Source organism: Streptomyces sp. NPDC021749 (assembly GCF_040640655.1).
GTDB lineage: Bacteria > Actinomycetota > Actinomycetes > Streptomycetales > Streptomycetaceae > Streptomyces.
The window spans coordinates 169742-226577 of record NZ_JBFACE010000003.1 but is presented as its reverse complement, the minus strand read 5'-3'; the positions used below and the strand labels follow the sequence as shown (position 1 = coordinate 226577).

General features: G+C 73.6%; 45 protein-coding genes, 3 tRNA genes and 2 pseudogenes (2 of these 50 cut by a window edge). 21 read left to right on the top strand and 29 right to left on the bottom strand.

The window, feature by feature from the left end; all coding sequences use genetic code 11:
- The 4 genes from AB0G35_RS04680 to AB0G35_RS04665 form a co-directional block, all read right to left on the bottom strand.
- Positions 1-1026, bottom strand: the 5' portion of a protein-coding gene (locus AB0G35_RS04680; RefSeq protein ID WP_360943834.1) for a sugar ABC transporter ATP-binding protein. The gene continues 936 nt to the left of window position 1, outside the view; 1026 of the gene's 1962 nt are visible here — the first part of the coding sequence; the start codon lies at positions 1024-1026; its stop codon lies beyond the left edge, outside the window.
- Between the two features lie 347 nt (positions 1027-1373).
- Complete coding sequence (locus AB0G35_RS04675) at positions 1374-2375, bottom strand: LacI family DNA-binding transcriptional regulator (RefSeq protein ID WP_360943831.1); 1002 nt, start codon at positions 2373-2375, stop codon at positions 1374-1376.
- A 507-nt stretch (positions 2376-2882) separates the two neighbouring features.
- Positions 2883-3311, bottom strand: a complete 429-nt coding sequence (locus tag AB0G35_RS04670; RefSeq protein WP_360943611.1) for an organic hydroperoxide resistance protein — start codon at positions 3309-3311, stop codon at positions 2883-2885.
- A gap of 161 nt (positions 3312-3472) precedes the next feature.
- A complete protein-coding gene (locus tag AB0G35_RS04665; protein ID WP_360943608.1) occupies positions 3473-4495 on the bottom strand; it encodes an NADP-dependent oxidoreductase in 1023 nt (340 codons plus the stop codon).
- Positions 4496-4582: 87 nt separating this feature from the next.
- Between AB0G35_RS04665 and AB0G35_RS04660 the strand changes: the two genes are divergently transcribed.
- Together AB0G35_RS04660 and AB0G35_RS04655 are read left to right on the top strand one after the other, a co-directional pair.
- On the top strand, positions 4583-5014 hold the full coding sequence (locus AB0G35_RS04660) for a MarR family transcriptional regulator (protein WP_360943605.1): 432 nt from the start codon (positions 4583-4585) through the stop codon (positions 5012-5014).
- Positions 5015-5128: 114 nt separating this feature from the next.
- Positions 5129-5752: a disulfide bond formation protein DsbA gene (locus tag AB0G35_RS04655; RefSeq protein ID WP_360943602.1), complete on the top strand. Its 624-nt coding sequence runs from the start codon at positions 5129-5131 to the stop codon at positions 5750-5752.
- Here the strand turns inward: AB0G35_RS04655 and AB0G35_RS04650 are convergent.
- Positions 5745-7349: an MFS transporter gene (locus AB0G35_RS04650; protein WP_360943599.1), complete on the bottom strand. Its 1605-nt coding sequence runs from the start codon at positions 7347-7349 to the stop codon at positions 5745-5747. The genes AB0G35_RS04655 and AB0G35_RS04650 overlap by 8 nt on opposite strands.
- A gap of 239 nt (positions 7350-7588) precedes the next feature.
- Here AB0G35_RS04650 and AB0G35_RS04645 point away from each other — a divergent pair, with 239 nt between their 5' ends.
- Positions 7589-8548, top strand: a complete 960-nt coding sequence (locus AB0G35_RS04645; RefSeq protein WP_360943596.1) for a GntR family transcriptional regulator — start codon at positions 7589-7591, stop codon at positions 8546-8548.
- Between the two features lie 56 nt (positions 8549-8604).
- On the opposite strand, the gene AB0G35_RS04640 is transcribed toward AB0G35_RS04645, so the two are convergent.
- Positions 8605-9873, bottom strand: a complete 1269-nt coding sequence (locus AB0G35_RS04640) for a helix-turn-helix domain-containing protein (RefSeq protein WP_360943593.1) — start codon at positions 9871-9873, stop codon at positions 8605-8607.
- 53 nt (positions 9874-9926) lie between these two features.
- On the bottom strand, positions 9927-10073 hold the full coding sequence (locus tag AB0G35_RS04635) for a hypothetical protein (RefSeq protein WP_360943590.1): 147 nt from the start codon (positions 10071-10073) through the stop codon (positions 9927-9929).
- 301 nt (positions 10074-10374) lie between these two features.
- On the opposite strand from AB0G35_RS04635, the gene AB0G35_RS04630 reads away from it, so the two are divergent.
- The 11 genes from AB0G35_RS04630 (at position 10375) to AB0G35_RS04580 (ending at position 24455) form a co-directional block, all read left to right on the top strand.
- A complete protein-coding gene (locus tag AB0G35_RS04630; RefSeq protein ID WP_360943587.1) occupies positions 10375-11385 on the top strand; it encodes a DUF3068 domain-containing protein in 1011 nt (336 codons plus the stop codon).
- Between the two features lie 243 nt (positions 11386-11628).
- Positions 11629-12798 (top strand): glycosyltransferase family 4 protein, encoded by a 1170-nt coding sequence (locus tag AB0G35_RS04625; protein ID WP_360943584.1) that lies wholly within the window; start codon positions 11629-11631, stop codon positions 12796-12798.
- A gap of 8 nt (positions 12799-12806) precedes the next feature.
- Positions 12807-13532, top strand: coding sequence for a class I SAM-dependent methyltransferase (locus AB0G35_RS04620; protein WP_360943581.1), 726 nt, complete (start codon positions 12807-12809; stop codon positions 13530-13532).
- Positions 13529-17929 carry an alpha-(1->3)-arabinofuranosyltransferase family protein gene (locus AB0G35_RS04615; RefSeq protein WP_360943578.1) on the top strand — a complete coding sequence of 1467 codons (4401 nt, stop codon included), beginning with the start codon at positions 13529-13531 and terminating at the stop codon, positions 17927-17929. Before AB0G35_RS04620 ends, AB0G35_RS04615 begins: the two co-directional genes overlap by 4 nt.
- Positions 17926-19677 carry a condensation protein gene (locus AB0G35_RS04610; protein WP_360943575.1) on the top strand — a complete coding sequence of 584 codons (1752 nt, stop codon included), beginning with the start codon at positions 17926-17928 and terminating at the stop codon, positions 19675-19677. Before AB0G35_RS04615 ends, AB0G35_RS04610 begins: the two co-directional genes overlap by 4 nt.
- Positions 19678-19826: 149 nt before the next feature.
- The gene (locus AB0G35_RS04605; protein WP_360943572.1) at positions 19827-20579 is read left to right on the top strand and encodes a class I SAM-dependent methyltransferase; all 753 of its coding nucleotides are present in this window, start codon (positions 19827-19829) and stop codon (positions 20577-20579) included.
- Positions 20580-20583: 4 nt separating this feature from the next.
- On the top strand, positions 20584-21609 hold the full coding sequence (locus AB0G35_RS04600) for a DMT family transporter (protein ID WP_360943569.1): 1026 nt from the start codon (positions 20584-20586) through the stop codon (positions 21607-21609).
- Entirely contained in the window at positions 21596-21820 is a 225-nt protein-coding gene (locus AB0G35_RS04595) for a Trm112 family protein (protein ID WP_360943566.1), read from the top strand. The genes AB0G35_RS04600 and AB0G35_RS04595 overlap by 14 nt, the downstream gene beginning before the upstream one ends.
- The gene (locus tag AB0G35_RS04590; RefSeq protein ID WP_360943563.1) at positions 21817-22626 is read left to right on the top strand and encodes an FkbM family methyltransferase; all 810 of its coding nucleotides are present in this window, start codon (positions 21817-21819) and stop codon (positions 22624-22626) included. The genes AB0G35_RS04595 and AB0G35_RS04590 overlap by 4 nt, the downstream gene beginning before the upstream one ends.
- The gene (locus AB0G35_RS04585) at positions 22610-23218 is read left to right on the top strand and encodes a hypothetical protein (RefSeq protein WP_360943560.1); all 609 of its coding nucleotides are present in this window, start codon (positions 22610-22612) and stop codon (positions 23216-23218) included. Before AB0G35_RS04590 ends, AB0G35_RS04585 begins: the two co-directional genes overlap by 17 nt.
- A 205-nt stretch (positions 23219-23423) precedes the next feature.
- Positions 23424-24455, top strand: coding sequence for a rod shape-determining protein (locus AB0G35_RS04580; RefSeq protein ID WP_360943557.1), 1032 nt, complete (start codon positions 23424-23426; stop codon positions 24453-24455).
- Between the two features lie 178 nt (positions 24456-24633).
- Here AB0G35_RS04580 and AB0G35_RS04575 read toward each other — a convergent pair whose 3' ends face one another.
- The 3 genes from AB0G35_RS04575 to AB0G35_RS04565 all read right to left on the bottom strand — a co-directional run bounded on the left by AB0G35_RS04575 (position 24634) and on the right by AB0G35_RS04565 (position 26640).
- A complete protein-coding gene (locus tag AB0G35_RS04575; protein ID WP_360943554.1) occupies positions 24634-25230 on the bottom strand; it encodes a histidine phosphatase family protein in 597 nt (198 codons plus the stop codon).
- An 11-nt stretch (positions 25231-25241) separates the two neighbouring features.
- A complete protein-coding gene (gene trxA, locus AB0G35_RS04570) occupies positions 25242-25634 on the bottom strand; it encodes a thioredoxin (RefSeq protein ID WP_360943551.1) in 393 nt (130 codons plus the stop codon).
- Positions 25635-26277: 643 nt separating this feature from the next.
- Complete coding sequence (locus AB0G35_RS04565; protein WP_360943548.1) at positions 26278-26640, bottom strand: cupin domain-containing protein; 363 nt, start codon at positions 26638-26640, stop codon at positions 26278-26280.
- Between the two features lie 292 nt (positions 26641-26932).
- Here AB0G35_RS04565 and AB0G35_RS04560 point away from each other — a divergent pair, with 292 nt between their 5' ends.
- Positions 26933-27808, top strand: coding sequence for a glycosyltransferase family 2 protein (locus AB0G35_RS04560; RefSeq protein WP_360943545.1), 876 nt, complete (start codon positions 26933-26935; stop codon positions 27806-27808).
- 675 nt (positions 27809-28483) lie between these two features.
- Here AB0G35_RS04560 and AB0G35_RS04555 read toward each other — a convergent pair.
- The 6 genes from AB0G35_RS04555 to AB0G35_RS04530 all read right to left on the bottom strand — a co-directional run bounded on the left by AB0G35_RS04555 (position 28484) and on the right by AB0G35_RS04530 (position 37463).
- Positions 28484-29734, bottom strand: coding sequence for a TIGR02679 family protein (locus AB0G35_RS04555; protein ID WP_360943542.1), 1251 nt, complete (start codon positions 29732-29734; stop codon positions 28484-28486).
- 20 nt (positions 29735-29754) lie between these two features.
- Complete coding sequence (locus AB0G35_RS04550; protein WP_360943539.1) at positions 29755-33888, bottom strand: TIGR02680 family protein; 4134 nt, start codon at positions 33886-33888, stop codon at positions 29755-29757.
- Positions 33885-35132 carry a TIGR02678 family protein gene (locus tag AB0G35_RS04545; RefSeq protein ID WP_360943536.1) on the bottom strand — a complete coding sequence of 416 codons (1248 nt, stop codon included), beginning with the start codon at positions 35130-35132 and terminating at the stop codon, positions 33885-33887. Before AB0G35_RS04545 ends, AB0G35_RS04550 begins: the two co-directional genes overlap by 4 nt.
- A complete protein-coding gene (locus tag AB0G35_RS04540) occupies positions 35129-36748 on the bottom strand; it encodes a TIGR02677 family protein (protein ID WP_360943533.1) in 1620 nt (539 codons plus the stop codon). The genes AB0G35_RS04545 and AB0G35_RS04540 overlap by 4 nt, the downstream gene beginning before the upstream one ends.
- Before the next feature lie 77 nt (positions 36749-36825).
- Entirely contained in the window at positions 36826-37233 is a 408-nt protein-coding gene (locus tag AB0G35_RS04535; RefSeq protein WP_360943530.1) for a PIN domain nuclease, read from the bottom strand.
- Complete coding sequence (locus AB0G35_RS04530; protein ID WP_360943527.1) at positions 37230-37463, bottom strand: type II toxin-antitoxin system VapB family antitoxin; 234 nt, start codon at positions 37461-37463, stop codon at positions 37230-37232. The genes AB0G35_RS04535 and AB0G35_RS04530 overlap by 4 nt, the downstream gene beginning before the upstream one ends.
- 206 nt (positions 37464-37669) lie before the next feature.
- Here AB0G35_RS04530 and AB0G35_RS04525 point away from each other — a divergent pair, with 206 nt between their 5' ends.
- Positions 37670-39307, top strand: coding sequence for a hypothetical protein (locus AB0G35_RS04525; protein ID WP_360943524.1), 1638 nt, complete (start codon positions 37670-37672; stop codon positions 39305-39307).
- A gap of 390 nt (positions 39308-39697) precedes the next feature.
- Here the strand turns inward: AB0G35_RS04525 and AB0G35_RS04520 are convergent.
- From AB0G35_RS04520 to AB0G35_RS04510, 3 genes are all read right to left on the bottom strand, one after another.
- A tRNA-Ile gene (locus AB0G35_RS04520) sits at positions 39698-39771 on the bottom strand.
- Positions 39772-39949: 178 nt separating this feature from the next.
- Positions 39950-40022, bottom strand: a tRNA-Asn gene (locus tag AB0G35_RS04515).
- Positions 40023-40027: 5 nt separating this feature from the next.
- Positions 40028-40100: transfer RNA gene (locus AB0G35_RS04510), tRNA-Asn, on the bottom strand.
- A gap of 220 nt (positions 40101-40320) precedes the next feature.
- Here AB0G35_RS04510 and AB0G35_RS04505 point away from each other — a divergent pair.
- The gene (locus AB0G35_RS04505) at positions 40321-40620 is read left to right on the top strand and encodes a YtxH domain-containing protein (RefSeq protein ID WP_360943521.1); all 300 of its coding nucleotides are present in this window, start codon (positions 40321-40323) and stop codon (positions 40618-40620) included.
- 113 nt (positions 40621-40733) lie between these two features.
- Positions 40734-42215 carry an FGGY family carbohydrate kinase gene (locus AB0G35_RS04500; protein ID WP_360943518.1) on the top strand — a complete coding sequence of 494 codons (1482 nt, stop codon included), beginning with the start codon at positions 40734-40736 and terminating at the stop codon, positions 42213-42215.
- Positions 42216-42396: 181 nt separating this feature from the next.
- Here AB0G35_RS04500 and AB0G35_RS04495 read toward each other — a convergent pair whose 3' ends face one another.
- From AB0G35_RS04495 to AB0G35_RS04460, 8 genes and pseudogenes are all read right to left on the bottom strand, one after another.
- Positions 42397-43779 (bottom strand): RNA polymerase sigma factor, encoded by a 1383-nt coding sequence (locus AB0G35_RS04495; RefSeq protein WP_360943515.1) that lies wholly within the window; start codon positions 43777-43779, stop codon positions 42397-42399.
- Between the two features lie 435 nt (positions 43780-44214).
- Positions 44215-46137, bottom strand: coding sequence for a DNA primase (gene dnaG / locus AB0G35_RS04490; RefSeq protein ID WP_360943512.1), 1923 nt, complete (start codon positions 46135-46137; stop codon positions 44215-44217).
- Between the two features lie 134 nt (positions 46138-46271).
- Positions 46272-47297, bottom strand: coding sequence for a pyridoxal-phosphate dependent enzyme (locus AB0G35_RS04485; RefSeq protein WP_360943509.1), 1026 nt, complete (start codon positions 47295-47297; stop codon positions 46272-46274).
- A gap of 9 nt (positions 47298-47306) precedes the next feature.
- Positions 47307-48572, bottom strand: coding sequence for an FAD-dependent oxidoreductase (locus AB0G35_RS04480; protein ID WP_360943506.1), 1266 nt, complete (start codon positions 48570-48572; stop codon positions 47307-47309).
- Between the two features lie 272 nt (positions 48573-48844).
- Positions 48845-50158, bottom strand: a complete 1314-nt coding sequence (locus tag AB0G35_RS04475) for a deoxyguanosinetriphosphate triphosphohydrolase (RefSeq protein WP_360943503.1) — start codon at positions 50156-50158, stop codon at positions 48845-48847.
- Positions 50155-51036, bottom strand: coding sequence for a CbiX/SirB N-terminal domain-containing protein (locus AB0G35_RS04470; protein ID WP_360943500.1), 882 nt, complete (start codon positions 51034-51036; stop codon positions 50155-50157). The genes AB0G35_RS04475 and AB0G35_RS04470 overlap by 4 nt, the downstream gene beginning before the upstream one ends.
- Positions 51037-51195: 159 nt before the next feature.
- Positions 51196-52212, bottom strand: a pseudogene (locus tag AB0G35_RS04465) (adenosine deaminase); the annotation flags it as partial.
- A gap of 149 nt (positions 52213-52361) precedes the next feature.
- Positions 52362-52778 (bottom strand): annotated as a pseudogene (locus AB0G35_RS04460) (gamma-glutamylcyclotransferase family protein); the annotation flags it as partial.
- Positions 52779-53112: 334 nt separating this feature from the next.
- Here AB0G35_RS04460 and AB0G35_RS04455 point away from each other — a divergent pair.
- On the top strand, positions 53113-53796 hold the full coding sequence (locus AB0G35_RS04455; protein ID WP_360943497.1) for an ElyC/SanA/YdcF family protein: 684 nt from the start codon (positions 53113-53115) through the stop codon (positions 53794-53796).
- Between the two features lie 91 nt (positions 53797-53887).
- On the opposite strand, the gene AB0G35_RS04450 is transcribed toward AB0G35_RS04455, so the two are convergent.
- Positions 53888-54937, bottom strand: coding sequence for a hypothetical protein (locus tag AB0G35_RS04450; RefSeq protein ID WP_360943494.1), 1050 nt, complete (start codon positions 54935-54937; stop codon positions 53888-53890).
- Position 54938: 1 nt separating this feature from the next.
- A complete protein-coding gene (gene cutA / locus AB0G35_RS04445) occupies positions 54939-55235 on the bottom strand; it encodes a divalent-cation tolerance protein CutA (RefSeq protein WP_360943828.1) in 297 nt (98 codons plus the stop codon).
- A 321-nt stretch (positions 55236-55556) separates the two neighbouring features.
- Here cutA and AB0G35_RS04440 point away from each other — a divergent pair, with 321 nt between their 5' ends.
- Entirely contained in the window at positions 55557-55925 is a 369-nt protein-coding gene (locus AB0G35_RS04440) for a cupin (protein ID WP_360943491.1), read from the top strand.
- Positions 55926-55981: 56 nt separating this feature from the next.
- Positions 55982-56836, top strand: the 5' portion of a protein-coding gene (locus tag AB0G35_RS04435) for a class I SAM-dependent methyltransferase (RefSeq protein ID WP_360943488.1). The gene runs 15 nt beyond the window's last position; only the first 855 of its 870 coding nucleotides appear in the window; it begins with the start codon at positions 55982-55984; the stop codon falls past the right edge of the window.

The window sequence follows — 56836 nt, the reverse complement described above, 5'->3', positions numbered from 1 at the left end:
GCGGGTCAGGCCGCGGACCCGCAGTAGCGGCGCGCCGGGCCGGCCGGGGCGCTGCCGCGGGTACTGCTCGGCGATGTCCCGGCCCACCATGAGGCGGATCAGCTCGTCCTCCTCGGTGGAGGCCGGCACCTGGGCGACGGAGCGGCCGTCGCGCAGCACGGTGACGCGGTCGCCGAGCGCGCCGATCTCCTCCAGGTGGTGGGTGATGAAGAGGATGCCGACGCCGGCGTCGCGCAGTTCGCGGACGATTCCGAAGAGGGTCTGGACCTCCTCGGAGGTGAGCACCGCGGTCGGCTCGTCCATGATCAGCACCCGGGCGTCGAGGCTGAGCGCCTTGGCGATCTCGACCATCTGGAGTCGGGCGATGCCCAGTTCGGCGACCGGGGTGTCCGGGGAGACGTCCAGCCGTACGCGCCGCAGCAGTTCGGCGGCGCGGGCCCGCATCGTCTTCTTGTCGATGAGGCCGAGGACGGTGCGCGGCTGGCGGCCGAGGAAGAGGTTCTCGGCGACGGTCAGGCCGGGGACGAGGGTGAACTCCTGGTAGATGGTGGCGATACCGAGCCGCTCGGCGTCCTGTGCGGAACGGATGGTCACCTCGCGCAGAGCGCCACGGCCGGGCCTGGCGGTGAGCGCGGTGTGGGTCCTTTCCCGCCCGGCATCGGTCCCGTCCCGCACGGTGTGGGTCCTTTCCTGCCCGGCATCGGTCCCGTCCGGCTCAGCATCGGTCCCGTCCGGCCCGGCGGCAGAACCGCCCCGCCCGGTGGCAGAACCAGCCCGCCCGGCGACGGGCCCGTCCCGCCCGGCATCGGTCCCGTCCCGCACGGTGTCGGCGAGGATGCGGCCCTGGTCGGGGCGGTGGGCGCCGGAGAGCATCTTGATGAGTGTGCTCTTGCCCGCGCCGTTCTCGCCGAGGAGGACATGCACCTCGCCGCGACGCAGGCTCAGATCCACGCCGTCCAACGCACGGACCCCGGGGAAGGACTTGGTCACCCCCTCCACGCGCAGCAGTTCGCGGCCGTCCGGCATGTCGTCGTCCGGTGCCCGGTCCGGCAGGTCGACCGGTACGGCATCCGGTACGCCGTCCGGAACGTCGTCGTTGACGCCGGTCATGCGCTGCCCCTCTCATCCTCGTGTGGCTGCTCGCTCGTGTGGCTACTCGCTGCTGTGGCTGCTCGCTCGTGTGGCCACGGGCGGCTCGCTAATACGGCTGGCGGTGCGGTGGTGCCGTGGCTCGGGTGGGTGATGGGTGATGACTGGTGGGTGATGACTGGTGGGTGGTGGTGGTCCTCGGAGGTGAAGTGCGGGGCGGAGAACGATGTCCCGGGGGTGGGGGACGAAGTGGGAGCGGTGGAGCGTACGTGTGCGCGCCCGGTTCAGCCGGCCGTCGGTTCGCCGCAGGAGCGGCGGGGCACGAGCCGGGCCGGGAGTAGCACCGATTCGGCGGGGCGGTCCTCGATCCGGGCCAGCAGGGTGCGGACGGCGGCCCGGCCCAGTTCGCGGGTGGGCTGGGCGATGGCGGTCAGCGGCGGATCGGTGTGGGCGAACCAGGGCACGTCGTCGTAGACCACCAGGGCCATGTCGTCGGGGACCCGCAGTCCGCGGGCGCGGAGTTCGTCCAGCGCGCCGAGCGCCATCAGGTTGTCGGTGGCCAGTACCGCGTCCGGCGGCTCGGGGAGGTCGAGGAAACCGCGCATCACCTGGCGACCGCCGGTGGGCTGGAGGTCGGGGGTGGCGCCGACCCGTTCGTCGGGCAGCGGGATGCCGTGGTCGGCCAGCGCGGTACGGAAGAGGGCAAGGCGCTCGTCGCCGGTGGGGGTGCCGGCCGGGGCGACGATGATCGCGGGGCGGCGGCGGCCGAGGGCGGCGAGGTGGCCGGTGAGTTCGGTGAGCGCGGCGCGGCCGTCGGCGCGTACGCAGGGGGCGTCGATGCCGGGGACGCTGCGGTCCAGCAGGACCAGCGGGGTGCCGGAGGCGACGACCTCGCGGAGCATCGCCGAGCCGGTACCGGCCGAGCTGACCAGCAGGCCGTCGATCCGGCGGTCGAGCAGGGTGCGGATGTAGTCGTCCTGCTGCTCGGGGCGTTCGCCGGCGTTGCCGATGACCAGGCTGTAGCCGAGGCTGCGGGCCGCGTCCTCGACGGCGTCGGCCAGCTCGGTGAAGAACGGGTTGGTCAGATCGCTGATGATCAGGCCGAGCGCGCCGGTCCGGGCGGTGCGCAGGGCACGGGCCACGTTGTTGGGGCGGTAGCCCAGTTCGCGTACGGCGGCGAGCACCCGGTCGCGGGTCTCGGCGACCGGACTGTGTCCGTTGAGGACCCGGGAGACCGTGGCGACGGAGACACCTGCCCGCTCTGCCACGTCCTTGATGTTCGCCATGGCTCCGTTGCCGCCCCGTTCGCGTGTAATCGTTTTCATGAGGATGTCGTGAGGGCTACGAAATCGATTACACGGCGAATGCGTCAAGGTGCGGGGTGGGTGGCCTGCGTCACATGAGGGGGGGGGCGACGTGTGAGCTCGCCGTACGGGACGGCATACCGGGCCGGCGCCGCCGGGGCCACACCGGGCCCGCATACAGACGACAAGGGCCACACCACACCGCACCCGCACCCGCACCCGCACCACAGACACACCGCACAGACGGCAAGGGCCGCACCCCGGGTCATTCCGGGATGCGGCCCCTGGCACGTACGCGGAGACGCCGTGACGAGAGATGCCGTGACCAGAGGTGTCGTGACGAGAGATGCCGTGACGACAGGCACCGTGACGAGAGACGTCGCGACAACAGGCGCCGTGACGACAGGCATCGTGACAACAGGCGTCGTGCCGGGCGACGCGGCCGCCGCGGGAGACGTCGTTGCGGCGGTCGGTCAGACGGGGCGTCCGTCAGGCGACGGTCAGCTTGACGTCGATGTTGCCGCGGGTGGCGTGGGAGTACGGGCACACCTGGTGCGCCTTCTCCACGAGGTCCTTGGCGGTGGCGGCGTCGACCGTGGGGATCGAGGCGACGATCTCGACGGTGAGGCCGAAGGCGCCGTCCGAGGTCTTGCCGATGCCGACCTTGGCGGTCACCCGGGAGCCGGAGACATCGGCGTTCTCCCGGCGGGCGACGACGCTGAGCGCGCCCTGGAAGCAGGCGCTGTAACCGGCCGCGAACAGCTGCTCCGGGTTGGTGCCGGCGCCGCTGCCGCCCTGCTCCTTGGGCGGGTTGACGACCACGTCGAGCTTGCCGTCGTCGCTGGCGACGCGGCCGTCACGGCCGTTCTCAGCGGTGGCGACGGCGGTGTAGACGACGTCGACGGTCTGGATGGACATACGAGATCCTCCTGTGGTTCGCCGCGACTCGCGCCCACGGATCGCGACGGCTTGCCGCCGAGCCTAACGGGCCCGCGTAAGACCACGGCGAGGAGGGCTCGCCCGCCACCAAGACCACGGCGAGGAGGGCTCGCCCGCCACCGGTCGCCCTCGGCGATCGCTCAGTCCTCCGTCAGGCTCACGATCATCTTTCCGGTGTTCTCGCCGCGCAGCATCCCCAGGAAGGCGTCCACGCCGTGCTCGATGCCGGCGACCTTGGTCTCGCTGTACTTCAGCTCACCGGAGCGGATCCAGGCGGAGACCTCCTCGACGAACTGCGGCTGCAGCGCGGAGTGGTCGCTGACCAGCAGGCCCTGGAGGCGCAGCCGCTTGCCGATGACCATGGCGAGGTTGCGCGGTGCGGGGCTCGGCTCGGTGGCGTTGTACATCGAGATCATGCCGCAGATGGCCACCCGGCCGTGGACGTTGAGGGCGCTGATGGCCGCTTCGAGGTGGTCGCCGCCGACGTTGTCGAAGTAGACGTCGATGCCCTCCGGCGCGGCCTCCTTCAGCTGCTGGGTGACGTCGCCGTTCTTGTAGTTGAAGGCGGCGTCGAAGCCGTACTCCTCGACCAGGAGCTTGACCTTCTCGTCGGAGCCGGCCGAGCCGATGACCCGGGAGGCGCCCTTGAGCTTGGCGATCTGGCCGACCTCGCTGCCCACCGCACCGGCCGCACCGGACACGAAGACGGCGTCGCCCTCCTTGAAGGAGGCGACCTTCAACAGGCCCGCGTACGCGGTCAGACCGGGCATGCCCAGGACGCCGAGATAGGCGGTGAGCGGGGCCAGCGACGGGTCGACCTTGGCGGTCCGCTTGGCGTCCACGACGGCGTACTCGCGCCAGCCGAGGCCGTGCAGGACGTGGTCGCCGACGGCGAGGGAGCCGTCACGGGAGGCGATGACCTCGCCGACCGCGCCGCCGTCCATCGGCTCGTCGAGCTGGAAGGGCGGGACGTAGGACTTCACGTCGTTCATCCGGCCGCGCATGTACGGGTCGACGGAGAAGTGCTGGTTGCGGACGAGGACCTGGCCCTCGCCGAGCTCGGGCACCGCGGCCTCGCGCAGCGCGAAGTCCTCCGGGGTGGGCCAGCCGTGCGGGCGGGCGACGAGGTGCCATTCGCGGCCGGTCGTGGGCAGTGCGGACATGAGAGCCATCCTCCTAATGCTTCAGGTACTGAAACAATAGTGAGCTCGATATTTCATGCTGTCAAGTAATCGGCTATCCTGGTCGGTATGACACCGCGCCCAGACTCCTTGACCGTCGAGGTCGTCGATCTCATCGGCACCGTCGTCGCCCGTTACCACGAGGAGTACGAGCAGGCCGCGTCCGAGCACTCCCTCACCGGCACGCAGGCGCGGGTCCTGAGCCTGCTCGCGGTCGGCCCGCAGCCCATGCGTAAGATCGCCAACTGCCTGAAGTGCGAGCCGTCGAACGTCACCGGCATCGTGGACCGCCTGGAGTCCCGCGGCCTGGTCGAGCGCCGCCCCGACCCGGACGACCGCCGCGTCAAGCTCGCCGCCGCGACGGCCGAAGGGGCGCGGACGGCCGAGGCGCTGCGGACGTCGCTGCACTTCGCCCGCGAGCCGCTCGGCAAGCTGACGATCGCCGAGCGCACACTGCTGAAGGAACTGCTGCAGCGGATGCTGGGCGGCACACCCGAGTAGGCGGGGCGGCCCGGCACCGCATCCGGTGGCGCCCCTTCCGCCCCGCAAGTGGCCCACGATCATGTCGGTCAGGTGGACCGGGCGGCCGGGCCGGTGGCGGCTTAGGGTCGTCGTATGACACAGCCGAGCGACACCCGCCACTCCGTCGACTTCTACTTCGACCCCATCTGCCCGTTCGCCTGGATCTCCTCCCGCTGGATCCTGGAGGTCGAGCAGCACCGCGAGTTGGACCTGCGGTTCCGTGTGATGAGCCTGTCCGTGCTCAACGAGGGCCGCACGGACCTCCCGGAGAAGTACCGCGAGCTGCTGGACTCCGGGTGGGGCCCGGTGCGGGTGTGCATCGCGGCGGCCCAGGAGCACGGCGAGGGCGTGCTGCGCGACCTCTACACCGCGCTGGGCACCCGTATCCACAACAACGGCCGCGAGGACACCGCGGCCGTCATCGAGGAGGCGCTCGCCGAGGTCGGACTCCCGGCCGGACTGGCCCGTGCCGCCGAGAGCGAGGCGTACGACGACGCGCTGCGCAAGAGCCACCACGAGGGCATGGACCCGGTCGGCGAGGACGTCGGGACGCCCACGATCCACATCGACGGGGTGGCGTTCTTCGGGCCGGTCCTGATGGCGATCCCGCGCGGCGAGGACGCGGTGCGGGTCTTCGACGGCGCCCGCCTCCTCGCCGGTTACGACAAGTTCTTCGAGCTCAAGCGGACCCGCACCGGCGAGTTCGACTTCAGCTGACGGTTCCCGAGGGGGCCGGGGCCGCGGCCGGGTCCGTATCCGCCGGAGCCGGAGCCGGCGCGGGGCGTACCCCGCGCAGCAGGGCCACGGCCAGTACGGCGGCGCAGAGCATCACACCCGCGGCGCTCAGCACCGCGGTCTGCAGGCCGTCGGTGAAGGCCGCGCGGGCCGCGGTCAGCACCGCCCGGCCGGCCTGCGCCGGGAGGTGTGCGGCCACCGCGGCGGCGCCGGCCAGCGTCTCCCGTGCGGCGTCGGCCGCACCCTGGGGGAGGCCGGCCGGCAGGGCGTCGTCCATGTGGCCGCGGTAGACGGCGCTGCCGATGCTGCCCAGGATCGCCATGCCCAGTGCGCCGCCCAGTTCCGTGCCGGACTCCAGCACGGCCGAGGCGGAGCCCGCGCGCTCGGGGGGCGCCGCGCCGAGCGCGAGTTCGTTGCCGAGCGATGCCACCATCACCAGGCCCGAGGCGTAGACCGACGAGGCGACCAGGACGTACCAGAGCGCCGAGCCCGGCTCCACCCAGGAGAGCCAGACGAAGCCGCCGGCCGCGAGGACGAATCCGAGGGCGATGACGTGCGCCCGGTCCATCCGCTGGGCGAGGGCGGTGGCCACCGCGGTCATACCGCCCACGGCGAGGGTCGGCAGCATGTTCCACAGGGCGGCCTCCAGCGGGCTCATGCCCCGTACGGTCTGCAGGTACTGGGTGAAGAAGACCGCGCAGCCGACGATCGCGAACATCGCCAGCAGGTTCATCAGCACCGAGACGCTGAACCCGCGGTGCCGGAAGAGTTCCAGGTCGAGCATGGGGTGGCGGGCGGTGCGCTGGCGGACGACGAAGCCCGCGGCGGCCAGCAGGCCGACGGCGAGGGCGAGGACGGGCAGGGTGGAGACGCCGTTGCGGGCCATCTCCTTGATGCCGTAGACGATCGGCAGCATGGCGAGCAGGGAGAGCAGCGAGCCGAGCAGGTCGAAGCGGCCGGTCGCCGGGTTCCTGAACTCCGGGAGCAGCAACGGCCCGCAGACCAGCAGCAGCACCATCGCCGGGGTGTTGACCAGGAACACCGAGCCCCACCAGAAGTGCTCCAGCAGCAGCCCGCTGAGCACCGGCCCGACCGCGATCCCGCCCATGGTCGCGGCCGACCAGACGGCGATGGCCTTGCCGCGCTGCTTGGCGTCGTGGAAGAGGTTGCGGATCAGCGCCAGGGTGGAGGGCATCAGGGTCGCGCCGCCGATGCCGAGCAACGCCCGTGCCGCGATGAGCATTTCGGCGCTGCTCGCATAGGCGGCGAGCCCGGAGGCGAGGGCGAAGAGCAGGGCGCCGAACAGCAGCAGCCGGCGGCGGCCGATGCGGTCGCCCAGCGCGCCCATGGTGATGAGCAGGCCGGCCAGGACGAATCCGTAGACGTCCAGGATCCACAGCTGCTGGACGCTGCTGGGTTCCAGCTGCGCGGTCAGGAACGGCACCGCGAAGTAGAGGACCGAGACGTCCATGGAGACCAGGAGGCAGGGCAGCAGGAGGACGGCGAGGGCGAGCCATTCCCGGCGGCCGGCCCGCGGTGCGGGAGCCGGGGCACTGGGTGTGTACGAGGCAAACGTCATACGTGACACGGTAAGCAGGTCCAGCTTACGGTGCAAACGTTAAGCACAGCAGGGGAATTGGGGCTGCATTACACTAGTGCACCTCCCTAGTGCGCAAGGGCGAAGCGCCGCAGCTGGGAGCGGGTGGTACGCCGCGCTGCTACTGTCGGCGCCAGCACAAAGCCCCCTGGTGCACTAGTACGGAACTGATACGGCCCTGACACGGCACCGATCGGCACTACTACGGAGGAGGCCGTCCCGTGGCGCAGCGCAGCGCACCGCCCTACCGCCGGATCGTCGAGGAGATCCGGCGCCGCATCGACGCCGGTGAACTCGCGCCCGGCGACCGGGTGCCGTCGACCCGGCGGATCACCCAGGAGTGGGGGGTGGCGATGGCCACCGCCACGAAGGTGCTGACGACGCTGCGCCAGGAGGGGGTGGTACGGGCGGTGCCGGGCGTGGGCACGGTCGTGGCCGAGCCGCAGTCCCCGCCGCAGCCGCAGCGGGCGGCGCGCGGTCCGGCCCCGCGGGACCGGCGGACGCGCGAGTCGGACGGCGGACTGACCCAGGAGCGGATCGTCCGTGCCGGGATCAAGGTCGCCGACGCCGAGGGGCTGCGCGCGCTGTCGATGCGCCGGGTCGCCGCCGAGTTCGGGGTGTCCTCGATGGCGCTCTACCGCCATGTGGCCGCCAAGGACGAGCTGGAACTGCTGATGGCGGACGCCGCGTTCGCGGAGGTGGAACTGCCCGATCCGGCACCGGACGGCTGGCGCGAGCGGATGGAGGCCGGGGCGCGGCTGCAGTGGGCGCTCTACCGCCGGCACCCGTGGCTGGCGAAATACCTGTCGGTGACCCGTCCGCGGCCGATGCCGCGGGCGATGGCGTTGATCGAGTGGACGGTGGGGCGGGTCGAGGGGATGCCCCCGGTGGCGCTGCTCCACATGGCCGTGACGCTGCTGGGTTTCGTGATGTTCACCGCCGCCGGTTTCGAGGACGAACTGGAGGCCCAGCAGGAGACCGGGATGGACCAGGACCAGTGGATGACCGCGATGGAGCCGGAGTTCGAGGGCATCCTCACGTCCGGTGCGTACCCGATGTACGCGGCGATGTCCGGCTCCCCGGAGGATTCCTTCACCATGGAGACGCTGTTCGAGTTCGGTCTGGCCCGCCTCCTGGACGGGATGGCGGTGATGGTCGAGGGCCGGGAGAGCACCGCCTAGATGTATCGGCCTAGACCGGCCGGGTCCGCCGCGAGCCGGGCGGCCGGCGGGCGAGGTCAGTGGAGTTCGCCGCGCAGCCGTCTGGCCCGTAAGACCAGTTCCAGTTCGAAGCGGCGGTCCGGGTCGTCCATCTCCGGGCCCCATAACTCCCGTATCTGGCGCAGCCGGTAGCGGACGGTCTGGGGGTGGACGCCGAGCCGGGCGGCGATCTCCGGGGCGCCGCCGCGGGTTTCCAGCCAGGCGAGCAGGGTCTCCGCGAGCCGCCGCCCGTGGGTCGGGCCGCAGTCGTCCAGGGGGGCGAGGCGGCGGCGGGTGAGGTCGTCGATCAGTTCCTCGGGCGGCAGCAGGACCAGTGCCTCGGTGTGTTCGGTGCACTGCAGCAGTTCGCCGGCCGGCAGCAGCCCGCGCTCGATCAGGTCGGCCGCGGCCCCGGCCCAGCGCAGTGATTTCGCGGCGGCCGTCAGGGGGACGACTGGGCCGAGCGCACCCGACCAGCCGGCCGCGGCCCGGCCCAGCAGCTCGCGCCGGCCCGGGGCGTCCGGTTCCGGCACCACCATCCGCGGCCGTTCGCACTCCATGTCCAGCAGGACGTCCGGGGCGACGGCGGGGGCCACCGCCGCCCGGTCCGGGCGCAGCAGCACGGCGACCGCGACGCGGTCGGGCAGCGGCCAGCCGATCCGGGCGGCGCGTTCGGCGAGCGCCGCCGGCACCCCGCCGGCCGCTCCGGCCGCCCCGGGACCGGCCGTTCCGGTTCCGCTGCCGCCACGTCGCGTACGGGTGGCCGCGAGGGCGAAGAGCTGCTCCATCAGGCGGCGTTGCTGCCGCAGCCGCTCCCCGGCCTGGCGGGCGGCGGCCTCGGCGTAGCCGCGGACGGATTCGGCGACCAGCCCGTCGAGGTACTCGAAGCCGGACTCGGCGAGCTCGTACATCGCCGGGGCGGGGATGGCGACCTGCTGGCCGATCTCGGCGAGCCGCCGCCAGGCCAGCCGTACGCCGAGCCGGTAGATGGCCTGCAATGCGTCCAGACTGCGGCCCTGGAGGCCCTCGCCGCGGCCGAACTCCTGGAAGACCCGCGGGTGGACGTGCGGCCGGTCCAGCCCGGTGGTCAGGTGCGTGACGAAGTGCTCCAGCGACTGGCGGATGCCGACCAGCGCCCGCGGCTCGCCGAACTCGTCCGGAACCAGCGGGAGTTGGGGAAACTCGCGACGGATCTCGCGGAGGATGTCGTGGGCCAGGGTGGGCACCTCCGCCAGTGCCAGGGTGGCGAACTGCCGCACCTGGTAGGGCGGGACGTCCCGCCAGGCCGAGCGGACGGCGGTCACCATGCCGAGGACCTCCTCCGTACGCCGCGGCCGTCCGCGCTGCGCATACCGCCCGCCTACCCGCCGGCCCCGTCGAAGGTCACCAGCGGCACATTGGGCTGTTCGGGAGGGGCGTCGAGCGCCGCGACGATGCCGAGGGCGGCGCCGACGGCCAGGGCGGCGGCGGTCAGCGCGGTCAGTGCGGCGGCGAGCATCCGGTGCATGGCGCGGCGAGCCCTTCGTCGGGACCGGAGACCTCACCGGTCTCCGTCGGGTCGGTACGGCACTACGGCGCGGCCCCGGGGCGTACGGATGCGGGGGCCGGTTCGTGTCGCGTCCCACAGCGCGGCACCACTCGGTCGTGGTGACTGCCGAGTGTGGAAGGGCATTGACGGTCTGTCAAGAGTTCCCCTACGTTCCCGGCCCATGGGCGCCCGGCCCGTCCGGCGCCGTTCCCCGGACGGCCGCCCGCCCCTCCGCACGTGCACCAGAGCGTGATCCCCCACCGCTTCCAGGAGTGCCCGTATGCCTTCCCCCACCTCGGTTTCCGGTCCGCCGCCCGCCCCCGCCACCACAGTCATCGGCGCCCGGACCGCCGCCCCGACGTCCCTGGCGCTGCTCGGCCTCGGCGTCTTCCTGCTCGTCCTCGCGCCCCTGCTGACCTGGTACGTCGCGCCGCGCGCCAAGGTCACCCCGGTCGACGTCGAGGTCACCACCGTCTTCACCGGCACCGGCAGCTACTTCGACACCGACGCCCTGCGCACCAGGGACCGGCAGCGGATCACCCTCACCCGGCACGTACTGGGCGATGTCACGGCGAGCGAGAAGAGCGGGCGGGCCGTGTGGGACGTCTCCACCACGGTCGACACCCCGAAGACGCTGGCGTGGAAGGACCCGCGCCGGGCGTTCCAGTGGACCACCGAGCGCTGGGTCACCGACCGGCGCAGCAATGCCCCGGTGCACTGCTGCGGCGAGGCCCCGACCCGCTTCGACGGCGATGCCTACCTGAAGTTCCCCTTCGACCTGCGGCGGACCGGATACCGCTGGTGGGACAACACCCTGGGAGCCGCCGTCCCGCTCCGCTTCGCCGGCGCGCAGCGGGCCGGGGGACTCGTGCTCTACCGCTTCACCGGGACCGTCCCGGCCACCAGGACCGGCAGCCGGCAGGTCCCCGGGCGGCTGGTCGGCCGGCCGCGGCAGGGCCAGATCCAGGCCGAGGAGTGGTACGCCAACTCCGGTATCGAGCTGGTCGCCGAGCAGCGCACCGGCCGGATCGTGGATGCGGTGGTCTCGCCGGTCAAGACGCTGCGGGCGCCCGGCGGCCGGCACGACGCGGTGACGCTGCTGCGCGGCGAACGGCTGCGGTTCACCCCGGCGACGCGGCGGGCGCAGTTGCGGCTGGCGGAGGCGGACAGCGGCAAGCTGGCGCTGGTCGGCGAGACCCTGCCGGTGGGCGCCGCGGTGGCGGGCGGGCTGCTGACGGCGGCCGGGGTGATCTGGGTGGCGCGGGGGCGGCGGCGCACGGAGGGGACGTGACGAGCCGGGGCGGCGCACCGGCACCCGAGGCCGGACGGCGCCGCCCGGAGCGACAGCCCTTGAGTGAAGTGATGAACCGTCAGTTCAAAGACGCCGGGATTTTGTCACCCCGGTGAGTAGCCCCGCCCGGGGGCCCGGACCAAAACTATCCACCCCATGGCGCGCAGCACGGCCCGCACGACTCAGCACGCAGTACGTCCCCCCACCACCGGTACCGCACCCTGAGACGAGTTGGATCCGCCCATGCCCCCATACGTACGGCCCGCTCCCCACGCCCGCCTCGCCCCGCCGCCCGCCCCGTCCGCGGCCGCCGGTCCCCCCGCCGGCGGCCCGCCCCCGCTCCCCCGCCGGATCGTCTTCCTCGCCCGCCGCGACCTGGGCAATCCGGCGGCCGGCGGCTCCGAGCTGCTGGTGGACCGGATCGCCGAGGGCCTGAGCGCGCACGGCCACCAGGTCACCCTGGTGTGCGGCGGGCCCCCCGGCGAGCGGGATTACCGGGTGGTGTCCGCGGGCGGCGACGCCGGCCACTTCCTGCGCGCACCGCGCCACCTTCAGCGCCGGGTCGGTGGCTGCGACCTGCTGGTCGAGGTCTGCAACGGCATGCCGTACCTCGCCCCGCTGTGGCACCGCGGACCGACGCTGTGCCTGGTCAACCACGTCCACACGGATCTGTGGCGGCTGCGCTACCCGGGGCCGGCCGCCCGGCTGGGCCGCCGAATGGAGCACTGGGCGCTGGCCGGAGCGCACCGCCGCAACCTGATGGTCGCGGTGTCCGGCTCGACCGCGGCCGCGCTGCACGACCTCGGCGTGGCCCCGGAGCGCATCCGGCTGGTGCACAACGGCGTGGAGGAACCGGGGCCCCTGGTCCCGAAGGCGCCCGAACCGCTGTTCCTGGCCATGGGCCGGCTCGTCGAATACAAGCGGATCGATCTGCTGCTGCGGCTGTGGGAGCGGGTCCGGCCGGTGACCGGAGGCCGGCTGGTGATCGTCGGCGACGGGCCGGAACGCGCCCGGCTGACCGCACTGGCCGGGCCCGGCGTCACCTTCACCGGCCGGATCTCCGAACGGCGCAAACACGAACTGCTCTGCTCCGCCTGGCTGTTGCTGCACCCCTCGCTGGTCGAGGGGTGGGGCCTGGTGGTCATGGAGGCGGCCGCCCGGCGCACCCCGGCGCTCGGCTTCGACATCCCCGGACTGCGGGATTCCGTCCAGGACGGTGTCACGGGTGTGCTCGCCCGCGGGGAGAGCGCCTTCGCCGCGCACTGGTGCGCCCTCGGACTGGGCGAGCGGCGCCGTACCGCGCTGGGGCTGGCCGCGGAGGCGCGCGCGGCCCGCTTCCGGTGGGGCCACACCGTCCGCAGCTTCCGTGCGGTCGCCGCGGAGGCCTTCCGCCTCGCCTCCCCCGGGCGGTGAGGCCCGAAGTGCGCGACCCTTCACTGCGCCGGTCCTGGGCCCTGTTCCGGGCCTTCCTGCGGGAGCAGGACGATCCGGAGCACTGCTACCGGCTGCTCGCCCGCGACGCCGCCGACCAGGTCGCACGCCATCTGCCGCTGAAGGGCGCGGTGGTCGCCGACGTCGGCGGCGGCTGCGGCCACTTCACCGAGGAGTTCCGGCGGCGCGGCGCCCACGGCTACCTCTTCGAGCCCGATCCGGCCGAACTGACCGCCCGCGGACGGCGGCCCGAGGGCGCGGTGATCGCCGACGGCTACCTGCTGCCGCTCGCCGACGGCGCCGTCGACGTCTGCTTCTCCTCGAACGTCCTGGAGCACGTCGCCGACCCGCAGACCTTCCTCAGCGAACTGATCCGGGTCACCCGCCCCGGTGGGCTCGTCTACGTCGCGTTCACCAACTGGCTCTCCCCCTGGGGCGGTCACGAGACCGCACCCTGGCACTACCTCGGCGCCGAGCGGGCCCGCAGCCGCTACCGGCGGCGCACCGGCGGACCGGCCAAACACACCCTGGGCGTCAACCTGTTCGCGGTGCACGTCGGCCGCACCCTGCGCCAGGTCCGGGCCCGGGACGACATCGCGGTCGTCACCGCACGCTCCCGCTACGCGCCGTTCCTCGCCGAGGCCATTCCCCGCCTCCCGGGCATCCGGGAGGTCGCCACCTGGAACCTCCTCCTCATCCTGCGGCGGTTGCCATGACCCAGACCCTCAGGTCCTCCCCGTCCCCGGGGTCGCCCGACGCCGGCGGCCGGACCGCGCCCGTCCCGGCCCCGGCGCCCGGGCGGCCGCGGTCCCGGCGCTGGCTGCTCGTCTTCTGGGCGCTCACCCTGGCCGGCTTCCTCGCGCCCGCACCCGGCAGGATGACGTTCGAGACGAAGCTGGGGGTCACCACCGACCCCTGGCGGTTCCTCGGTGACCTCGGGCAGTTGTGGCACGACCGGGCCGGCTTCGGCGGCCTCGCCGACCAGTACATCGGCTACGCCTTCCCGGCCCTCCCGTACTACGGCCTGACCCACCTCGCCCACCTGCCGGTGTGGCTGGCCGAACGGCTGTGGATGTCCCTGATCGTCACGGCCGCGTTCTGGGGCGCCCTCCGGCTGGCCGAACGGCTGCGGTGCGGCTCCCCGGCCTCCCGCCTGCTGTCCGCCGCCTGTTACGCGCTGTGGCCCACGTTCACCCTCGTCATCGGCTCCACCTCCGCCGCCGCGCTGCCCGGGGCGGTGCTGCCGTGGGTCCTGCTGCCGCTGACGAACACGCAGGCCGGCGCGCGGATCGCGGCCGCCCGTTCGGCGCTGCTGATCCCGTTCATGGGCGGCGTCAACGCGGCCTCCACGCTGGCCTCGCTGCTGCCCGCCGGGCTGTACCTGCTCTCCCGCACCGGGCCGCGCCGGACCCGGCTGCTCGCCTGGTGGCTGCCCGGCGTCGTACTGGCCACCGCCTGGTGGGTGGTGCCGCTGCTCCTGCTGGGCCTCCACGGCGAGAACTTCATGCCGTTCATCGAGCAGGCCGACACCACCACCGGCACCATGTCCGCCACCGAACTGCTGCGCGGCGCCGGCAACTGGGTCGGCTATCTGAACTTCGGCGAACCGTGGTTGCCGGCCGGCTGGACGCTGACCGCCCGGCCGTACGCGGTGCTCGGCTCGGCGGTGGCCGCGGCGCTCGGCCTGGCCGGCCTGGCCCGCCGCGATCTGCCGGAGCGGCGCTGGCTGCTGCTGACCGTGCTGTCCGTCGCGCTGATCGCGCTGGCCGGATACGGCGGCGCGCTCGGCGGGCCGCTGCACGGGCCGTGGCAGGACTGGCTGAACGGCTGGCTGCGCCCGTTCCGCAACATCTACAAGTTCACCCCCGGCCTGGCGCTCGCGCTCACCCTGGGCCTGGCGCATCTGCTCGCGGCCGCCGGCGGACGGCACGCCATTCGCCTGGCCCCCGCCCGCCACCGGCTGCCGCTGCTGACCGCGGTCCTGGTCCTGCCCGCGCTCGCCCTGCCGTTCCTCACCGGCACCGTCCTCCAGCCAGGCGCCTTCTGGAAGTTGCCCGCCTACTGGGCGCAGACCGCGCGGTGGCTGGAAGCGCACTCCCCGCACAGCCGCGCCCTGGTGGTCCCCGCCACCGCGCACGGCATCTACACCTGGGGCTCCCCCATCGACGAACCCCTCGACGTCCTGGCCCGCTCACCCTGGGCGCAAAGGGACTTCGTCCCGTTCGGCACCCCCGGCGCCCGGCGCGCCCTGGACGCCGTCGAACAGGCCCTGCTCACCGGCGCCGAGGTCCCCGGCCTGCGCGACTACCTGCACCGCGCCGGACTGCACGACATCGTCGTCCGCAACGACCTCGACCCGGACCAGATCGGCTACGTTCCGCCGCAGACCGTCGCCCGCACCCTGGAGGCGTCCGGCTACCGCAGGGCGGCCGCCTTCGGCCCGCTGACCACCGGCGGCCGGATCCCCGCCGAGACCCCGCTCCAGGTCCAGGGCCTCTATCCGCGCCGGCGCGCCGTGGAGATCTACCGGCCGGCGAACACCCCCGCCCCCGGACCGGTCACCGCCCGGGCCGTCGCGGACACCGCCCGGCTCAGCGGCGGCCCGGAGGCCCTCCTCCAGCTGTCCGCCGACCCCGCACTGCGCCGCCGGCCCACCGTGCTCACCGGCGACAACCACCCCGGCCTCGGCACCCCGCCGCTGCAACTGACCGCCGACGGACTGCGCCGCGCCGACACCCGCTTCGGACTCGTCAACAGCAACACGTCCTACACGTACACCGCCTCCGAGACCAACCACCCCGACAGCGTGCAGGACCCCGGCCGGCCGCCCCGGCAGATCCTGCCGACCTCCGGCACCGGCCACCAGACCACCGCGGTGCTCCGCGGCGCCGCCTCGGTCACCGCCTCCACCAGCGGCAACTGGCTGTTCCACCTGCCGCAGTACGACCCGGTCAACGCCTTCGACGGCAACCCCGACACCGCCTGGGCGGAGGGCAGCGCCGGCGACCCGGTCGGCCAATGGATCAAGATCAGTTTCACGCGGCCCACCGCCGTTCCGGCCACGCTGGCCCTCACGCCCCTCCCCGGGGACGGCCTGCGCGCCGCCCCCACCTCCGTACGGATCGAGACCGACCGCGGCAGCACGGCCGGCCCGCTCCGACCCGACGGGACGAAACAGCAGGTCAAGGCCCCGGCAGGGCCGGCGAAATGGCTGAAGGTGACGATCCTCGGCTCACAGACACCGCGCGCCGGGCTCTCCGGTGCCGGCTTCGCCGAGATCGGTGTGCCGGGCGTCCAGGTGACCCGGCTGCTGCAACTCCCCACCGACGCCCGGGGATCCGACGCCCCCGCCGAGACCATCTCGCTGCACCGCGGCAGCGACCCGGGCGGCCTGTCACCGGTCTCCGCCGAGGTCGGGCTGCACCGCCAGTTCCGCACCGGCGCGCCCGCGCCCTACGCGGTCTCCGGCACCGCACTGCCCGTGCCCGGCCCCGAACTCGACCGGCTGCTGGACCGCATCGCACCGGAGCAGAAGGACCGGATCACCGCCACCGCCGACTCCACCAGCTTCGGCTTCGGCCGGTCGCTCAGCCCCCGCAACCTCGTCGACGGCGACCTGACCACCGCATGGATCGCCGGCGACAAACCGACCCTGCACCTGCGCTGGCCGGGGAAGAAGAAGATCGACCGGATCGTGCTGGCCGCGGCCGGCGGCATCTCCACCAGGCCGGAACAGATCCTGATCAACTCCCCGCACGGGGCGGCCACCGCGGGCGTCGACGAGAACGGCCTGGCCCGCTTCGACCCGATCACCACCGACCGCCTCGACCTCACCATCAGCAAGGTGAAGGAGCTGACGCTCCACAACCCGGTCGCCGGGCAGGCCCTGCAACTCCCGGTCGGTCTCAGCGAGGTCTACCTCCCGGCGCTGGACGCCTACCGCACCCCACCCCCGCCGGCCGACGCCCGCTTCTCGGTCGGCTGCGGCCAGGGCCCGATGCTCGCCGTCGACGGCGTACTGCACGCGACCAAGGCCTCCGGCCACGTCCGCGACCTGACCGAACGGCGGCCCGTCGCGGTGCAGTTGTGCGCGGGCGAGGCACGCGACGGCCGCCTGGAACTGGCCGCGGGCCGCCACCGGGTCGAGGCCGGGGACCGGGGACCGCTGGCACTTACGGACGTGACGTTGGGGAGGGGTGAGGTCCCCGGCACCGGTGTGGCCGGACGGGACCGCACCGTCACCGCGCGGGACTGGTCGGGGGACCGGCGCACCGTCCGCATCGGTCCGGGCCAGGCCGTCTACCTGCAGATGTACGAGAACGCCAACGACGGCTGGCAGGCCACCCTCAACGGCCACCGGCTCACCCCGCTACGGGTGGACGGCTGGCAGCAGGGCTTCCTCATACCGGCGGGCGCGGGCGGCACGGTCGAGCTCACCTACGCACCCGCCGGCCTCTACGACGCGGGACTGATCGGCGGCGCGGCGGCCGTCGCACTGCTGGCCGTCTGCGCGCTGGTGCGCCGCAATGCGTCACAGCCCGGGCAGCCCGCCGAACCCGCTCCGCCCGCGCCCTCGTGGGTGCTCGGGGTCGTGGCACTGACCGGCGTGCTGGCGCTGGCGGCCGGTCCGTACGCCGCGATCGTGCCGGTCCTCGCGCTGGCGGCCCGCTTCCGGCCCGCCCTGCTCGGGCCGCTCGCGCTGATGGCGATGACGGGCGCCGGAGTCATCGCGGCGGTGGGCGCGGGTGAGCCGGTCGCCACCGGCCGGGGCGCCTTCAGCGGCGCCGCCCAGGCCCTGGCGCTGCTGGCGCTGGCGGCGGCGGTAGTGACGCTGCCGCCGCCGAGCCGGCCGGCGGCGGCGTTCCGGTCGTTGCCGTCGGGGTTGTTGCCGTCCGGGGCGTCGCGGTCGGGGTCGTCGCGGTCGGGGTCGTCGCGGTCGGGGTCGTTGCCATTCAGGTCGTTGCCCTCCAGGTCGTCCCCGTCGTCCCCGTCGTCCCCGTCGTCCCGCACGTACCGTCCGGCATCCGACGGCCAGGCATCCGACGGCCAGGCATCCGAGAGCCAGGCGTCCGACGGCCAGGCATCCGATGAGGGGGAGGGTTCTGCCCGATGACCGCACTGCATCCGACGGCCGGGGCCCCGGCACCGCAGGGGGGTCCCGACGGCCCCAGCGACACCGGTGCCACCCATATCGCTGATGTCACCCATACCGCTGATGTCACCGATATCGCTGCTGTCGCCGATGACGACGATGTCGCCGCCGGCCGTCAACCTGCCCTCGGCCGGGTACCGTTCCCCGCCGTCGACGAGATCGCCCGGCACTGCCTGGCGGACGACGAACCGGAGACCGTGCACATCGAGGTGCATCTGCCCGGCCGGGTGGCTGCGGCCCGGCTCCGCACGGCCTTCCACCAGGCACTCACCCTGCATCCCCGCATCCTGATGCGGCAGGCGCCGACGCGCTGGTGGCACCGCTCCTACGTCTGGCACCTCACCGATGGCCCCGACCGGGACCCGGTGGTCGTCCCGCCGCCCGGTCCCGATGCCCTCCTACGGGCGAGGGAACGGGCCCTGACCGATTGCCCGCCACTCGACTGCTCACCACCCGTACGCCTGGAGATCCTCGGGCCCGCTGATCGGGACGGCGGCAGCATCCTGCTGCTCACCCTCAACCACACCGCCCTGGACGGCCCCGCCTGCCTCCGCGTACTGGCCACTACGGCGGAGCTCTACGCGGAAGCCGGAGCGGGGGCAGGGACGGCTGCTGTCCGCGGCCCGGTAGCCGGGCACGGCACGGTCGTCCCTGCGGGCGGGCCCGATGCAGCGCAGCCGCGCAGGCGGGAAGACGGCCGGCCGGGCGGTGCCACGACAGGCGGGCAGGAAGGCAGCCGGCCGGGCGGTGCCACGGCCCGCTTCGCCCGCCCGGCCCGTATCGCCGCCGATCACCGGAGCAGCGGCGGGGACGAGGGGGCTGGTCCCGACCAGGGCAACGGCATGCTGCTGACCGAACTGCCGGTTCCGGCCCGGCCGCCACGGACCGGCGGCCGGGCACCGTACACCGTCAACGACCAACTCCTCGTCGCCACCTGCCTGATGGTGGCGCGCTGGAACCGACTGCACGGCGCCCGTCCGGCACCCGTCGTCGTCACCATGCCGATGGACGACCGACCGCGCGGCGCCGAGATGCCCATCGGCAACGGCACCCGGCTGGTCCCGGTCCGTTTCGGCCCCGAGGAACGCCGGGAGGCGGCACTGCTCACCGCCGGGCCCCCGGACCCGGACGCGGTGGCCCGGCTGCTGCGGCGGACGGCCGAACGCACCCGTGCCCTCAAAGCGGCGCCACCCGGCCCCCCGCTCGGCCTCGCCGGGACCGTACTGACCGCACCGGTGCTGCCCGTGGGCGTACGCGGCGCCGTCACGCGTGCACTACGCCGCACCGCCGCGCCCTGGACCACCACCACCCTGCTCTCCAACATCGGGCGGCTGCCCTACCCGTTGGACTTCGGCGACGCCGGCCGGCCGACCGCGGTGTGGTTCTCCGCCCCGGCCCGGATGCCGCGCGGACTCACCGTCACCACTGTCTCGGTCGGCGGCCGCATCCAGCTCGCCCTCCGCTGGTCCCGTGCACTGCTCGACGAGGCCGCCGGCGCCCGCCTCGCCACCCTCTTCCGTACCTCCCTCGCCGCAACGGCCTGGCCGGGGGCCACGGCGGTCCTCGGGCCCCCTCCCCCTCCCCCAAGCCCACCCACCCCGCCACCACCACCGCCCAGTTCACCCCCACCCACCGCACCCACCCCACCAACCTCGCCCCCGCCCACCTCGCCCCCGCCCGCACCCCCGGCCGAGGGTGGCACCCGATGAGCCCGGTGAGCCCGGACAGCCCAGTGAGCCCAGAGAGGCCGGACAGCCCAGTGAGCCCAGAGAGGCCAGTGAGCCCAGAAAGGCCAGTGAGCCCGGAGAGCCCGGAGAGGCCCGTCACCCCGGAAAGGCTCACGCCCCCGGACCGGCCCATGCCCCCGGACCGGCCCATCCCCCCGGTCGGCGAGCTGCGGGACTTCTACGAAGATCCCGCCGTGCCGGTGGCGTCCGGGGCCGGGCGCAGCCGGCGGCAGGCGCGGCTGCTGGCGCGCGCCCTGGGGCCCGTACGGGCCGGGGCGCCGGGTGCCACCGTGCTGGACATCGGCTGCGGCGACGGCACCGCGGCCGCCACCGCGGCGGAGGTCCTGGCCGGTCACCGTCTCATCGGCGTCGACTGGTCCCAGGACGCGCTGCGCCGCGCCCAGGCCCGTATTCCGTCTGTCGTACGCGGCGAACTCACCGACGGGGGGCTGCCGTTCGCGACCGGCTCCGCCGACGCCGTCCTCTTCAGCGAGGTCGTCGAGCACCTCGTCGACCCCGATGCGGCGCTGGACGAGCTGCACCGGGTGCTGCGCCCCGGCGGTCATCTGATGCTCTCCACCCCCAATCTCGCCGCCTGGTACAACCGCGGGCTCCTGCTCGCCGGGGTCCAGCCCGTGTTCTCCGAGGTGAGCATGCGCCGGATCCACGGCCGGCCCGGCACCCAGGTCGTCGGCCATCTGCGCCTCTACACCGCCCGCGCCCTGCGCGGCTTCCTGGCCGCGTCCGGCTTCGAGGTCGTACGGATCGCGGGTGCGCCGTACCACGACGTACCGCGACCGCTGCGCCCCCTCGACCGGGCCGCATGTCACCTCCCGTCGCTGGCCTCCGTCCTGCTCGCCCATGCCCGCCGGAGAAGGGAGTAGCGCGATGCCGTGGTGGGGCGTGGCGTCCGCGCTGCTCGCCAACGTCCTGTACAGCACCGGTTTCGTACTGGAGAAACGGGCGTTGGCGGCGCTGCCCGCACTGAGCACCCGGCAGCCCGCCCGGGTCGTCGGTCACCTCCTGTCCAGTCCGCTGTGGCTGGGCGGTTCGCTGGCGCTGGCCGCCGGGTTCGCCGCCCAGCTGGCCGTCTACCGCACCCTGCCGCTCGCCGCCGCGCAGGGCATCTTCGTCTCGGGTCTGGTGCTGTTGCTGCTCCTCTCCTCGGTCGTGCTGGGTGAGCGGACCAGCGGCCGGGAGCGGCAGAGCATCGTGGCGATCCTCGTCGCGCTGGTCCTGGTCGTCGCCTCCCTCCGCGGCGAGGACGCACGGGCCGTCGCCCGCACCGCCCCGCCCGCGACACTGCTGGTCATCGCCGTACCGTCGCTGGCCGCCGGACTGCTGCTCTACCGCTCGGCGGAACGGCGGGCCCGCCGCCGCCACCGCCTGCCGACCGCCGGCGTGCCTTACGGGGTGGCCGTCGGCCTGCTCTACGGCGTCAGCTCACTGGCCATCAAGGGCGTCTCCGGCCTGCTCACCACGCATGATGTCCCGGCCGCCGCCGGGCAGTTGTTCCGTTCGCCGTATCCCTACCTCCTGCTCTTCACCGGCGCCGCCGGACTGGTGCTGTCGCAGACCGCGCTGCAGCGCTGCCGGGCCTCGGTGATCGTCCCCGTATGCACCACCGTCACCTGTGTCTTCACCGTCGTCTGCGGCACCGTCGCCTTCGGCGAGCCGCTGCCCGCCGATCCGCTACGGCTGGCGCTGCGGCTGGGCGGCACCGCCGTGGCCGTGACCGTCCTGCTCGCACTCCCCCGTCATGACACGCCCCCGGCTCCCGAGCCCCGAGGCCGCCGCACCGACGACCCCGCCCCCGAGCCCCCGTACCGACGCGCCCCCGAGCCCCGAGCCCCGCGTTCGGCCCCGCGCCAACCTCCCTCAATCCCGACGGAGTTGAGTCATGAAGCCCGATGACCCGCTGCTCAAGATCCTCGTCTGCCCCCTCGACAAGGGGCCGCTCTCCCTCCTCGCCTCCGAGGACGTCCTCTACAACCCCCGGCTGCGCCGCCGCTATCCGATCCTCGACGGCATCCCCCAGCTCCTCCCCTCCTCCGGCGAACAGGTCACCGAAGCCGAACACACCCGTCTGCTGCGCCGCCTCACGGACCAGGAGCCGCTGCCGTGACGCTGGCCGCGCGGCTGGCGCCCCGGCTGCCGGCCCGGCTGGTGTCGGCGCTGGCCGCCGGGCTCTATCCACGCTTCGAGCCGGAGCTGCGGCGCCTCGGCGACTTCTGCCCGCCGGGTGGCACGGCCGTCGACATCGGTGGGTGGTACGGCCCCTGGACCCGGCGGCTGGCCCGGCGCGCTGACCGGGTCATCGCCTTCGAGCCGGTGCCCCATCTGGCCCGTCTGCTCGCCGCCGTGACACCTCTTCATGTCGAGGTGCTCTCCGCCGCGGCGACCGACCACGCCGGCCGCGCCACCCTCTGGCTTCCCCCGGACGGCCGCGGTGACCGGGGGGTCTCCTCGCTCGTCCGCCGTGAACTGCACACGGCCGCCCTCGACGTGCCCTGTCTGCCGCTGGACGCGCTCGGTCTGACGTCCGTCACGCTCATCAAGATCGATGTGGACGGTGCCGAGCTGCGGGTGCTGCGCGGCGCCGTGCGGACCATCGAACGGGAACTCCCGGCGCTGTTCGTGGAGTTGGAGGCCCGCATCCAGCCGCTCCGGCCCGTGCTGGACTGGACGGCGGCGCGCGGCTATCGCGGCTGGGTCCTGCCGCACGACCACTGGCTGCCACTGGCCGACTTCGATCTGTCCGCCCATCAGTCCCGCACCTCCCACGTCGCCGAACACGGCCTGCTGAGGCGCTCCCTCGCCCCGCACCGCCGCTACGTCAATTCCGTGCTGTTCCTTCCGGACGGCGAGCGCCCCGGACCTCCCGCGGCCCCCGTCGTCCACGACCATGTCCATCATGAACCCCACCACTGACAATGACCCGCCCGCCTGCCCCGGCACCCCCTCCGACCTGCCCGGACCGCTCGCGTTCCAGCTCGTGCTGCTGCGTCGGATGGCCGACCACCACCCCGGCCTGGTCGAGGACGCGCTGCGGGAGCTGGGGGCGTCACGGGCGCAGATGCGGGAGGCCAACCGCCGCTGGCAGGCGCGGATGCACGCCCCGCGGGCGGGCGGTGTCCAGCCGTACCGGGCGCTGCTGGGCACGCCCGAGTCCGTCACCCCCCGCCGCATCGGGGATCTGACCTGCGAGGCGCTGCTCTGGCCGGTCCCGCTCTGGCCCGCTCTGCGGTTCGAGGTGCTCACCGCCGCCCGGGGCACCGTCTGGAACGCCTGGCTCGTCCGCGCGCCCGGTGCCGCCGGCCCCGAGTTGCGCACCACGGAGGACCTGGCTCCGTGGTCGTGCACGGTGGATGAGGTGGCCCGCGCGTTCCCTCCGGCCCGCCCGATGGAGGGCAGCGCCCCGACCCGCTGGCGCCTGGCCTGCAAGGCTCCCGGGCCCGACGGCGCACCCCAGGATCTCGTCGCCGAATTCACCTGGGGGCTGTATCAGCGGCGGGTCGACTGAGCGGCCCCGGCACCCGTCCGCGGTCACCCGTTCGCCCCGTTGCGCGCCCGCCCGTCCCCCGACCGGACGCTCTCGGCGGGCGGAGTTGCGCGGGCGCTCGGAGGATGGCGCACGAGCGGTCCGTGTGATCGGGCCGTCCCAGCGGTCCGGCGTACGGGCCGTACGAGCGCTCCGTCCATACCGGCCCATCGGGGAGGAACCGCCCATGACCATCAGCCTCGCCCAACTGCGGCGCTGCTCGGCCGCCATCGACCTCGGTGCGGCCCGGACCAGGGTGTATGTGAAGAACCAGGGGCTGGTGGTCGATGAACCGACCGTCGCCGCCATCAACACCCGCACGGGTGCGCTGCTGGCCGTCGGCGCCCAGGCGGAGGTGATGGACGGCCGCACCCCGGACTACATCCGGGTGGTGCGCCCGGTGTCCGGCGGCACCGTCGTCGACATCGACATGGCCCAGCGGCTGTTGCGCACCCTGGTCGGCGACAAGTTGCGCAAGTCCTGGCGCCGCCGCCCGACGATGCGGGCCGCGGTCTGCCTGCCGTACGGGAGCGAGCCGCTGGCGCAGCGGGCCGCGGTCGAGACGCTCACCGGGCTGGGCGCGCGCCGGGTGGAACTGGTCGACACCCTGGTGGCCGCCGCCGTCGGTTGCGGGCTGCCGGTGGAGCAGCCCGAGGCGACCATGATCGTGGTGTGCGGTGCGGGGACGACGCAGGTCGCGGTGCTCTCGCTCGGGTCGATCGTGGCCGCGGAGACCGTGCCGGTGGGCGGCAACGCCATCGACCACGCGGTGGTGCAGCATCTGCGGCTGCACCACGAACTGATGCTGGCGGGCCAGGCCCTGCGCCCGCTGCAGACGATCCTCTCCGGTGGCGACGGGCTCACCCCCGGCTCCACCGAGGTGCACGGCCGGGATGTGGTCAGCGGCATGGCCCGGTCGGTGCACGTCGACACCGAGCGGGTACGGGACGCCATCACCACCCCGCTGACCGCGATCCTCGACGGGATCAGCGCGGTACTACGGCGCTGCCCGCCCGACCTGGTCGCCGACCTCGGCGAGCGCGGCATCATGCTCGCCGGCGGCAGTGCACTGATCCCCGGCCTGGAGCCGATGATCCATCAGGCCACCTCGATGCCGGTGCACACCGCGGACCGTCCCGCCACCTGCGCGGTGTTGGGGCTCGGCGCGATGATCGAGGGCAAGGTGCAGCCGCTGCACCTGGACCCGATGGCACCGTAGGGGGATGTACCTGGATCCGAGGGCACCGTAGGGGATGTACCTGGATCCGACCGGCACCGTAGGGGGCGGGGCGGGGCGCAGGGGCGCGCCAGCATCACGGGCTACGCGTTACGGGTCACGGGTCGCTGGTTACGGGCTACGGGTCACGGGCTACGGGCTACGTGTCACGGATTACGTGTCACGGATTACGAGAGTTCCACGCCACCACGGCCGGGCGGTCGTGCTCCGTCCCCAGGACACCGACCGCACCCGTCTCGAACGTGAACAGTCCGCCCGCGGCGGCCGGCAGCCCGAGCCGGCGGGCGGTCAGCACCCGTAGGAAGTGCGCGTGCGCCACCAGCACCACATCGCCGCGGCCGGCCCGCAACTCCGTGTCGATCCGGGCCAGCACCCGGTCGGCGCGCGCCCCGACCTGCGCGGGCGACTCGCCGGGGTGGCCGTCGGGGCCGGGGACGACGCCGTCGGAGAAGAGGTACCAGCCGGGCCGGCTGCGGTGGATGTCGGCGGTGGCGACGCCCTCGTAGCCGCCGTAGTCCCATTCCCGCAGGTCCGGGTCGATGTGCGGCTGCGCGAGGCCCGCCAGCTCGGCGGTGCGCAGTGCCCGCACCATCGGACTGGCGTGGACCTGCGCGATCTTCCGGCCCGACAGCAGCGGGCGCAGCGCGCGGGCCTGCTCCTCGCCGACGGCGGTCAGCGGCACATCGGTCCAACTGGTGTGCCGGCCGTCCCGGCTCCACTCGGTTTCGCCGTGCCGGACCAGAAGTAGCTCGCTCACGAGCCCCGAGCCTACTGGCCCGTTCCGCCCTGCGCCTGCTCGCTCTTCTGGGCCTCGGCGACCGACGCCCGGACCTCGTCCATGTCCAGCGCCCGGGCCTGGCCGATCACGTCCTCCAGGGCCGCCTCGGGCAGCGCACCCGGCTGGGCGAAGACCGCGATGTTGTCCCGGACGATCATCACCGTCGGGATGGACTGGATCTGGAAGGCCTGCGCGAGCTCGGGCTGGGCCTCCGTGTCGACCTTGGCGAAGACCAGGTCGTCGTGCTTCTCCGAGGAGCGCTCGAAGACCGGGCCGAACTGCTTGCAGGGGCCGCACCACTCGGCCCAGAAGTCGATCAGCACGAAATCGCTCCCGGAGACGATCTCGTCGAAGTTTTCCTTGGTGAGCTCAACGGTGCTCATGTATGTCCCTGCTTCTGTCGAGGATGTGCTGCTGTTGGCACGGTCTCCGGCTGCGGGAACGGGTTCGCCCCGCGGCGTATTCCTTGCGCCACGACGCATCCGTACGCCGGACCGCCCCGCTCCCCTGCCCACCGAGAGCCTTCCTAGACATCCCGATCCACGTGGGAAGGCACACGCCGGCGGCCGCCCTCCCCCCAACGGGACGGCCTCATATCCAATACGGCGGCGACGGCACGTCCTCCCCGCCGGCCGTGGCCAACCCCGTCCCGGCCGGGCTGCGCCCCGTCAGCCAGCCCAGCAGATCAGCCGATCGGCCCAGCACCGCGCTGCCCGCCAGGTCTTCCAGCTGCCCGTCAGGTCTTCCACCAGCGCGGCGACCGGGCGGCCCGCCCCGGCCTCGGTCTCCGCCGCGCGGGCCGCCATGCTCGGGTACCGCGGAATCGCCTCTCCCGTACGCGCGCCCGTCGCCGCTACCCCCGCTCATGGCCACACGCCTGCCCCAGCCTCCCCCAGCATTCCGTTAAGTGAAAACAGAATGCCGCATCACGAGAGGCGCGAGGAGGGGGCGGGTAGTTCCCGGCCGATGGACCACCGCTCAGCGGTTCACCCCCTCACCGACTGGGCGTCACCCTGGTCCGGCGGCTCACCCACTCTCCTTCGCGTAGTCCTTCGCCATGCCGCCCGCGAAGTCGTAGACCACGACCTGTTCGTCGCCGACCACCCAGGCGTCGTGACCGGCCGGGCAGACGAAGACGTCGCCGGGCCCCACCTCGGTCTCCGCGCCGTCGTTCATCCGCACACGGAGCCGCCCCTGGACCACGAAGCCGTTGTGGTGGACCTCGCAGCTGTCGGTGCCGGCGATCGGGGCCACCGACTCCGTCCAGCGCCAGCCCGGCTCGAACGTGGCCACGGCGAAGTCCAGGCCGGTCAGATGCAGGGCCTCCAGGTGGCCCCGGGGAAAGTCCCGCCGCTCATCGGGCTTGTCGATCGGCTTGACCTCCATCATGAGGACTGCCTCCCTCCACCCCCTGGTCGTTACCGGATTCCCCACCCCTTCCATCGTGCGCCCGCACTCCCCGGGACGAAATGTCGCGGCACAGGCACCGCAGCCCGCAGCCGCCCCGCCCGACGGCTAGCATCCGGAACGATTCGCCCGGAACGCCCCACCCGAACCACCCCGGAACGACCACCGGCCCGCCCGGAACGCCCCACCAGAACCGCCCCGGAGCGCCGCACCGGAACGCCCCGGACCGCCGGGGCCGCCCTCCGCGGGACCGCCGAGAACGGAGCCTCCTCCCGTGCCCCATCTGCGCGTAGGCGTCGCCATCCTCACCATGGGAAACCGCCCCGCCGAACTCCAGGCGTTGCTGGATTCGGTCGCCAAGCAGGACCTCGCGCCGACCCACGTCGTGGTGGTCGGGAACGGCTCACCGCTGCCGCCCCTGCCGCACGGCGCCGTGGGCATCGAGCTGAGCGAGAACCTCGGCGTCGCCGGCGGCAGAAACGTCGCCCTGGACGAACTGCGCAAGCTCGGGGACGTCGACCTGGTGGTCGATCTCGACGACGACGGCCTGCTGATCAGCCCGGACGTCTTCCGCCGGCTCGCGGAACTGCACACCGCCGACCCCCGGTTGGGCATCGTCAGCTTCCGCATCGCCGACGAACGGGGCCGTACGCAGCGCCGGCACATCCCCCGCCTACGGGTCGGCGACCCCGCGCGCGGCGGCCTGGTCACCACCTTCCTCGGCGGCGGCCACTCCCTCTCCCTGCGCATGCTGGACCGCATCGGCGGCTGGCCGGACGACTTCTTCTACGCGCACGAGGAGACCGACCTCGCCTGGCGGGCCCTGGACGACGGCTGGCACATCCGCTACGCCCCGGAGATCGTGCTGCAGCACCCGTACACCTCCCCCACCCGGCACGCGGTCTACCACCGCATGGTCGCCCGCAACCGCGTCTGGCTGGCCAAACGCCACCTCCCGGCGCTGCTGGTGCCGGCCTACCTCGGCGTATGGGCCGCACTGACGGCCGTCCGCAGCCGCTCGGTGGCGGGTCTACGGGCCTGGGCCGCCGGCTTCACCGAAGGCGTCCGCACCCCCTGCGGCCCGCGCCGCCCGATGCGCTGGCGCACGGTCTGGCGCATGACCCGCCTCGGCCGCCCCCCGATCATCTGAGGCCCGCGCCGCGGCCATCAGGGCGACCGCCCGGCCTCGCCCCCCCGCTCGGCGGCCCGACCACCCACCGCCGAAGCCGCCGACACACCACGCCGTAGCCACGAGTCGCCGGCAACGAAAAGGGCCCTCACCTGCACTGTGAGGGCCCTTCCTGCCGTGCGCCGCCCGGAGCGATCACTCCTGCTCCAACAGGCTGTGGTGGGGCGGGTGGGACTCGAACCCACGGCCGACGGATTATGAGTCCTTTTCGGATCTTCCGATCTCTCACCGATCTTGCCTTGGGCTTCCCATATCCCCAGGCAGGAGCCCCACTGGCTGCCGTCCGGCTCCGCCGGCTTCCTGATCCTTGCGGGTCCTTCCGTCCACTGCGTGTCCACTACGAGTCCACCGGTGCCCGTTCCCATCCCCCGCATTGACGGCACGGCGAGCCGTGCTCGCAGGCCGAGGCATTCGAGGGGGGAAGGAGGTTGAACGCCGACGCAGCGGAGTGCCTTACCGGAGACCGACGCCTGCACGCTCCGTCGACCGGTCCTGCGCGGAGCACCCGTGCACGCGACGCACCCATCTCGGTGGCTCAGCGGCTTCCCGACCGGACTACGGCCGTGCCCGCAGGGGCGAAGGTGGGGAGCGCCCCTGCGGCCGGGAGCAGGTATCGCCGGCGTCTTACCGCGCATCTCACCGCGCGAGGTCGGCCAGCAGATCGTCGAGCAGAACCTCTTCCTCGATGCGCACGCCGAATTCGGTGAGAGCCGGGCGCAGGTCCGGGTCCCACGCCGCGGTGGCGGGTGTGCCGGTCAGCGGTGGGGCCAGGGGGACGGTGGCAGTCGCGGCTCGGTAGTCGGCGGCCGTGTAGCGCCAGGGCCGCCACGGCACGCGGTGCAGCAGCGCGGTGGCGATGCGCAGGCCGCCCCAGTCGAAGTCGCCGTGGTAGCGCAGGGCTGTGCCGTGGTTGTGCAGGTGGCGCAGCAGGGTGAGGGCGGCGGCCGAGGGCTGGCCCTGGAGACAGACCAGGGGCGGGCAGGAGGCACCCAGGGTGTCGGCCGCGGTGGCCAGGACGGCCGGATTCTCGCAGACGTGCACCGGGTCGGGTGCCGTGCGGGGCGGGGTGCGCGTGAGCTGACGCAGGGTCAGCACAGCGGGTTCGCCCGCCTCCGCGGCCCAGTCGAGGGCGGGAGTGCCGCGCAGCCCGAGGGTGAGAACGGTGGAGGAGAGGGCGTCCTTGAGGAGCCCGGCCGAGGCCCAGGCCTCGCGGCGCCACTCGGCTCCGCCGCCGTCGGGGAAGCCGGTCATGGCCCGGGCGCCGGACAGGACGAGGGTGGCGAGCGGCGTGCCGTCGTCCAGGGCGTGGGCGTCGCCGAGGGCGGTGGCGGCGAAGGCGGAGAGGGAGATGGCTGGATCGGCGGGCAGCCGACGCAGCGCCTCGGCGGTGTCGCCGAGCAGTCTTTTCGCCGCGTGCGGGGTGCGGGCGAGCCGGCGTACGAGGCCGTCGCAGCGCAACCGGTCGGCCCAGTCGGCGAGGTCGGGTCTGCTGGTGCGGATCAGGGCGTCGAGCGGGACGTACGCCTCCCGCCAGGCCTTCTCCTCCTGCTCCCGTACGTCCGTGAGCCGGGTGACGGGGCCGGTGAGGGCGGTGACGGCGGCGGCCAGGCCGTCGGGACTGGCGCCGGAGCGCCGCAGCACGGCGTCCACCGCGTCGAGGCGCAGGCTCAGCGAACGACCGGCGCCGGGGGCACGGCCCAGCAGGCGTTCGGCCGCGGCGCGCTGCGCGGCGGTGGGGGCGGCCAGGGTGACCAGGCCGGTGAGGGGTTCGTCCCGTGCCATGCGGCGGCGTACCCGGTCGACCAGCCAGGCGAGGTCGGAGCCGCCGAGCAGGCGGGCCAGGCGTTCGCGGTCGACGGGCGCGGTGGGCGGCTGTGGCGTGCCCATGCCGGGCGTCACCTCCTCGTTCACCTCCAAAGTGCGTCCTGGCTCTCGGCAGCGGGCGCGACGGCCTGCTCGGGGAGGGACACGAGCCCGTGGTCCGGCTCTGTGCCCCGCACACGCTCGGCGCCGTCCCATTCCCAGCGGGTCACCAGGACCGCCGGGATCTCGTCGACGCGGGACAGCTGGGCGATGGCGATGCCGGGGACCTGCGGGTAGCAGGCCCATTCGCGTTCGCTGGTCATGACGACGTCCAGGTCGAAGGCGTGCAGCAGGCCCAGGCACTTGGCGCGGGAGTCGTCGTCGACACCGGCGAAGGCCTCGTCCAGGGTGACCAGGCGCGGGGCGTGGGGGGCGGCTGTGGCGTAGTGCGAGGAGGCCGCCGCGAACAGCGGCACGCTCACGGCGAGGACGCGTTCGCCGCCGGAGGCGGGGCCGGTGGCCGGGACCCACTTGCCGTGCTGATGGCGTTCGATGCCGAACTCGTGCCAGCCGCGGTGGTCGAGGGCTGCGGTGAGCACCTCCAGCCAGCTGCCCGCGGTGTCGTCGGCCTGCCTGCGGGCGATCTCGGCCTGCAGGAACTCACCGACCGCGGCCCGGTCCTCGATCGTCCAGGCGTCGGCGGACTGGCGCAGTCGCTCGCGGACCTGGGCAAGCCCGGCAGGGGCCTTGCGCGAGGGGCGCCAGACGAGGCGCAGCCTCATGCCCGTGGAGGTGGGCCGTTCCTGGAGTTCGGCGTTCATGGCCCGTACCTGCCGCTCGGCGGCGCCGATCAGCTCCTGCAGGGTGCCGGCGACCTCGGTGAGCAGGTGGGTTTCGAGGATCTCGCGTTCGTGAGCGGACAGGATGCGGGTCAGCTCGGCAACCTCCGCGGCGAGGGCCACGACGAGCTCGGGGACGGCCCGCTCACGGCCCTGGTAAACGATCTCGACGACCATGCCGTCCTCGACCATCCGGGCGGAGGCGCCGTGTCCTCCCCGGGAGAGGGCGTCCTGGAGCTTCTTGTACTCCTCGCTGAGCCGCTTCTGGACGCGCTCCCAGGCGCCGTCGGAGTCGTCGGTGCCGGACAGTTCCGCCTCGATGGAACGGGCGAGGGCGACGGCCGGAGTGGCGGCCCACGGCCCGGCGCCGAGCGGGGGTACGGCGGCCTCGGGCAGGGCGACGGACAGCAGGCCGGTGGCCGCGAACCGCTGGAGGGCGGCGATGGCCTCGGCGCGGGCCGCGGTCGCCTCGCGGACGTCCACCTCAAGGCGTTCGATGTGCCCCTGGGCGAGATGGGCGCGCCGGTCGGCGGCGGTGTGCGCCTCGCGGGCCCGCCGGTGGTCGCTCTCGCACGCGGCCAGCGCGTCGGTGGTCTCGACGAGGCGTCGCTGAAGCTCCGCGACGGCGGCGCCCACGGTCGAGCGCAGGGTGGTGTGGCGTTCATCCGCGGCGGCGGCGAGTCGGGCGGACTCCTCGGCGCGCAGGGTCAGTTCGGCCACCCGGGTGCCGGCCCGCTCGGCCTCGGCGCGCTCGTCGGCCAGGGCGCGCGCCGCGTCGGCACGCTCCCGCAGAGCGGGCCACAGGGCGGCGAGGACGGCGGTGTAGTCGGCCAGGGCCTGGCGGACGGTGGCCAGGCCCGCCCGGTCCGCGGGCAGGTTCATCGCAGCGGCGGTCTCGGCGAGTTCGGTGGCGGCCTCGGCCTCGCGCCGGGCCGCCTCCTCCTGTTCGGCCGCGCGTTCGTCGCGGCGAGCACGGGCCCGGTGCGCGGCGTCCGCGGCGGCACCGGTGAGGGCGTGCGCATGACGCAGGGCGGCGTCGTCGGGGACGGTGGCCAACTCGGCGTCGAGGATGTCGCGGCGCCGGTCGACGGCGGTACGCTCGGCGGCGAGCTGGGCCATCTCGTCCGACAGGGCGCCGAGTTCGGTGCGCAGGGCGGCGATCCGGGCCCGGCGCGCCTCCTCGCGGGCGCCCTCGCCGACGTACACGGCCGCCGGTTTCGACCAGCTGCCGGTCAGCGCCCCGACGCGGAAACGGCCGTCGGCCACCACCCAGGTGTCTCCCCCACTCTCGACTTCGCTCGAGCGGGGGGACCCCCATCCGGAGCCGAGGCCCACGGCCGCCAGCAGCCGGGCGACGGTCTCCTCGCCGGCCTCGAGGGCCCGTGCGTCACCGTGGTCGACGGCGGGCCGCAGCACGTCGGCGAGTGTCGGTCCGTTCAGGGGGGCACCCGGCGACAGCAGGACGTCGTGCCCGTCCGCGTGTACGGCAGTGCCGTCGGGGCGTACCCAGGCGTCCAGGAGGCCGGAGGCCTCCAACGCTGCCTCCAGACCCGCGCGTTCGTCGGCTCCGACATGGTCGCGGAAGTCCACCAGCCGCCACAGCGGTGCGCCGGGCGCCTGCTCGCGGACGCCGGGCGTACGGGTGTGGGGTACCGTCGGTCCGCGCTGGCCGCCTGCCTCCAGCTCGGCCAGCTCCCGCTCGGCCTCGGCGTGCCGGGCCCGGAGCGCGGCGAGTTCCTGTCCGAGGACGGCCGTACGGTCGGCCAGGCGCGCCGCCCGCTCGCGGTGTACCTCACCCGCCCGTTCCCGCGCCGGATACGGGCCCTGGCAGTGGGTGACCCAGTCCTGCACGGCATCCAGCAGTCCGGCCGGGTCGGCGACGGCCAGTTCCTGGCAGGCGTCCAGGTGCGTGCGGACGCGGTCGACGAGGCACCGGCCCGCCTCGGCGGCCCGCTCCTCGGCCTCGGCCTGCCGCCGCACGGTGTGGCCGAGCTCGGTCTCGGCGTCGTCCAGGCGGCGGGCGGCGGCGCGCCGCTCGGCGGCGGCCTCGTCGGCGCTCGCCGCCAACTCCTCCATATGCCCGATGGTGCGGCGCCTGCGGGCCACCGCCTCCTCGGCTGTACGCCGCAGCTCGCTCTCCGGCACGTCGCCGGTGCGCAGCTCGCCGTCGAGACGGGCCGCCCCTGCCGCTTCCCGCTCGCGGGTGAGCGTGTCCTTGACCTGCTCCTCGGCCGCGTCGAGGCGTCGCCGGGCCACCTCGAGGCGGCCGAGTGCCCGGGTGTGGGCCTGGGTCGCCTCGTCCCGGTCGGCCTGGGCACGGGCCAGCTCGCCGACGGTGCGGCGCGCGTCGGCCGCCGCCTGCTCCAGCTCCCGGGCACTGCGCATCTCGGGGCCCTCGCGCAGTGCCGCCTCCTGCGCCCTCAGACGGGTGGCGGTCTGCTCCATCTGAGCGATCCGCTCGGCGGCCTCCGCCCGGTCGCGCTCGGCCTCCTCCTGCTCTGCGCGGGCCTGCGCCAGGTCGCGGTGGAGCTGCTCGTAGCGTGCGTGCTCGCTGCGGGGCAGCCGGGCCCGGCGCCTCGTCGCGACGCGGGCGTAGCGGCGGTAGTGGTCCAGGAACGCGGAGGCGGCCCGCTCGGCCTCGGCGGCGGCTCGCAGTTCCTCCTTCTCTTCGTCCAGGGACCGGAACGCCTCGGCCACGTCCGCGACCACCGCCTGGTCCATCGGCGGCAGCGCCTCGGTCAGCGCCCGGGACAGCGCGGCCTCGTTGGGCCGTTTCGACAGCTGCGGCTGGCGCAGCTGGATGAGCAGGTCGACGAGTGCGGCGTAGCGCCGCTCGCCGAGGCCGAACAAAGCCTCGTCCACCGCCCTGCGGTACCCCGTGGCCGTGTCGTACACCATGCCGCGCCCGGCGATGGCCTCCGCGAGCCGGTCCCGCGACAGCGCGGTGCCGGTAGCGTCCAGCAGGCTCAGCTCCTCGCCGACGCGCTGGTCGGTGACTGCGTACCAGTGGCGGGCGATGCCGCGGCCCGCCACCGCCTTCAGCCCGCAGGCGAGGGTGCGGAAGCGGGCATGTCCGGTGTCCTCCTCGACGCGGCCGAACTCGATCCAGGTGTAGCCGAGCCGCTCGGGGTGCGGATGTTCCCCGCCGAGCAGCAGGTTCCACTCCATCCGCTTGCCCGGGTCGGCGTCGGGCTCCACGCGGCGCGCGGACAGGTCGCCGTCGAGGAGGAAGGGAAGGGTGAGGGCGAGGACCTTGGACTTTCCGGTGCCGTTGTTGCCGCGCAGCAGCAGCCGCCCGTCGCGGAACCAGAACTCCTCGGCGTCGTAGTAGAAGAGGTCGACCAGGCCGATGCGCAGCGGTCGCCAGCGGCCGGGGGCGGGCTGGGGCAGAGCGGTCACGGCTGCGGTGCCTTTCTCTGGGAGACACGGGAGGTACGGGGGGTACTGCGGCCCGGCTCCACCACGACGGTGTCGCCGACCGCGTACCGGGCGAGCGCGGGCAGCGGAGCGACGCCGGTGGGGGTGCGGGTCACCAGGGCGAGCGCGGTCAGCTTGGCCAGCGCCTGCTCGACCAGCTCCCCTTCCGCGCCGGGCTGCTTGGCGCTCTTGGACCAGAACCCGCCGTGTTCGGCGGCGAGTTCCCGCACCCGGTGTTCGAGCTCTTCGCGGCTCACCTCGCCGCCCGCCGCCGCGAGGTGCTCGGCGAGCAGCAGGGTGACGTGCCCGTGAGTGCCCTGTTCGGGCATCCTTACGTCGGTGAGGTCGTCCTGGGGGTCGACCATGGCGATGCCCTCGGCCCGCACCTCCGCCACCAGGCCGGTCAGTTCGCCGACGCGTGCGGTGAGGAAGGCCCGCTGGCGGGTCAGGTAGGCGAGTTCCTCGTCGGTCAGCTCGTCGTAGTACAGCACCGGGTCGTCGAGGAGGCGGCGGGTGAGCTTCTGGCGGATCGCGCGGAACCGCAGCTCTTCGCTGTCCAGGGCGCTCTCCGCGGTGAGCCGGGCCAGCCGCTCCTCGAAACCGTCGGCGGTGATCGTCGACGGGCCGTGGCGGGCGGCGAGCAGTCCGGCGAGGACACGGCGCTGGACGTCGTAGAGCACGTCGCCCGTCCCGCTGACGTAGGCGTCCTCGTCCCCGGCGACCCGCCGCAGCACACCGTGGCGCAGCAGCAGCCGTACGACGGCGGCGAGGTCCAGGCGCTCGTCGCGCCGCTCCAGCGTGAACTCGATCCCGGCGGCGGCCAGGTGCGGGTCGGCGGCGTCGAGAACCACTTGTTCGGCGAGGCGGCCGAGCGCGATCTGCGCCTCCCCGCGCTCCAGTGCGGCGAGCGCCAGACACAGCAGCACATAGCGTCGGCGGGTGAACGGGGCACCGGCGCGGGACGCCTCCCGCGCCGGATGGGTCGGATCGGCGGGGGTGCCGGGCGTCTTTCGCAGCCGGGCGGCCTCCGCGTCCACCCGCAGCGACCAGCCGGTGTTGCGGTCGAACCAGTCGCGCAGTTCGGCGGTGTACTGGCGCACGAGGCGATAGGCGTCGGCGTCCGGGCCGTGCGCGAGCAGCAGCGGCTCCTTCAGCAGGGCGCGGGCGGCCTTGTGGAGCTCGGCGGTGCGCCGGCTGTCCAGGACCTCGCCCAGGAGGGTGGTCATCGCGCCTCCCGTGCGGGGGTGCCGGTGGTGAGGTCGGTGATCTCGACGAGGTGGTCGGGGCCGCGGAACACGCCACCCGGGTTGCGGATCTCGGCCGTCGTACCGTCGGTCAGCGCGGTCAGCAGGATCTCCATCGTGCCGTCGTTGCTGGTGGCGGCGGTCGTCGTCATGCCGGGCCGCCAGGTGGCCAGGGCGTCGCCGAGCAGGCGCAGGAGCAGGCCGAAGGCCACCGGGTCGAGCTCTCCCAGTGCGGACAGCCGGGTGGTGCCGTCCGTCGCCAGCCGGGCGCGGGCGGCGGTGATCTCCTCCGCCTGCTTGGCGGCGATCTCGGCGAGCTGCCGCCGCGGTTCAGATCGGTCCTGCACCTTGCGGGGCTTGCCACGCCGCTCATAGCTGCCGGTGCGGCGCAGCTGCGGGCTCATCCGCAGGGGCTCGGCCTCGGCCCACGGGGTGGACGCGGCCACCGGGTGGGCGGTGCGCTCGGCGAGCGTGTCGGCGTCGACGGTGAGATGCCGGGCGGGATACAGGCCGAAGGCGGCGCGCCACAGCCGGTGCCGCGCCGCGTCGTCGGGGGCCTCGGCGAACCAGCGGGCCAACGTGCGGAAGTCCGCCGACCGGTCCGAACGCCCGGCCCGCCGCTCATTCAACTGCCGTACGACGGCGAGGAGTTGCGGGATCGCCCCGAGGGCGCGTCCGCGCAGCAGCCGGGCTTGGGACTCGCGGCCGTCCGCCGACACGAACCAGGCGGCAAGGCCCGCCCACTTCGCCGCCCATCGTGCGTACGCCCGCGCCTCGGCGCTCTCGGCCTCGTCCGGGGCGGCGTCGGCCGCCTCCCGCGCCGCCGCCAGCCGCAGCAGGGCGCCGACCCGTCCCTGCTCATCCAGTTCCCCGATGAGCAGGGCGATCCGCCCGCCGAGAGTGATCAGATCCTGGATGAACCGCTCCAGGTACTGGATCAGCCGGTCCTTGTAGGCGAGGAAGACCTCCACCTCGACGCCGTGCAGGTCGATGGTGCGCTGCAGCGATCCCATGAACGCCCGCGCGTTCTCGGCCAGCGCCTCGAACCGGCCGGTCAGCGTGGACAGCGCCAGGTGTGCCTTGGCCGCGTCCGGCTGCCCCTCCCCCCTCTCGGCAGCGATCACCAGCAGGGCCCGCAGTTGCGTGACGATGTCGTGCAGCGCCACCGCCTGCAGCGCGCCGCGCCGTCCCAGCGCCTCGTCGTACGCGGACAGCGCCTGCTCGGCGGCCTCGCCGGCCTGTGTGAGCTGGTAGATGAACCGCTTGCGGTAGAAGTCCTCGACCGCCGTGACTCGCGAGGTGTCCGGGTCCGCGCGCAGATTGCCCCACTCGACGAGGCTGTCCAGCGCCTTGACCACGGCGTCCAGGGCTGCGGGCCGCCGCTGAGGGGGCAGCGCCGCCTGCACGTCCTCGGGCCGCAGATGCACCGCGAACCGCTCCTTGGCCGCCAGGAACGCCCCCATCACGTCGCGGTAGAGGGCGCTGTTGGGCGCGGTGAGGTGCGCGAAAGGAGCGTACGAGGCATGGCCGGAGGGGTCGGCACGCCCGGAGGATTCCGCGGACTCGGTGCGATCGGGCTCGACAGGCTGCGATGTCATCGTCTCGGCATTGTTCCCGACGCACACCGCACCACGGCAATCATGGCCCAAGCTCCACATTGAGGTACCAGGTGTGATCAGGCTCGCGCGTCCCGCTGTTCCACTTCCTTGAGCACCGCGGCCACGGCGGCGAAGTCGTTGTCCACGTGGAGCACGGTGTGGCCGTGGTGGACCGCTGTCGCGCAGACCAGAAGGTCGACAGCACCCGCAGAGCGATGCTGGCCGCGCTGAGTGAGCTTGTACTGGGCGGTGTCCACCCAGCGCCAGGCGTTCTTCGGCACCGGGGAGAGCCCGCACAACGCGTCCAACTCCTCGGCGAGTTCATCCCGGTGCACTGGCCCCGTGGCCGAGTACAAGAACTCGGTACGGGTGGGCTCGCAGATGTGGAACACCCCGGCGGCGATATGCCCCTCCCAGGGACGCAGGGCCCCGGGAGTGCGGAAGAGGTGCCACAGGGCCGAGGTGTCGAGAAGATAGGTGATCACTCGAAGGCCGCCCGACGGGCATGCTTACGGGCCTCGTGCGCGGCCGCCGCGGCGTCGAACTCGCCTCGCTCACCGCGTGCGGCCAGCTTCTCCGCCGCCTCCAGTCGCCTGATCCGGGCTACGTAGTCCCTCAGGGCCGCATTGACCGTCTCCTTCTTCGTGGACGCCCCCATCAGGCGCATCGCCTCGGCCAGCGCCTCGTCATCAAGATCGATCTGGGTCACGGACATACGGCCACCCCAACGCCGAGAGGACATGATGTACATAACTAACATACATCACCAACATGCGATGCGTCGCGCCCTGATGTGCCACGGCGACCCGTTCGCGCCCGTACCCCGGGCCCGATCCGCCATGCTGGGGGCGGTATGGCCATGCACCCCATGGGTCGGTCACCACGAGCCTGCACGTTCCCAAGGCAAGGTTGCCCTGATCAGTGACATCCGACGCTTCGCCCCCGGCCGCATGGCTGCACCGCCTCGATGCCGTACACCTGGCGCAGGTGCTGGAGGCACGCCCGGACGCCGCGTCCCCACCGGAGCCCCGCTCGATGAGTGACCTGGCCAATCGTCTGCAGCGCCCGGGCTCAGTGGCCGTGGCGCTCCCCCGGATCCCGCTGCCCGCGCTGCAGGCGGCCGAGGCGCTCGCCGCGCTGGGGACACCGGCTCGGCGCGACGCCCTTGCGGATCTGCTGGGCGCAACGGAGGGTGAGGCCGCTCAAGGTCTGGAAGCGGCACTTCACTTGCTCGCCACGCATGCGCTGGTCTGGCCGGACAGCGGGGACACGCTGCATATGGCCGCGCCGCTGCGGGGGGCGTGGAGCGCACCGCTCGGACTCGACGTCCCTCTGGCGGGGCTGCTCAAGGACGCGACGTCCGACGACCTGCGCCGCGTGCTCGTGGCACTGGGCGTGCGGCCACCCACGACCAAGCCACAGCGCCTCGCGGCTCTCCTGGAACACCACGGCGACCCTCAGCGCCTGGCCGACGTGATCGGACGGGCCCCGGCGGACACCCGGAAACTGCTTCAGCGCCGCGCGGACCCCGAGTACCGACCGCAGCCCTCCATCGTCTTCGGAACCCCGGAACCCGCTCCAGAGCCGGGTGCGCGCTGGGCACTGGAGCGCGGACTGCTGGTCCGGAGACGTTATGGCCACGGCCCGGTCCGGATGCCCGCCGAGGTGGCGCGCGCCCTGCGCGGACCCGGCTGGCACGCTCCCTTCGCCCCCGTGCCGCCCACCCCGCCCCTGACACCCGTCCCGCCTGCGAAGGTTGACGCGGAGGCGTCCGCCGCGGCCACCGTGTTCGCCGCCCACGCCGCCTCGGTCCTGTCGGTGTGCGCGACGGACCCGCCCGCCCGGCTCAAGTCCGGTGGAGTCGGAGCGCGCCAGCTGACCCGGGCGGCCAAGGCGGCACGCTGCGAGGAGGCCGTCGTGCGCCTCGCCCTGGAAACCGCGTACGAGGCCGGGCTGTTGGCCCCTGACGGGGACAGGGTCGTAGCCACCGACTCCTATGGGAGCTGGGCGCATCTGGAGCCCGCGGAGCGGCTCCCGGTACTGCTGCACGCCTGGTGGCCCCTCGCCCTCACTCCGTCCCAGGCCCGCGACGAGGACAACAAGGCGCTGCCCGCCCTGGCCGGGGCGCCGCCCTGCACCGGCTGTCTCCAGGCCCGGCAGGGGCTGCTCAGCGCCGCCTCCCGGCTCCCCGCCGGACAGGGTGCGAAGAACCCGGCGGACCTGGGCCCCCTGACCCACTGGTCACGTCCGCTCGCCGAGCTGCTGCCGCAGGATGCGACACCGTTCGCCACCGTGATCCGGGAGGCGGAGCTGCTCGGCGTCCTCGCCCGCGGTGCCCTGTCCCCCCTTGGCGCCGCTCTGCTGACCGGCGACGCCAAGGAACTGGCCGCCGCCTGCCTCCGCCTGCTTCCCGCGGCCACCGCGACGGCCCGGTTCGGCGCCGACCTGACCGCCGTCGTCACCGGTGCTCCCACCGCGCGCCTGGTCACACTGCTGGACTCGGTCGCCGACCGGGAGACCAGCGGCACGGCCTCGGTATGGCCGGCCCTGATGCCGTAGAAGGACAGCGCCCGTAGCTCGCCGTGCGCAGGACGGGGGTCAAGACGTGACGCCCCGCATTGCGGTGCTCGCTGCGATGTTCGAGGCCGCGCCGTGGAATCGAGACGGCGAAGCGGGTACACGTGCCCCCGCTCCGACCAGCTCCGTGCCCTCGTGTCCACTGCACGTCCACTCGATCTTGTTCCACGGTGCCGTGACACGACCCCCGGCACACGGAGCCGCTTGCATCGCTGCACGTCAGGAGGTTGTACGGAGTCGACCGAGTACAGCGCAAGGGCCTCCGTCAACGCCTGTGAGCAGCGGATTCTCTCCGTTGGGCCAGAGTTCGAGACCCAACTTGACCGAAGAGACGTTTCCGCAGGTCAGAACGTTTCTCTGACCTGCTCTCGGTGGGGCGGGTGGGACTCGAACCCACGGCCGACGGATTATGAGTCCGCTGCTCTAACCGGCTGAGCTACCGCCCCTCACGGCGCGTCGCGCACATTTGTGCGCGCCGTCTGCCGCAGCATAGCCGCTCATACGATCTGCTGCCCGTGAGGGCTGCCGTTCCGCGACCTTGCATGCCCAAGAGGACTTCGATCACCGGGGTTTGGTTCCGTGGCGCACGAAAAAGGGCCCCTTCCGGGACCCTTCCTCGCTCTGCTCCCCCGACTGGACTCGAACCAGTAACCCTCCGGTTAACAGCCGAATGCTCTGCCAATTGAGCTACAGGGGATTGAGCTCCCCCGACTGGACTCGAACCAGTAACCTGCCGGTTAACAGCCGGCTGCTCTGCCAATTGAGCTACAGGGGATTGCTTCGTGTGCCTCGAATGCATCGCTGTCCGGGTCTCCGGACGGCGGGCGCTCGCTGCGACACATACATTAGCGCAAGCAGGGGGGTGCTCCGCCAATCGGTATCGCCTCAGGTCACCTCGGGTGATCTGCGGCCCCGGAGGGTAGGCGCGCGGCAGAGCCCGGCGATCCGGTGCGTACGGGCACCGGAGGGGACCGAACACAGGGAAAGGTGGAGCAATGCGCTACCGGCTCACTTTCATCGCGGGACTGGCCACGGGGTACGTGCTCGGTGCACGGGCCGGCCGGGAACGGTACGAGCAGCTCCGCAAGACCGCCCAGCGGGTCACGCAGAACCCGGCGGTCCGCAACAGCGCCGAGTCGGTCGCACTGACCGGTCGGGACGCCGCGGCCAAGGCGTTCGGGAAGGTCTCGGCCAAGGTGGAGGACCGGCTCCCGGCGTCCGTGAGCGACCGGGTGCGTTCCCTGCGGGAGCAGCGTTCCGCCGACGAGGACGAGTGGGGCACCAGCAACACCTGAGCGGCGGCCCCGACGGCCCGGACCCGACGGCCCCGTGGCGGACGGCGGGCGGCGGCCGCTGGGGCAAACCCTGACTCTTTCCCTATGCATCCCATGGGGCATCATCTGGGGCCATGGGGATAGTCGCCGGATTGGACAGTTCGTCCGAGAGCACACGGATCGTCGTCTGCGACGCCGACACGGGCGCCGTCATCAGGCAGGGGTACGCCCCGCACCCGGTCGAGAAGGGGCCGGACGCCGACCCTCAGGCGTGGCTGATGTCACTCGGGGAGGCCGCGGGCAACGGGCTGCTGGAAGGCGTACAGGCCATCGGGGTCACGGCGCAGCAGCACGGGCTGCTGCCGCTGGACGCCGAGGGCAATCTCGTCCGTCCTGCGCTGGTCGGCAATGACAAGCGGGCCCAGAGCGCCGCGGCGGACCTGCTGGACTCGCTGGGCGGCCGCACCGCCTGGGCGCAGGCCGTCGGGGCGGTGCCGCAGGCCGCGCACCCGGTGACCAAGCTGCGCTGGCTGGCACGTACGGAGCCGGAGCACGCGGCCCGGGTGGCGGAGGTCATGCAGCCGCACGACTGGCTGGTGTGGCAGCTGCTGGGGCGGCCGGCGCGGCGGACCACGGACCGGGGCGCGGCCTCGGGCACGGGCTTCTGGTCGGCGGCGACCGCCTCGTACCGGCCGGAATTGGTCGAGCTGGCACTGGGCCATCAGGTGCGGCTTCCGGAGGTGCTGGGTCCGTCCGGGACCGCCGGTTTCACCCCGGAGGGGCTGCTGATCTCGGCCGGTACGGGCGAGACCATGGCGGCCGCCTTCGGGCTGGGCGTCGGCGAGGGGGACGCCGTGATGTCGCTGGGCGCCTCGGGGTCGGTGTTCGGGATCCATCACGAAGCGGTGGTCGACCCGAGCGGCACGATCACCTCGTTCGCCGACGCCACCGGGCGGCATCTGCCCGTGGTGCACACCAGCAACGCGGTGCGGGTACTGCGGGGTGCCGCGGAGATGCTGGGGACGGACCTCCAGGGCCTGTCCGACCTGGCGCTGAAGTCGTCGCCCGGTGCGTACGGCATGGTGCTGCTGCCCTATCTGGAGGGCGAGCGGACGCCTCATCTGCCGCACACCGCCGGGTCGTTGCACGGGATGCGGCGCGAGTCGATGAAGCCGGAGCATCTGGCGCGGGCCGCCGTCGAGGGCATGCTCTGCGGGCTCGCCGACGCGCTGGACGTCCTCCGCGGGCGGGGCGTGGCGGTGCGCCGGGTGTTCCTGCTGGGCGCGGCGGCGGAGCTGGCCGCGGTGCAGACGGTCGCGCCGGCGCTGTTCGGGGTGCAGGTCGTGGTGCCGCAGCCGGCCGAGTACGCGGCGCTGGGCGCGGCGCGGCAGGCGGCCTGGGCGTGGGGGGTGGCGCACGGCACGCTCACGCCGGCCGCCGGGGCACCGGCCGCACCGGGCGGCGGGTCCGCCTGGGTCGATCCGCCGCAGTGGCCGGCCGCCGCAAGCCAGGTCTTCGAGCCGGGCGAGGAGCTGGCGGTCGGCCAGGCCGTGCGTCAGCAGTACGCCGCGGTGCGGGACGAGACCCATCCGGGGGCGTTCCAGCGGGAGGCGTGAGCGGCGCGCGGGCCGTATCGGCGCGCGGGCCGTATCGGCGCGCGGGTCGTATCGGCGCGCGGGTCGTATCGGCGCGCGGGTCGTATCGGCGCGCGGGTCGTATCGGCGCGCGAGCGGCATGGGCACCGCGGCGGTGCCGGTCCGGGCCGTGCACGGTCGCGGTCGCTCCGTCGGGTGTGGCTCAGTCCAGGTAGCCGCGGAGCTGGTCGGCGAAGGCGTGGTCGCGGAGTTTGTTGAGGGTCTTGGACTCGATCTGCCGTATCCGTTCGCGGGTGACGCCGAAGATCCGGCCGATCTCCTCCAACGTGCGGGGGCGGCCGTCGGCCAGGCCGTAGCGGAGCTGGACGACCTTGCGTTCGCGTTCGCCGAGGGTGGACAGCACCGCGTCGAGGTGCTCGCGGAGCAGCAGGAACGCGGCGGATTCGACGGGTGAGGCGGCGTCGCCGTCCTCGATGAGGTCGCCGAGGGCGACGTCCTCCTCCTCGCCGACCGGGGCGTGCAGCGAGACCGGTTCCTGGGCCAGCCGGAGCACCTCGCCGACCCGTTCCTCGGTCAGGCCGAGGTGGGTGGCGACCTCCTCGGGGGTCGGCTCGTAGCCGCGTTCCTGGAGCATCCGGCGCTGGGCCCGCACCACGCGGTTGATCAGCTCGACCACGTGGACCGGGACGCGGATGGTCCTGGCCTGGTCGGCGAGGGCGCGGGACATCGCCTGGCGGATCCACCAGGTGGCGTAGGTGGAGAACTTGTAGCCGCGGGCGTAGTCGAACTTCTCCACGGCGCGGATCAGCCCGAGATTGCCCTCCTGGACGAGGTCGAGCATGGTCAGGCCGCGGCCGACGTAACGCTTGGCGACGGAGACCACCAGGCGCAGGTTGGCCTCGATCAGCCGGCGTTTGGCCATCCGGCCGAGGACCACCAACCTGTCGAGGTCATGGGCGAGTTGGGAGGACAGGTCGGGGGTGCGGGTGAGCTTCTCCTCGGCGAACAGGCCGGCCTCGACGCGACGGGCGAGCTCGACCTCCTCGGCGGCGGTGAGCAGCGGGATCCGGCCGATCTCGCGGAGGTACTGGCGGAAGAGGTCGGAGGAGGGGCCGCTGCTCGTATCGGCGCGGGGCGCCGGGCCGGGCTCGGGCTCCGCTTCCGCTTCCGCTTCCGGCTCCGGCTCCGCTTCCGCCACCGCCTGCGCTTCCGCGTCCGCCTGTACTGCTGCCTCTGCCTGCACTGCTGCGTCCGCGGCCGGCTCGGTGGGGAAGTCCGGCCCGTGCTCCGGGTCGGGGGCGGGCCGGGGGCCGAGGACGTCCGGGGCGAGGGTCAGGAGCATTTCGGCGGTGGGGGGTTCGGCCTGCTGCGGGACGGTGAGGGGCTCGGCGGGCGGTTCGAGCAGCGGCCCGGCGACCGGCTCCGCGGCCGGTGGCGCGACGGGTGGCGGGAGCTGCGGGGCGGCGGCCGGCGCGTCGGCGAGGGTCCGGGTCTGCACGGGGGCGACCTCCAGGGTGATCGCTGCGGTGGCGGCAGAAAGGCCGGGTACGGTTGCGGCCGAGCCGCCGTCCGTCCCGTACGTCAAGAGCGGTTCCGCGGGGGTTTCCGGTGGCGTACGACCGGACCCGCCGCGCTCCGAGGACTCAGGCACCGCTCCTCAGTGTGGAGTACGACACACGCCCGCCACGAGGGGCGTGCGACCACTTTTTGAGTCCGGTCCGTGACCGGACGGCTACGGCGGGGTGTGGGGGGGGCGGGGCGGGGGCCGGGGCCGGTGAGCGGGGGCGAGGCCCGGGGCCGGGGGCCGAAGCCGGGGCCGGGGCCCGGGGCCGGGGCCCGGGGCCGGTGAGCGGGGGCGAGGGAAGGCCGGGACGCGGGGGAAGGCCGGGGGGCGGGGCGGGGTCCCTAGGGGGTAGCCAAATGCCTCCCCTAGGGGTCGCGAAGGCCCCCTGCGGGGCCACAACGCTGCGGAGGGGGTGGGGTATTCCGCGGGGTGGGGTATTCCGGGGATGGTCGCGTTTTACAGCGCCGCGTAGCCGCGTTCGCGGAGGGACTGGCCGTACTGCTGGAGGACCCAGAGTTCGTTCTGGACGGCGGCGAGGTGGTCGGGGTCGGCGCGGGGGCCGAGGCGCTGGAGGGTGCCGCGGATTTCGGCGACGCGTTGGTTGACGGCGGCGAGGCGGACCGCGACCAACTGGACGCCGGCGTAGGCCTCGTCGGGGTCGCGGCGGGTGTGCAGGGGCTCGACGGCGAGTTCGGTGATCATGGCGCGGACGGTGTCGTCGGGGGCGGCCTCGCGTACCCGCGCGATGTAGCCGTTGTCGGCGGCGCCGGCCGTGGCGCCGCCGGCCTCCTCGATGCACTGGCGGACCACGGCGTAGGGCGGCGCGGTGAACTCGTCGGCCCCGTAGGCGTCGAAGGCCGGGGAGACCAGGTCGGGGCGCTGCAGGGCGAGCTTGAGGAGTTCGCGTTCGACGCGGTGGGCGGGGCTGCGGAGGTTGAGGGCCGGGCCGCGCGGGACGGCCGGGTGGGGCGGCTCGGCGGCGGCCGGGGCGGCGCCGGGGCGGGGGCGGCGGCCCTGGTCGGGGCCGGTGCCGTCGCGGCCGCGTTCGCGGGCCCAGCGGGCGAGCTGCGCGACCCGCTTGACCACGAACTGGGTGTCCAGGATGCCGAGCATGCCGGCGAGCTGGACGGCGGATTCGTGCTGGATGGAGCTGTTCTTGATGTGGGCGACGATGGGCGCGGCCTCGTCGAGCGCGGCGGCCCGGCCGACGGCGGTGTCGAGGTTGTGCCGGGAGACGACGTGCCGCAGCGCGAACTCGAAGAGCGGCGTACGGGACTCGACGAGGTCGGCGACGGCCTGGTCGCCCTTGTTGAGCCGCAGGTCGCAGGGGTCCATGCCGCCGGGGGTGATGGCGATGGAGGTCTGGGCGGCGAATTTCTGGTCGTCCTCGAACGCGCGCAGGGCGGCCTTCTGGCCCGCGGCGTCGCCGTCGAAGGTGAAGACGACCTCGGAGCCGGAGTTGTCCATCAGCAGCCGGCGGAGGATCTTGATGTGGCCCTCGCCGAAGGACGTGCCGCAGGTGGCGATGGCGGTCGTGACGCCGGCCAGGTGGCAGGCCATGACGTCGGTGTAGCCCTCGACGACGACCGCGCGGTTGCCCTTGGCGATCTCCTTCTTGGCGAGGTCGATGCCATAGAGGACCTGGGACTTGCGGTAGAGGGGGGTCTCGGGGGTGTTGAGGTACTTGGGGCCGTTGTCGTCGTCGCGGAGCTTGCGGGCGCCGAAGCCGACGACCTCGCCGGCGATGTCGCGGATCGGCCACATCAGGCGGCCGCGGAAGCGGTCGATGGGCTTGCCGCTGCGGCTGTCCTGGGAGAGGCCGGAGACGATCAGCTCCTTGTCGGTGAAGCCGCGGCCGCGCAGGAAGCGGGTGAGGTGGTCCCAGCCGGCGGGGCTGTAACCGACGCCGAAGTGCTGGGCGGCGGCCTGGTCGAAGCCGCGCTCGGCGAGGAACCGGCGGCCGATCTCGGCCTCGGGGCTGTCGAGCTGTTCGACGTAGAACTGGGCGGCGGCCTTGTGGGCCTCCACCAGGCGGGTGCGCTCACCCTGCTGGCGGCCGGGGGTGTAGCCGCCCTCTTCGTAGCGCAGGGTGATGCCGGCCTGGGAGGCAAGGCGCTCGATGGTCTCAGCGAAGGAGAGGTGGTCGATCTTCATGATGAAGTCGACGGTGTCGCCGCCCTCCTGGCAGCCGAAGCAGTGGTACAGGCCCTTGGCGGGGCTGACGTGGAAGGACGGGGACTTCTCGTCGTGGAACGGGCAGAGGCCCTTGAGGTTGCCGCCGCCGGCGTTGCGGAGCTGGAGGTACTCGGACACGACGGCGTCGATCGGGACCGCGTCCCGTACCGCCTTCACATCGTCATCGTTGATCCTGCCTGCCACGCGTGAATTCTACGGCCGGGGTCGGACAGTCCCGGCCGGGTGCGCGTCGGCGCCGGGCGGACCGGGTGTGGGGCGGCGGGCATCGGGCCAGGTCGTCCCGCCGAGTCGGGGCGGGCAGGGGCGCGGGGCAGGCCTCACGCGGCCGCGCCCGCCATGACCGCCAGGAACCGGTCGAGGCCGATGTTGCCGCCGGAGATGATCACGCCGGTGCGGGGCGGGAGCGGGCCGGCCCGGCCGGTGAGGAGGGCGGCCAGGGCGCTGGCGCCGCTGGGCTCGGTGACGATCTTCAGCCGTTCGAAGGCGAACGTCATGGCGGCGCGGATCTCGTCGTCGGTCACCAGGACCACCGAGTCGAGCAGGCGCTGGTTGATCGCGAAGGTCAGGGCGCCCGGGGTGTCGACGGCCTGGCCGTCGGCGATGGTGTGCGGGACGGGGATGGTGACGGGGTGGCCGGCGGCCAGTGAGCGCCGGGTGTCGTCGCCGGCCTCCGGCTCGACGCCGATCATGCGGATGCCGGGGGCGAGCGCGGTGGCGGCGGTGGCCGAGCCGGCCATCAGGCCGCCGCCTCCGACGGGCACCAGGAGCGCGTCGAGCGGGCCGGTCTCCTCCAGCAGTTCCAGGGCGGCGGTGCCCTGGCCGGCGATGATGTGCGGATGCTCGTACGGCGGGATCAGGGCCAGTCCGCGGTCCTCGGCGAGCTGCCGGGCGAGGGCGGCCCGGTCGCCGGTGTAGCGGTCGTAGCGGACGATCTCGGCGCCGTAGCCGGCGGTGGCGTCCGTCTTGGAGCGCGGGGAGTCCTCGGGCATCACGATGACGGCGTGGCTGCCCAGTTCGCGGGCGGCCAGGGCGACGGCCTGGGCGTGGTTGCCGGAGGAGTACGCGACCACTCCCCGGGCGAGCTGTTCGGGGGAGAGCCGGGAGAGGGCGTTGTAGGCGCCGCGGAACTTGAAGGCGCCGATGCGCTGGAAGTTCTCGCACTTGAGGTAGGCCTCGGTGCCGGCCAGCGCGTCCAGGGTGCGGGAGCGCAGGACGGGCGTGCGGTGGGCGACGCCCGCCAGCCGCCGGGCGGCGTCCCGGACGTCGTCGAGGGTGACGGTGTCCGGGGCGCCGGGGCCGGCGGGGCGGGGGCGGCCGCTGGGGCCGCTGGGGCGCTGCGTCATGGGCGCACGCTACGGGAGCAGCGAGGCGAGCGGAACATCCGGATCGGCCAGTGCGGCGGGTTCCAACCGGGCACCGCTGCGGATGAGTTGCTGGATCGTCTCGGCGACGTCCCAGACGTTGACGTTCATGCCCGCCAGCAGCCGGCCGTCGGCGGCGAGCCAGAAGGCGACGAACTCCCGCTTGGCGACGTCGCCGCGGCAGACGACCTGGGCGTACGAGCCGGGCGGCGCGTAGCCGGAGTACTCCATTCCGACGTCGTACTGGTCGGAGAAGAAGTACGGGACGCGGTCGTAGCTGATGTCCTGGCCGAGCATGGCGCGGGCGGCGGCCGGGCCGCCGTTGAGGGCGTTGGCCCAGTGCTCGACGCGGATGCGGGTGTCGAGGAGCGGGTGGTCGGCGGCGGCGACGTCACCGGCGGCGTAGACGTACGGGTCGGAGGTGCGCAGTGCCGCGTCGACGGCGATGCCGCCGCCGGCCTGGGGGTCGGCGAGGTCGAGGCCGGCCTGCTCGGCGAGGGCGGTGCGCGGGGCGGCGCCGATCGCGGCGAGCACGTCGTGGGCGGGGTGTTCCTCGCCGTCGTCGGTGCGGACCGCGAGGACCATGCCGTCCTGGCCGACGATTTCGGTGAGGCGGGCGCCGAAGTGGAAGCGGACGCCGTGTTCGCGGTGCAGGTCGGTGAAGAGGGCACCGAGTTCGGGGCCGAGGATGCCGTGCAGCGCGGTGGGTGCGGGTTCGACGACGGTGACCTCGGCGCCGTAGGAGCGGGCCGCGGCGGCGACCTCCAGGCCGATCCAGCCGGCGCCCGCGATGACCAGTTGGCCGTTCTCGCGGCCGAGGGAGGCGAGGACGCCGCGCAGTCGTTCGGCGTGGGCCAGGCGGCGCAGGTGGTGCACGCCGGCCAGGCCGGTGCCGGGGATGTCCAGGCGGCGCGGTTCGGCGCCGGTGGCCAGCAGCAGCTTGTCGTAGGCGATCAGGGTGCCGTCCCCCAGGCGGACGGTCCGGCCGGCGGGGTCCAGGTGGACGGCGGGCTGGCCCAGGTGGAGCTCGATGTGGGCCTGGGCGTACCAGGCGGGTTCGTGGATGAAGACGCTGTCGCGCTCCTCCTTGCCGAGCAGGTACCCCTTGGAGAGCGGCGGGCGCTCGTACGGGTGGTCGCGCTCGTCACAGATGAGGATCACCCGGCCGGTGAAGCCCTCGGAGCGGAGCGTCTCCGCGGCCTTCGCCCCGGCCAGGCCACCCCCGACGATGACGAACGTCTGGTGTGCGTCGACCACTTGCTTCCTCCTCGTTGCGGTGCCGTACGTCCGCGTCCGCGTCCGTAAACGCCCCCGATGTGCCGCCGGTCTGGTTGTTCCGGTGTGCCTTCCCCCGTGTGCTGACCGGGTGTGCCGGCCCGATGTACTGGCCCGCTGCGCTGTCCCGGTGTGCTTTCCCCCATAGATGTGTGCGGTGTTGGCGGGGTTCTCTGTGTTCGCCGTTCGAAAACGGTCGGGTTCGAGCGTCCCGCACGGAGCGTGAGGGGGGAAGAGGGGCTTCCCCCCTAGGGTCACCCTGGGTTGCCCCGCCTGTTACCGGGGCGTCGGGTGAGACGGGCGTGCAGGGAGCGGGCCGTCGTGTCCGTCAGGGCCGCGATCTGGTCGATGACGACCCGCATCCGCGCGGTGTCGTCGGGGGCCGCCTCGAAGAGCGAACGGAACTGCGGATCAAGGCCGTCGGGGGCGCGGGCGAGCAGCGCCTCGGCGAGTTCGGCGATGACCACGCGCTGGTCGGCGCGCAGCGCCTCCTGGTCCGGGCGCTGCATCACGTACCGGTCGGCGACCGCTTTCAAAACGGCGCATTCCAGCCGGGTTTCGGCCGGAACCACCAGCTCCGCGCCGTAGCGGGTGAGCCGGCCGCTCCCCCACCGGGCCCGCGTCGCGCCCTCCGCGGCGAGGCAGAAACGGCCGATCAGCTGGCTGGTGGCGTCCTTGAGGCGGGCCTGGGCGAGCGCGCTGCCGTCGTAGCCGTGCGGCCACCACTCGTGCTCCAGCAGGCGGTCCAGCGCCGCGGCCAGTTCCTCCGGTCCGGCGCCCGGGGCGTAGCGCTCGGCGGCGACCGCGAAGATCTCGGCGCGTTCGGGGTCGGCGAGCAGGACGTTGGGGTCGAGGTGCCCGGCGTGCAGTCCGTCCTCGACGTCGTGCACCGAATACGCCACGTCGTCGGACCAGTCCATGACCTGCGCCTCGAAGCTGCGTGCCGCGTCGGGCGCGTCCTGCCGGAACCAGGCGAAGACCGGCCGGTCGTCCTCGTAGACCCCGAACTTCGGGGAGTGAGGGTCGGCGGGGTGCGCACCGCGCGGCCAGGGGTACTTGGTGGCGGCGTCGAGCGCGGCGCGGGTGAGGTTGAGGCCGACGCTGAGCACCGAGCCGTCCGGTGCGGGCACGAACCGCTTGGGCTCCAGACGGGCCAGCAGCCGCAGCGACTGGGCGTTGCCCTCGAAGCCGCCGCAGGGCGCGGCGACTTCGTTGAGGGCCTGTTCGCCGTTGTGGCCGAAGGGCGGGTGGCCGAGGTCGTGCGCCAGACAGGCGGTCTCGACCAGGTCGGGGTCGCAGCCGAGGGCGGCGCCCAGTTCCCGGCCGACCTGGGCGCATTCCAGGGAGTGGGTCAGCCGGGTGCGCGGGCTGGCGTCCCAGGCGTGGGTCGACGTGCCGGGGGTGACGACCTGGGTCTTTCCGGCCAGTCGGCGCAGCGCGGCGGAGTGCAGCACCCGGGCGCGGTCGCGCTGGAAGGCGGTGCGTCCCGGGCGTTTGTCGGGCTCGGGGACCCAGCGTTCGGTATCGGCCGCGGTGTAGCCGGTGATGGTCGGTCGTGTGCCCGTCATACAGCGACGGTAGCCGCCCTGGTGCTCTCCGGGCCGGATCCGGTGCGCGTGAGGAGCGCCTGGTCGTAGCGGTGCAGTACGAGGCGGGCCAGCGCGGGGTGGTCCCCCAGGGGCGCGGCGGCGACGCCGGGTGCGGCGGCCGCGCACTGGGTGGCGAAGCGGCCGGGGGCGGTGAAGCAGCTCGCCAGCGCGATCCGCTCGTGGCCGTCGGCGGTCAGTGCCCGGACCGCTTCGGCGACGGTCGGGGCGGCGGCGGACGCGTACGCGGGGACGACGGGGAGGCCGCCGAGGCGGGCGGAGAGGAGCCGGGCGGTGCGCTCGGTGTCCTGGGCGGAGCGGGCGGCGCGGGAGCCGGCGGCGGCCAGGACCACGGCCGTGCTCTCCCGGTCGGCCGCGGCGCCGGCCTCCAGCAGCCGGCCGTGCAGCGCCTCGGCGAGCAGCGGGTGCGGGCCGAGCGGTGCGGCGATCCGGCCGGTCAGGTGGGGTGCGGCCGCCAGGGCGGCGGGCAGGTCGTGGGTGACGTGGTAGCCGTGGCCGAAAAGCAGGGGGACGAGCACGGCGCCGCCGCGCAGCTCGGCGAGGGTGTCGGCGAGCAGCGGGCGGTTGAGCTCGATGTGCGCAAGGCGTACGGGGAGGCCGGGGCGGAGCGCACGGACCCGGTCGAGAAGCGCACGGACGGCCAGCAGGGCACGCGGGTCCCGGCTGCCGTGCGCGACGGCGACGAGGGTGGGCGCGGCCGGGCGCGGGGGCCGGAAGCCGTACGGCCGGACCGTGCGGAGCCGGCTGCTGAGCTGGGCGGTGATCTCGGCGGCGAGGTCTCCCGCACCGAGCGGGGCGGGAGAGGCGGAGGCGGAGGGCTGCGGTATCGGCACCGTCATGGTCCGAGCGTGGCAGCCGGGCGTTGCGTCGCCGTTTCCCCGCTGGGAATTCCGTGTTCCGGAGGGCTGCCGCCGGCGTTACGCCCCGTGTGCGCCGTCCTCCCCGGCGCCCCCTCCGGGCGCGCGGGTTTCCTCGCCCGTCTTGCTGGCGGCCGCCTCGTGGGCGTCGATCTCCTTCAGGTAGCGCTCGCGCGTCGGCTCGTCCAGGAAGGACGCGCGGAAGGAGTTGCGGGCGAGCCTGCGCAGCGTCGCGTCGTCCAGGCCGAGGGCGTCGCGTACGGCGGTGAAGTTGTCGTCCGCGTAGCCGCCGAAGTACGCCGGGTCATCGGAGTTGACGGTCACCAGCAGCCCGGCGGACAGCATCGCGGGCAGCGGGTGGTCGGCGAGGTCGTCGACCACCCGCAGGCGGAGGTTCGACAGCGGGCAGACCGTGAGCGGCACCTGGTCCGCCACCAGGCGGGCGACCAGGTGCTCGTCCTCCATGGAGCGCACCCCGTGGTCGATCCGGTCCACGCCGAGGACGTCCAGGGCCTCCCAGACGTACGCCGGCGGGCCCTCCTCGCCCGCGTGCGCCACGCACTTGAGCCCGGCCTCCCTCGCCAGCGCGAAGACCTCCCGGAACTTCACCGGCGGATGCCCGACCTCGGCCGAGTCCAGCCCGACGGCGGTGATCCGGTGCAGATACGGCCGGGCCGCCTCGAAGGTGGCCAGGGCCGACTCGGCGCTCTGGTCCCGCAGGAAGCACATGATCAGCCGGGTGCTGATGCCGTACGTCTCCTCGGCGGCGTCCAGCGCCCGGGCCAGGCCGTCGATCACCGTGCCGATCGCGACGCCGCGCGCGGTGTGCGCCTGCGGGTCGAAGAAGATCTCGGCGTGCCGTACGCCCTGCTCCTTGGCGCGGGCCAGATAGGCGTGCGCGAGGTCGGCGAAGTCGTCCTCGGTGCGCAGCACGTCCATCAGCGCGTAGTACAGGTCCAGGAAGGACTGCAGGTCCGCGAAGGAGTAGGCGCGGCGCAGCTCGTCCTCGGTGGCGTAGGGCAGCCGCACGCCGTTGCGCCGGGCGAGCGCGAAGGCCAGTCCGGGCTCCAGCGTGCCCTCGATGTGCAGGTGCAGTTCCGCCTTGGGCAGCGGCCCGGGGGCCGGCCGGTCGGTGGAGGGGATCGGGGAGGAAGCCACGCTGGTCAGACCTGTTCTGCGGTAGGTGAAGGGCCCTCGGTACTACGGGAGGGATCTTCTTCCAGATTAGCCGTGGGAGCGCCGGAGCCCACCGGGTGGTGGGGAGCACCGGGACCGACCGGGTGGTGGACGCGCGCCACGCGGGCGGCCAGCCAGTCGCCGCCCGCTATGGGCGTGCCGGTCGCGCGCAGCCGGGCGGCGAGCGGCGCGGCGGCCAGGTAGACCCAGGCCCGTACGGTCCGGCCGTCCGGGCGGGCCGCCTCGGTGACCACCCGCTCGTAGAGGTTCCGCGGGTCGCCGGGGGCGTAGTCCTCCAGCCGGTCCAGCACCGCCCGCACCTCGTCGTAGTCGGCGGCGCGGGGGTGGATCAGCGCGCCGTGCACCACCGCGTCCGGCGGCCCGGGTATCGCGTACGGGTAGCCGGGGCCGTCGTAGAGCAGCGCGCCGGTGAGCCGGGCCGGTTCCTCGTGGGCGGTGCGGCCGCGGAGCGCCCAGGCGTGGTTGGCCTGGCCGGGGAGCAGGGTTCCGTAGACGAAGAAGGGCAGGCGCTCGGGCTCGGTGGTCATGGGGCGCGGTCCTCTCCCGGGGTGGTGCGGTCCTCTCCAGGGCCGTACGGTGTCGGCGGCGGGGCCGTACGGCGGCGGTGGGCGGTATGCCGTGGGCGGTTGGCCGTTGGCGGTTGGCCGTTGTCGGCGAGGTGGCCTGCGGTGGGGCGTCGGCGGTGGGGTGTCGGCCACGATGCCAGGTGGCCCTGCAACCATCATCGGCCGGTGGGCGTCGGTGCCTGCAGACACTGTCGCGATCAGACACGATCGCACGCAATCTGTCGCGAGCAGATGCGATCGCTGGTGATCAGGAACGGGGACGGGGGCGGGCATGCGAGGGCCGGTGGCAGGGCTGATGCGACGCATACGGGGCGGGGTGTCCCGGCTGCGGCTTCCGCGGACCCGGCGCGGGCAGCGCCGCGCCTACCAGGCCGTGGTGGCCGCAACGGTGCTCGCGCTGGCCCCCGCGACCTGGCTCAACGCCACCGCCGGCCCCCGGGTGCGAACCGTCGCCGACGCCCCCGCCGCACCGGTCGCCATCGTCTTCGGCGCGGGACTCTGGGACGGCAAACCGTCCCCGTACCTCGCCCACCGGCTGGACGCGGCCGCCGCGCTCTACCGGCGGGGCACCGTCCGGGCCGTCCTGGTCACCGGCGACAACAGCCGCCACGACTACGACGAACCGGACGCCATGCGCGGCTATCTGCTGCACCACGGCGTCCCGGCCCGGAAGATCGTCAGCGATTACGCGGGCTTCGACACCTGGGACTCCTGCAGCCGGGCCCGCCGGATCTTCGGCGTGGACCGGGCGGTGCTGGTCAGCCAGGGCTTCCACATCCGCCGCGCGCTGGCACTGTGCGCGGCGGCCGGGATCGACTCCTACGGGGTCGGGGTCGCCGCCAAGCGCGATGTGACCTGGGCGTACGGCGGTGTGCGGGAGATCTTCGCGGCGGGGAAGGCGGCGGCGGACGCGCTGCTGCGGCCCGATCCGCAGTTCCTCGGCCCGCGCGAGAAGGGCGTGACGGAGGCACTGCGCTGAAACGTGGCCGAGGCGCTGCGCTGAGACGTGACGGGGGGCGCTGCGCTGAAGCGTGACGGGGGCGCTGCTCGGCGCAGCGCCCCGCCCCGGCTCAGGCCTTGGCCGCGCGGGCGTACAGGCTGAGGATCTTCTCCCCGAAGTAGGGGCTGTAGGAGACCCGGTCGCTGTTCGGACCCTTGGGACCGCCGCCGTTGAGGCCGCCGATCAGGCCGATGACCCGGCCGGTCCCGGTCCGCTCGTCGAAGCCGGCGAGCCACGGGCTGCCCGAGGTGCCGCCGAAGAAACCGCCGCACTCCATGCGGAGTTGGCTGGTGCCGGCCAGCCGGGAGGTCCGGGCGGCGCAGCGCACCGCCCGGTCCTCCGGGTCGTTGCGGACGGCGGGGTAGCCGATGACGGTGACGTCGTTGGCGTAACCGGGCGTCGGGGCCAGGACGTTGCCGCCGGTGACGTCCTCCAGGGCACGGCCGTCCGCGTCCGGCTCCACGGTGGCGAAGGCGAAGTCGAGGTCGGACTTCTCGCCGGTGGTGCCGCGCTCCGGGTAGGCGAAGGACTCGTCGATCGCCCACACCCCGTACGGCTGGGTCTGCGCGCCGGAACGATACTGCGGGACGAACGCGGCACGGTCGCCCGGGTTGCAGTGCCCCGCGGTGAGGATCAGGTTACGGTGCGGGCTGCGCACGACGCTCGCGGTGCAGTGGTGGGCCCGGGCGTCGCCGTCCACCGAGAACAGCACACCGACGGACGGGATGCCGTCGAAGTGCCGGGCGGCGGCGGGGAGTTTGGCCGCGGCAGCGGACGGTGCGGCTCCCGAGGAGGACCCTGCTCCGCCCGCGGCGTCGTGCTCGGCCGGAGCGGCGGCGGCCATCCGCTCGGACGTCCAGTAGGCGGCGGCGTCCCGGCTGGTCCAGGACGCGTCCGGGGCCTGGGTCGGCCGGCCCGGAGCCCGGGTCGGCCGGTCGGGGGCCTGGGCCGGCCGGTCGCCGACGGCGGCGCCGCCCCGGACGCGTTCGGCCGCGTGCCCGGCCGGCGCCGCGGCCAGGCAGACCGCCATTCCCAGGGCCGCCGTCACGGCCCTGCCGCCGCGGGTCAGCAGGGGGGTGCGCAGCGGGCCCGCGGCCCGCACCTTCGCGTGTCGCGCCACGTCAGCTCGTCTCCTCTGCGACCCAGGACAGATAGCCGGCCCCGCCGCGGGTGATCGGGGTGGCGATGATCTCGGGGGTGTCGTAATCGTGCGTCGCCAGGAGGTAGCGCTCCAGCTCCGGGTAGCGCGCCTGCGACGTCTTGAACAAGACTTGCCATTCCCGCGCGGTCTCCACCGCGTCGTTCCAGCGGTAGACCGAGGTCACCGGGGCGCCGACCTGGGCACAGGCGGCGAGCCGGCCCTCGATCGCGCCGCGGGCCAGGCGCTCGGCCGCGGCCTCGCTGTCCATGGTCGTCATGACGGTCAGGAACTCGGTGGATACGGGCGGTTCGCCCGGGCGGGAGGTCGGGTCGGTGGGATCGGCCACGGTGGCGCATCCTTCATGGTGGGGGACATGGTGGGGGCACATGGTGGGCACACGGGTGGGGGACAACGGACGGCTGCCCGCATCGTACGGACCGCATCGTACGGACCGAGATGATCATCCCTCAGCTGACGGGCCGCCCCGCGGGGGCATGCACCCGGACGCACGGGGCCGAATTCCCCGGTTGCATCCGCCGGTACAGCGGCAACGATGGAAGGGGGCCGGCCGCCGGCACGCATGCGAAAGGCGAGCATCATGGACGACCTCGACGTACTCACCCGCCAGCAGCTCGACGACGCCAGGGCCTCCGCACACGGCCGCAGCGCCCATCTCTTCGTCCACGACGGTCCGCTGCGGCAGACCGTGATCGCGCTGATCGCAGGGGCCTCGCTGGACGAGCACCAGGCGCCCCCGGCGGCCAGTCTGCAGGTCCTCAAGGGACGGGTCCGGCTGACCGGGCCGGGCAACGGCACCGAGCTGAAAGCGGGTCAGATCGCCGTGATCCCGCAGGAACGGCACGGCCTGGAGGCCATCGAGGACTCGGCGGTGCTCCTGACCTCCGTCACGGAGTTCAAGGGTGAGGGGATCCGCGATGCGGAGACGGTGGGGACGGCGCGGGGGTAGCACCTTGAACCCTCACAGGCTTCACGTTTTTCTGAATCTTATGTAGCTTGTGGAGTATGACGAGTCCCAGGTCCAGTGACGGCCCCGCCGGGCGCAGCTCCCACCCCGCCGGTCCGGGCGTCAAAGTGCGTCTGACCGGCGCAAAGGAGACCCTGCTCCCCACGCTCCACGCCCGCGCGGTCGACTGCCTCTCCCCCGATCCGATCCTCGGCGACACCATGGCCCTGGACGCCCTCCGCCGGATCGACTCCGACTTCGACGCGATGCGGCTGAGCGCCGGCGACGCCGCCACGGTGGCCCTGCGCGCCCGCCAGTTGGACCGCTGGACGGCAGAGTTCCTGGACCGGCACGACGACGCGGTGGTGGTGCATCTGGGCTGCGGCCTCGACACCCGCGTCCACCGGCTGAACCCGGGCCCCGGAGTGCGCTGGTTCGACGTCGACTTCCCCGAGGTCATCGACCTGCGCCGGGAGCTGTACCCGGAGCCGGCGGCCGACTACACGGCCGTCCCGTCGTCGGTGACCGACCCGGCGTGGATCGCCCAGGTGCCCTCGGACCGGCCGACGATGATCGTTGCCGAGGGGCTGCTGATGTACCTCACCGAGGAGGACGCCACCGCGCTGCTGCGGCGGCTGATCGTCCACGCGCCGCACGGGGCGGCGGCCTTCGACGTCTTCGGCAGCCTCGCCATCCGTACGCAGCGGCTCAGCCGGGTGCTTCGGAAGGCCGGCGCGAAGGTGCACTGGGCCACCGACCGGGCGGGGATCGCCGCGCTGAGCCCCCGGCTGAAGATCGTCGAGGACGTCAGCGCACTGGAGCTCCCGGGGATCGAGAAACTGCCGCCCGCCTACCGGCTGGCCGCCCGGGCCGCGGCCAAGGTGCCCGCGGTCCGGGACACGTGGCGGCTGTAC

Bases quoted from the DNA above. Each gene is read 5' to 3' on its own strand.
- AB0G35_RS04675 (WP_360943831.1), bottom strand. From the start codon at position 2,375: ATGGCGAACATCAAGGACGTGGCAGAGCGGGCAGGTGTCTCCGTCGCC.
- AB0G35_RS04670 (WP_360943611.1), bottom strand. From the start codon at position 3,311: ATGTCCATCCAGACCGTCGACGTCGTCTACACCGCCGTCGCCACCGCT.
- AB0G35_RS04665 (WP_360943608.1), bottom strand. From the start codon at position 4,495: ATGTCCGCACTGCCCACGACCGGCCGCGAATGGCACCTCGTCGCCCGC.
- AB0G35_RS04660 (WP_360943605.1), top strand. From the start codon at position 4,583: ATGACACCGCGCCCAGACTCCTTGACCGTCGAGGTCGTCGATCTCATC.
- AB0G35_RS04655 (WP_360943602.1), top strand. From the start codon at position 5,129: ATGACACAGCCGAGCGACACCCGCCACTCCGTCGACTTCTACTTCGAC.
- AB0G35_RS04650 (WP_360943599.1), bottom strand. From the start codon at position 7,349: ATGACGTTTGCCTCGTACACACCCAGTGCCCCGGCTCCCGCACCGCGG.
- AB0G35_RS04640 (WP_360943593.1), bottom strand. From the start codon at position 9,873: ATGGTGACCGCCGTCCGCTCGGCCTGGCGGGACGTCCCGCCCTACCAG.
- AB0G35_RS04635 (WP_360943590.1), bottom strand. From the start codon at position 10,073: ATGCACCGGATGCTCGCCGCCGCACTGACCGCGCTGACCGCCGCCGCC.
- AB0G35_RS04630 (WP_360943587.1), top strand. From the start codon at position 10,375: ATGCCTTCCCCCACCTCGGTTTCCGGTCCGCCGCCCGCCCCCGCCACC.
- AB0G35_RS04625 (WP_360943584.1), top strand. From the start codon at position 11,629: ATGCCCCCATACGTACGGCCCGCTCCCCACGCCCGCCTCGCCCCGCCG.
- AB0G35_RS04615 (WP_360943578.1), top strand. From the start codon at position 13,529: ATGACCCAGACCCTCAGGTCCTCCCCGTCCCCGGGGTCGCCCGACGCC.
- AB0G35_RS04610 (WP_360943575.1), top strand. From the start codon at position 17,926: ATGACCGCACTGCATCCGACGGCCGGGGCCCCGGCACCGCAGGGGGGT.
- AB0G35_RS04605 (WP_360943572.1), top strand. From the start codon at position 19,827: ATGCCCCCGGACCGGCCCATCCCCCCGGTCGGCGAGCTGCGGGACTTC.
- AB0G35_RS04600 (WP_360943569.1), top strand. From the start codon at position 20,584: ATGCCGTGGTGGGGCGTGGCGTCCGCGCTGCTCGCCAACGTCCTGTAC.
- AB0G35_RS04595 (WP_360943566.1), top strand. From the start codon at position 21,596: ATGAAGCCCGATGACCCGCTGCTCAAGATCCTCGTCTGCCCCCTCGAC.
- AB0G35_RS04585 (WP_360943560.1), top strand. From the start codon at position 22,610: ATGAACCCCACCACTGACAATGACCCGCCCGCCTGCCCCGGCACCCCC.
- AB0G35_RS04580 (WP_360943557.1), top strand. From the start codon at position 23,424: ATGACCATCAGCCTCGCCCAACTGCGGCGCTGCTCGGCCGCCATCGAC.
- trxA (WP_360943551.1), bottom strand. From the start codon at position 25,634: ATGAGCACCGTTGAGCTCACCAAGGAAAACTTCGACGAGATCGTCTCC.
- AB0G35_RS04565 (WP_360943548.1), bottom strand. From the start codon at position 26,640: ATGATGGAGGTCAAGCCGATCGACAAGCCCGATGAGCGGCGGGACTTT.
- AB0G35_RS04555 (WP_360943542.1), bottom strand. From the start codon at position 29,734: ATGGGCACGCCACAGCCGCCCACCGCGCCCGTCGACCGCGAACGCCTG.
- AB0G35_RS04545 (WP_360943536.1), bottom strand. From the start codon at position 35,132: ATGACCACCCTCCTGGGCGAGGTCCTGGACAGCCGGCGCACCGCCGAG.
- AB0G35_RS04540 (WP_360943533.1), bottom strand. From the start codon at position 36,748: ATGACATCGCAGCCTGTCGAGCCCGATCGCACCGAGTCCGCGGAATCC.
- AB0G35_RS04530 (WP_360943527.1), bottom strand. From the start codon at position 37,463: ATGTCCGTGACCCAGATCGATCTTGATGACGAGGCGCTGGCCGAGGCG.
- AB0G35_RS04505 (WP_360943521.1), top strand. From the start codon at position 40,321: ATGCGCTACCGGCTCACTTTCATCGCGGGACTGGCCACGGGGTACGTG.
- AB0G35_RS04500 (WP_360943518.1), top strand. From the start codon at position 40,734: ATGGGGATAGTCGCCGGATTGGACAGTTCGTCCGAGAGCACACGGATC.
- AB0G35_RS04485 (WP_360943509.1), bottom strand. From the start codon at position 47,297: ATGACGCAGCGCCCCAGCGGCCCCAGCGGCCGCCCCCGCCCCGCCGGC.
- AB0G35_RS04475 (WP_360943503.1), bottom strand. From the start codon at position 50,158: ATGACGGGCACACGACCGACCATCACCGGCTACACCGCGGCCGATACC.
- AB0G35_RS04470 (WP_360943500.1), bottom strand. From the start codon at position 51,036: ATGACGGTGCCGATACCGCAGCCCTCCGCCTCCGCCTCTCCCGCCCCG.
- AB0G35_RS04455 (WP_360943497.1), top strand. From the start codon at position 53,113: ATGCGACGCATACGGGGCGGGGTGTCCCGGCTGCGGCTTCCGCGGACC.
- cutA (WP_360943828.1), bottom strand. From the start codon at position 55,235: ATGACGACCATGGACAGCGAGGCCGCGGCCGAGCGCCTGGCCCGCGGC.
- AB0G35_RS04440 (WP_360943491.1), top strand. From the start codon at position 55,557: ATGGACGACCTCGACGTACTCACCCGCCAGCAGCTCGACGACGCCAGG.